The sequence below is a fragment of the Micromonospora sp. NPDC047756 genome, from assembly GCF_055587245.1.
Window position 1 is genome coordinate 1 of record NZ_JBVJGQ010000002.1, and the last position, 57,671, is coordinate 57,671.

Below are 57,671 nucleotides of genomic sequence, written 5' to 3' on the forward strand. Positions count from 1 at the left end.
GAAGAACTCCACCACGATCCGGCCATGACCGGCGACCAAGCCTTCGGCGTGGTCGCGTTGCCACCGGCACGACGACGCCTGATCCTGAAAGTCGACGGTGGACATCCGTCCGTAGAACGCGAAGCGCAGTCCATCCGCGGCCGGGGCGAACCGTTGTGGCCGTAGCTTCCGCTGCCCGGCGGCCCAGGACGAAAGAGTGCTCCGTCCCGGTTCTGCCGTCGCCCTCGTCGCCATAGGACCTCCACGAGCGGTGGGTCTACCCCGTCCTGGTTCCCACGTCCAGAGTATGGGGAGCGGTTGGCCCATGCAGCTCTGTCACTCTTTCGGGTGGCATCGGCGGCCTCCGGCCGGCCGGGTGACGGACATTGATCGAGGCGCGATCCGACGGCCAGCCCAGCTACTCAATGAGGGGTGCGCCGGGACGGCGTAGCGTGACAACCGAGCCGACCGTCAGCACGTTACGTGCTGCTTCAGCAACGACTTCGAGGTGCAGGGCGTGCCGTGCCGGGTGACCCGGTCGAGACCTTCGTGCGGGTGAGCCCGGACGGGCCGGAAGGGCCGCGCCCCTCGGACCGGGACTCGTATCCGCTCGCCCGGCAGGTTCACCAACTTCGCGCCCAAGGGTTGATGCCCGACCCAGACTGATCTGACTGGTGTACTCCGTGCCGTGCATCATCCACAGTCGGGCTGGCAGCCATTCGGCTGACGTCGCTGTGGATTCGCTGCACGTCGACTCATGTCGTGATCGTGAGCTCACAGTTCTGCTCGCAGCCGGGTCGAGTGCACTCGTCGACCCGGGCGAGAGTGCGCCTGCGCGGGAACCAACGCCGCCGTCACTCAACGCATCCCCGCTACCTGATTCGGCGACTGACTGCTCAGCCGGCCGGGGTGCTTCGCAGCCGTTGGTCCTGCGGATGGGTATGATTTTCGGCAAGTGCCACCCCTCGGGTGGCGTCTGACCCTCTGGTCAATGCTTGCGGCGAAGTCCGGTGCCGACGACCGGACGAGCCATTTATACAGAAGACCAGACGGAACACGAGCGAATACGCAGCGGCACCTACACAGCGCGTGGTCAGAGCAAAATAAGGCGTCTGCTAAGTCGGAGCAGGACCTCAGCCAACAGGCCAAATTGGTGGCCGAGCTGAGTCCTGTGTGGCTCCAGCTCGGCGAGAGCTAGGAGAACCTTGTGGATTTCGGATTCATTCAAAACCTGCCGCCGCGGACTGTCCTCATCATCGTCGGCACACCCGTGGCCGGAGTTGTGGCCGGAATGATCATCTTTGCCGTCGTGCTTCTAAGCTCTGAGTCGGAGCATCGGGCGGACATGATCAGGGCGGCAGGTGGGGCCTTCCGCCCCCGTCGGTAACAGCCGGCGTGCACTACATGTAGCGGGGTATGGTCAGTCTCAGTCACCCGCTGGCTGCTCCGTGATCTCCGTGAAGTCCGCCGGCTCCTGGCACCGCGTCCGCCATCACTGTCGTGGGCTCGGCCGATCATCCGGTGACATGGGCGTGTGCTATCGGGCATTCTGTGCCACATGCTCCTGGTTCTGGCCCAGCCGCCCGTGTCTTCGGATACTGGCTGGACGCAGTGGGTCCCCGTGGCGTCGGCGGCCGTGGCACTGCTGGCGTTGCTGGTCGCACTGTCCAACCGCAACACCTCGCGGCGCGCCCTGACGTTATCGATGCAGCAAGAGGAGCGCCGGGCGGCCCGACTGGATGTCACTCTTGCCGACTCGGCATCGTGGCGCCGTTCAGGCGCCTCACGCTGGGTCGGTATCAAGATCGTGGCAGTCAACCCCACCGACCGCGATGCGGCTATCGTCGGCGCTGAGCTGCACATCGCCTATACGTTGCCGACCGGGCACGCGATGACGGTCAAGGTCAGTCACCGGACTACCGGAGACGATTTTCCGGGCAACGTGACGGCGCTAGACCTGCCTGTGCGTCTGGAGTCCAACGGCGCGGTCGCCGGGTGGCTGACCTTCGAACTACCCGCCGGCCTGTTCCCACACGATGCCGGCATCCAGCGTTACGACGCGGTCTTGCAGGACAGCCGCGGTATAGCCGTGACAGTCAGCGCATCCGTCCTGCGGGAGGTGGAGCATGATCAAACGTCGGACGACCAAGCGGCCGACGAGACGAGCGGTAGATCCCACTGACATCGTGCCCGTCGTCGCGGACGGGTCGATTGCGGGTCCGGCCGCTGACGGCCGGATGGTGCCGTTGGTCATTATCGACACCACCAGCCGGCCTGACCTCGACGAACTGGTCCGCCTGCACAGCCATCTCTCACCCGGCGACGTCACGTATCGGTGGGGGCAGGCTGAGCGCAATAAGGACCTGGTCTCTCTGTCGCTGTGGTTCGTTCGCCCGATCGAGGCCCGGGCGGTACTGATGTTCAGCATCGAGGGTGAGGGCATCATCGTCGACAATGCCCTCAACAGCCGCGCTATCTACTTGCAGCCCGGCCGCCCGGATGACCGCCTGAAGCACGACCCGCACCGGCCGAAGATCCTCATCGAAATTCCTGACGACGACTTCCGGGAACAGTGGGAGGACGTCGCGGTGCGGCGCCTGGCCAAGGTGATCCGCCGTAGGTCACCAATACCCCGGGAAGAGGCGCGCCGGCTGGCCGTACAGTGGCTGGCTCAGTCGCGTGAGATCAGCGGCTTTCGGTTGCCAACGTGAGTCTCCCCGTGGGGCTTGGTTCGACTTGCCCCAGCGGCGCGCCTGTACGAGGCTGGTCCAGGTATCTTCGCTCCTTTGCAAGGGCGGGTAAGCCGCGCGCACCTGTCAGGTCACTTGCTCGTAGAGCACCCCGTGCTTGCTCCGCATGAGGGCTTCGATCGACGCGGCGAGGTTGGTGTCGTGCACCAGTAGTCCCAACTCGATGTTGGTGTTCTCTGCGCTATAGGAGAAGTTCGCGCTGGTCAGTAGCGTGATTACGCGGTCAACGACGATGAACTTGGCGTGACTCACCAGCGGATGGTGGCCTCCGGGCGGGGTTAGCGTCCGGAGTACGGTCGCCTTCGGCAGATGGGCCGCGACGGCTGCCGGGGAGCCGGCGTGGGCGTCGAGGTACACCGTGACGCTCAGGCCGGGGCGACGTGCGGCGTTCTTGAGGGCAGTCCACATGCCCGAGTGCGGCGTGAAGTTGAAGCTGGAGCAGACGATCGACATGCGTGCGTCGTCGATGATGCGCTGAGCTTCGCTGGTGAGACGGCCGGTCGTGGCTTCGACGCCGGGCATGGTCCAGACGGGGGAGATGGCGGTCCGGACGGATCGTGCGCCGGCGATGGCCTGGAGTACGGCGACTGAGTTGTCCCGGTGCTCCGGACCGAGTTCGGCCGCGAGGAGTAGGCGCTTCGCCTCGCCGCGGCGGGCGGCGTGTACTTCTTTCAGTGCCTGGCCAGAGGTGCCGCCGGCTTGTAGGACGGTGGCGAGTCGTTGTGCCTCGTAGGCGGTCAGGAAGGCGCCGAGCGCCGTGTAGGGGTCAGTAGACATCGATGGTGCCGAAGAAGCCGGGGACCCGTTCGTCGTCGATGGTCGGCAGAGTGAGCAGGAATCTGCGGTCGAGGAATCGGTTGGCCCGTTCGCAGGAGGTTTCCGAGGCGAAGCTGCAGCAGTGGCAGGCCGCGCCGTGCAGGAAGTCCTCGCCGTGTCGTGGTGTGCGATGCCCGCAGACGGGGTCGGAGGAGCAGCGGGCTGCTCTGCGCAGCGCGTCGAGCAGGAGCCCGTGCAGCCGTTCCGGCTGACTGAGCGCGACCAGTCCACCGAGGGTGCCCTCGCTGTCGGAGGCCGTGGTGCAGATAAGCAGTCCAGCGGCGGCGGGCCGGTCGGGGATGGCAGGCCAGGCGTAGACGCGTTCGCTGAGGCTGGCAGCGCCGTAACCGCAAGACATCGCCATCTCACGGATGAGGATGTGCGCCAGGCTGTGGATCAGCCAGTAGCGCGGGGCGGGGAAGCGGGTGTCGGGGTCGATCTGGGCGGCGGTAGCGGAGAAGCGCCGGGAGAAGTTGTGCCGATGGGCTTCACGGTGCGCCCGCCAGAGCGCTGTGGGCAGGATCTGCGCTTCCCAGGCGGCGACGGCGGTCTCGTCCAGTTGCAGGAAGATGCCTTCGCCGCGGTCCTCTGTGGCCGGCACCCAGGTGGGTCTGCCGTCCCGGGTGAGCTTGACGAGCCGGCTCGCGAGGTCGTTGACCCGGTCCATCTCGTCGATGCGGGTGAAGCCGATCACCGCGTTGACCTTCTTCATCCGGTTCACGGCGATGACCCGGTGCACCTGCTTCGGGAGGTCGGCGGCCGTGGGCATCTCGGTGACCATCAGCCCGCTGGAGTCCTGCTGCTGCGCGAACAGGCTCGGCTTCTGCAGGTAGTCCCACTCCGGCACAAGCAGCTCGACCGGGTCCCAATCGCGTAGCCTCTCCCGCCGCTCCTCCTCCGACGGTGGTGGCGCGAGCGCCTCAGCCGCCGCTGCGGTCAGCTGCTCGTCGGTGACTCCGGCAATGTCGCACTTGTGCGCGACGAGCAGCGAACGAAGCACCTTCGGCACGGCCGCGTAGTCGGCCAGTTCCTCGGGAGTCAGGTGTGTGCGGAGTTTCGTGGCGAGCGCGGTCTGCTTCTGCTCCTCGCTGCGGGGCATGACGATGATCGACTGGGTCGAGGCGAACCACAGGTTGGACGCGCCCATCATCATCAGCGAGGTGTCCAGCCCGCACTTGGGATCGAAGGCATTCAGGTGCGGATGCCGGCCCCGGCAGGTCGGCAGCTTCCGCTTGCCGGCCTCGCCCTGAGCCTCGCCCATGCCGCGCCGCTGTTGGCAGCGTTCGCAGGTGATGACCGCGCCCGCTCCCTGTCCGATGTTGCTGTCGTGCAGTTTCAGGTCCGGGTGCGGGGCGGCGGGGCAGGTTCTGCCGCGGTGCACCCACAGCGCGTACGGGAACTCGTCGAGGTGGCCGTTGGCGCAGGCGAGCAGGTAACGGGCGGGCACCGCCGGGCTGCGCCTGGCCTTCCCCTTCGTGGGAGCCGTGACCTTTCCCTTCGCCGCACCCGCAAACGTACGGCCGGGACAACTTGCGTGTTCGAAGGTCGCCAAGTCGGGCCGGAACGGGTGGGTGTTGGTGTAGCTGAACCGCGACAGCGGCCCGAGGTAGTCGCAGCCGGTGCACCGCAGCCACTGCGGGAACACCCGCGCGGGGATGCCGAGGTCGGAGCCCTCTTGCGACATTGCGCGGGCCTTCGGCTGCCACGGGAACGGCCGCAGCTGCTGCACGCGCGACCCAAGGTGAAGCTGGACCACCTTGAGCAGCCGTGGCTCTTCGATCGTCTGCACGGTGGGACGCCGCCGCCAGATCGGCTCCCAATCGTCGAGGCCGGCCGGCATGATCGAGAACTGCGGCAGGTCCATGATCGAGCCGACACCGTAGGTGTAGAGCAGCGACGACGGGCGGGCCGAGCCAACCTTGGCCCGGTTCTTGACGTTCGCCTGCTCACTGTCGGCCAGCGGGTCCAACAGCTGCGCAGACTCGAAGATCATCTGCCCCTCGTCGTCCGTCACTCGTCTTCTCCTCCTTCGGGCAGCTCCCACGACGGCGCGTCATCGGGCTCGACGACGAACAGCCGCTCGGTTATGGGGCTGACCAGTAGGTTGATCTCCGGCTGGACCTCCCGCATCGAGTGCGCGACGATGAACGGCGCGCGGTCCGGCTGACCCTGGTGGGCCTTTGCGTTCTCCGGGCTGATCAGCAACGGCAGGTAGCTGTCGTTGTCGCCGGTGCGCTCATACACCAGGGTCTTGCTAAGTTTCCCGGCGTACTTTCCCCGAGCGTTCCACTGGTCCAGGCGGTTGATCAGCCGCTGGTGCGCCTGCGCCATCAGGTCGTCCAGCTGGGCCGCCGGCCTGATTCGGGCATAGAGCCGATCGACCAGTGCGGTGAGAGCGTCCTGTTCGTCACGGACCCGCCACGCGGCCCGCTCCGGCGACAGCCCGTCGTCGCGGTGCGCCTGCAGCACCCGAGCCGCGCTGACCAGCACCCCGTCAATGCCCCGGTCCAGAGCCGTCGGCGAGAACGGGGTAACCGACAGCGCCTCCACCTGCGCGTAAAACGTCTCGTGGTAGTGCCGGAACTGCTCGTAGTGGGCCAGGTCGCGGGGCCGCGCCCAGTTCCCGAGCGCCACGACCAGACCGGGTCGGCCGCAGTCCTCACCCGGACGGCCGACGTCGCGGCCCACCCGTGAGGACGCCTGGATGTACTCGGCGGTGTTCTTCGGCTGCCCCACCACCAGCATCAGCCCGAGCCGCTGCACGTCGACCCCGACCTGCAGCATCGAAGTGGCCAGCACCACGTCGAACGGGTCGGCCTTCGGCCGCTCCATCCGCCCGCCGGCCTCCTGCTGTTCGAGCCGCTTCCGCATCGCCGTGGTCGTGGCGTAGTCGGGGTCGAACTCCAGAGCCAGGTTGTCCAGCGTGCGTCCGATGTCGACTGAGGCGATGCGGGAGGTCAGCTCGCCGGTGACCAGGCGCCCGTACGAGCCGAGCCGCCGTGGGAAACCCGATCCGGGGCGGGGCTGCCGGACCCGGTTCTGCACGTCGTCGGCCATGTAGCGGGCCATACCGGCCAATTCACGGGTCGCGTTGAAGTAGCCCACCAACGTCATGTACGGATCGGCGGCAGACCCACTGCGGTCGAACAGCAACTGCCCGGCGAGCAGCAACACCTCGGCGACCCGGATCTCCGCGCTCGACAGCCGCACTCCCTGCGCGCTCACCCCGATGTAGCGCCGGCCCGGGGTAGTCGGCCCGATCGGCAGCTCCTGTGAGAAGTACGTGTCCGCCACATCCAAGACCTGCGGCGGGAAGATTTGGACGCCGCGCCCGTACAGCCCTCGTACCTGCTCGTCGGCGCGGCGCACGGTGGCCGTCGACGCCACGATCATCGGCCGGACCGGCTTGCCGTCGGCGGTCTCCCACGACGCGAGGGTCTCGACGGCCACCTCGAACAGCCCCACGGCGGTGCCCAGCGCCCCGGTGATCAGGTGCAGCTCATCCTGAATGATCAGATCCGGCGGCCGGAGTCGTCCCACCGGGCGTACGGTCGCGGCGGGCAGGCCCGCCACGGCCTGATGTTGGGTCGTGATGCTGCAACCGGCGTAGTCCGGGTGCACGTAACCGTGCCAGCCGCAGTATCTGCTGACATAGCCGAGCAGCGACGCCGCCTCACCCTCGCGCGCTAGCCGAGCGAACTTGTCGACCGTCGCGATCACGAAGGCCGGCGGCATCCGGTAGATCTCCTCGTCCACCGTCAGCATCGGCAGGCCCTCATCCACCTGACCGCCCTTGGCGAACGGGCACTGCCCCATATCGTCGCCGCAGAAGACCAGCACCCGCCGATTCGTCTTGACCGGCTTCACGTTTGCGGCGCCGATCAAGCTGCCGCACCACGGGCACCGCTGCACCTGCAACACCGTCAACCGGTGCCCGCCGTACGCGTTGGCCTTGCGCAGCTGCTCGTCCGCCTCGTCCCACCGCTTTGGGCTCACGTCGGTGCCGACCCACAACCCGATCCGGAACGGCTTACTACCCCAGGTTGCTTCGTCCCGGCGGCGAACCAACTCCGCCGCACACACCAGCGTGGTGGCCCGCTGGAACTGCTGCGCGGTGAGCAGCCGCAACGTGTACCGCATCAACACGGCCACCCCGTCACGCCCGTCTAACGGGCCATCGGAGGACGCCACCACCTGCTGCCGGCGCCGGATCGCGAACGTGTACGCCGCCAGACCCAGGTACGCCTCGGTCTTGCCACCACCGGTTGGGAAGAACAACAACTCCACCCGCGACAGCTCACCGCTGCGCGCCGCCGCAGTGGGGTCGGTCAGCGCCGGCAGCTGCATGATGATGAACGCCAGCTGGAATGGCCGCCACGACGACGGCTTCTCCCGCTCGTCGGCCTCAACCTGACCGCGGGCGTCGTCGAACGACAGGCTCGGGTCGGAGCTACGCAACGCCCCGATCCGGGAGTGGACCCGCTGGTCCCGCATGACCTCGTTCATGAACCGGAAGCACGCGAACGCTTCCGGATCAGCCACCACGTGCGCCAGACCGTCCGCCAGCCGCTGCTCTGCCGCGCGTGCCTCGTCCACGACTTCCTCGGCCAGGTCCCGCAGATGCTCGGGGAGCTGTGCCGCCTTCGCGGCCTCAGCGTCGAGCCAGGTCCGGTAACCATCCACCAGCGGGGCGAGCCCGTCACGAACCTGTTCAGGGCTGGCCTTGGCCAGCGCGTCCATGGACAGCACTGCGCCCATGACCGACCGTGCCTGCGTCTGCGGTGTCTCCGCGACCGGCAGCCAGGTCGTCCACACCGCCGTCGCCCGCCGTGCTCCCGGCTCCGCCCGCCAGTCCACCGAGCAGGTCCGCCCGACCGCGAACTCCAGCCGGTTGCGGTACTGCAGGTGCAACCGGCGCATTTCGTCGTCGTGCTCCGGCCACTCCTGCTCCATCACGTCGCGCACCGGCAGGAACACCGCGGCATCGTCCGCGTCGACGTGCAGCTTCGTCTGGAACAGCCATTCGTGCACCGGGATCGTCGGCGGCGTCTCCCGGTCATTGACCAGCGCGATCTCGATCAACCGCCGACCGAACCGTGCGTCATCGTAGGCGTCGATCCGGAGACAGACCTGCCCGGTCAGCAGCCGCGTGTACGTTCGCCCCGGCGTCAGTTCGGCTACCGCGATTTTCTCGACGATCCCGACCGGCGTCCGCCGATACCGCCGCACCGCACGGCCCCGCTTGTCGACCTCACCGGTCTTCACACTCTCGTAGGTGCCCCAAGACACGGTAACCGTGAACTCCGCCAGATCGTTCGGCACCTGGAACCGCAACCCCATCGACGACGGAATCATCAGCCCCTGCCGCGGAGCCTTGTCGTCGGCGTCATCCTCCTCACCCTCGACGTCGGTGCCGTCGGCGGACTCGGCCGGAATCCCACGCTGGGCATGAAAACCTGCCGCATCGCACCGGATGCCCACCAGGCCATACTCGTCCTCAGAGCCGGCCGCATCAGCATCGGGCTCGGTCAGCTTCACCGGCGCAATATGCCCCACCAGGTACAGCTGACGCGGGCTCACTGTCAACAGCTCATCCGGACCACCCGATGGCCCGAGCAGCTCACGCTCCAGGATGTCGACCAGGTTTTCCCGAACCGTGTACGACGTGTCGTCAGGCTCGTGCGCGAGCTGAAAACCCGGCGCCGAGTCGGTCACAGCAGCGCCTCCTGGCCGTCGTGGACCGCCGGCTTTCGCTGGCGGGCAGTCGCCTTCTTCGCCGCCTTCGGCCGCTGCGCCGCCGCGCGGCGCAGGTTCTCCGCGAGCAACCGGTCCAAGATCTCCACCCGCGCCGCCGGACTCACCGTCCACCGCGTCATCTGACGGTACGTGTGGAAGCCATGCTCCAGCGGCACCTCCGACCAGTCGTACGCCGCCATCACCGCCTCGTCCACCTTGACGTGAATTTGTCGCAACCGGGCCACGTCCGGGTCTTCGGCATCTGCCAGCCCCGGGTCATTGACCAGGTTGTAGAGCTTGGTCAAACCCAGTTCGCGCCGCAGCATGATCTCGCGCCGCTCGACATCCAGTACCCGGCCCACTTTCTCCAACCGATCCGTCGACTCCGGGCGGGGAAACGTCATGAACACATCGGATGGTGAATAGTTCACATCCGCCCGCATCGTGGAGCCATACTTGACCGCCCACATTTGATGCAGACTCGACGACAACACCCCCTGATCGGCTGGCGAGTCGGTCGCGAACACGGCTAGCTTGTGGCTGAAGACCTGCCCAGTGGGCACCCGCACAGGCATGACCGACTTGCTGACCAATGCAATGACCAGCACCTCGTCCAGTCCGGCGATCGCACTCCGCATTCCTGGACAGTTCTCGCCAAACCGCCACCAGCGCTCCCGGTAGGGCTTCTTCTTGTTTAGCGCTCGCTCGGGAAAAACGAGTTCCTCAATCCTTTCGAAGGCGATGGGGAAGGCCGATGCTTCGTTGATAGATCGTTCGTTGAAGTCGATGACCCAGCGCGAGGCGGAGCAGTCGGGGCGTGAATTGAGATCCTCGCCGTTGAGGTAGGGGAACAGCACCTCACGGTTCCGGTCGTCCTCGGCGATCCACGCGTGAGCTTCGTCGGGCTCCAGCACAAATCCCATGCCGAGCACGATGCAGCCGATGAAGGCGAAGTTCTCGTTCTCGGCGAGCCGGGCCGGGGTGCCGTCGACCTGTCCGGCGGGTTCCAGCAGCGTGGAGATGCGTGACACCGTGATCCCGTCAGCCACCCGATCGGCTGCATCGGAGACCGGGCCGCGGCTGCCCCAAACTGCCGCATACTCCAGGTTGGCGCTTGCCGACGGCCACGAGGCGCTCTGCACCGCACGCGTGATCGTTACCCCGTCGGCAACGATGCGGTCGAGACCGACCTCACGGCTGTCACCCTGCGCGATGGTGTTCGTGCCGATCAACCCGAACGTCCCGGCCGGCCGCAGCAGCGCGACCGCGCGTAGCAGGAAGTACGCGACGAGGTCGGCGCTGCCCCGGGCGCCTCCGGCGACCTGGTGGACGAACCAGTCGCGGACATTCGTGCCTAGCGCGCCGGTGAGCTTCTTGCCGCCCAGAAAGGGTGGGTTACCGATGACGGCATCGAAGCCGCCATGATCGACCACCACGTCCGGGACTTCGAGCACCCAGTGCAGCGGCTGCCAGCGTTCGTAGTCCGTCGCGACAACCGGGGTCAGCCCCTCTTCCAAGATCGAGTCAAGACACACGCGATTGCCGACTGTGCCGTCGGCCGGCATCGCGGCGGTCACCGCCTCGGCCAGGTTCTCGTACGCTTCGTCCAGGGCTTTGCCGGGTTTGCCGCCGAGGCGGAGCCCGGCGGCGATCACCCCGTCGGCCACCTGGCGGAGCTGGGCGGTCAGCTCGCGCGAGCGGTTGAGTTGGCGACGTTTTGCGGTAGCGCTGCGCATGGGGTCGTGTTCGCGTACTGCGCTGGCGAGGTCTCGGCGGATATCGACGGCCCGCCGGATGGTGCCATCCACGTCCTGGGCCGTCAGTCTGGCCTGCTGATGGGTGGGCGCCTCGATGTGCAGGGTGCGGAGCTGGCGTAGGTCGGTGAGGCCGAGCAGGGAGTTACCGTGCAAGATCTTGTCGTCGACGAAGGAGAACGGTAGGTCGCGGTCGAGCGAGACCAGCCAGAGCGACAGCTTGCACATCTCGACGGCCATCGCGTTGATGTCGGCGCCGTACAGGCACCGGGCGACGACTTCACGGATCGCGTGTTGGCCGAGGTCGTGCCGCTTGGCGTTGGCGGGGTCCTCGTCGATCCATGCCTCGACGAGGCGGGCGGCAAGATAGCGGGCGGCGGCGACCAGGAATGCGCCGGAGCCGGCGGCGATGTCGGCCACCTTGAGGTTGAGAATCTCGTCCGAGCCGCGCAGTCTCCAGGCGCCGCTGCTCTCGGGGACCTGGTGCGGTCCGGGGGAGTAGCAGAGCGGTTCGAGGGCGTGCTGGACGACGTCCTCGGCAAGTGACTTCGGGGTGTAGTGGGCACCAGCGTTGCGCCGTGACGGCGTCTCGGTAACCACAAGGCCGCCGTCCAGGACGATGGTGGGGCGGTCGCGCAGGTCGGGCCGGGTGATGGTGGCCCAGGGGAGGAGGCGTGCGCGCAGGTCGTCGTCATCGGTCACCGCGCGCAGCATGCGGTCGGCGTCGTCGCCGGGCCTGGTCGCGAGTCGCTTCGCCAAGGCGTTCGCGCTCGGCGGGGTGGCAGCGGGCTGGTTCTCCTTGAGCCAGGCGATGAGCGCGGTGGCTAGTTTCGCCGGAGTCGCGCTGGCGTTGGCGAGCTGCTCCAGCACGGTCAGCGGAATCTCCGGCTCGGCTCCGGTTGCGCCGACGATGCCGACGTGGGTGTCGCCGGTGACCCGGGTGCAGGAGTAGCCGAGCAGCCCTTCGTAGATGTAGCCGATCTGTTCCACGTCGACGTCACGGAACGAGATTCGGCGGGCGTCGCCGCCCTTGAGCTGGGCGACCTGCACCGAGCGCAGGACGTGCAGCATGACCCGGTCGGAAACGGGCATGGCGAGGGTGCCGTTGTCGTTCGAGGCGGTCAGGAACGGGTACCGCTCCGGGTCGAACAGCGATCCGCCGTACGCGGGCATGCGCATGTTCTCGAACGAAGCGCCGCGGTAGAGGGCCTGGCTGGTGGCAAGCAACCGGTGCCAGGTCAGATAGGTGCTGTCCAGCGATTCCTCGCCGTCGCGCAGCCGGCGCTGTTCCAGGTCGTCGAGTTCACCGCTGATGCCGTACCCCTGCAGGAAGAGCTCGCTCTGCGGCAGCAGGCCGCGCTCCTCGGCGAAGAGCAGGAAGACGACACGCATCATGACCGTGACGGCCGCAGAGTAGGTGTCGTGTGGGTCGTCCGGGAGCGGATTGCGTAGGCCGCGCCTGTGGTGGTCGGCGGCGGTCTCGGCGAACGCCTGGATCAGCAGCTCGACGGCGCGGCGGACCTGGGCGCCGAGAGCCTCGGTGATCTCCTCGGCGGCGGCGACGGACTCCTCGAACAGCCTGGGGAGCCGCTCGTTGGGGTCACCGCCGATTATGTACTGCCGGGCGATGACAGTAAGGAATGCGTTGCGGGTCAGCGGCTCCTCGACCCAGGTCTGGGCGTCGACGATGCTGGAGGCGACCATCGCGTCCGGCCGGGCGCAGACTAGCGCCCACCAGCGGCCGTCGGTGACGATGCCGATCGAGATGCCGGCGCCGCGCAGCATCGCTTCCATCCGGTCGATGGCGGTGGCGGCCCAGCCGTCGGTGCCGGTGGAGTGCAGGCTGTCGCACTTGTCGACCACGCCGACCAGCGCGCCGATGCCATCGGGCCCGGACAGCGCGGCCTGCGGGTTGACGGTGACCCGCCTGTCCGGTGAGTGCGCCGTCACCCCGGGCGCGCAGTCGGGACCCCAGGCCAGCGAGGTACGCCATCCGACGACGTCCCGGAGGACGGTCTGCACCCAGATGTCGCGGATCTCGGCGTACTTGGCCTGAACGGTCTCGTCGGCCGGGTCGATGTCGAGTGCTTCCCAGGCGTGGTCGAACGCCGGCCTGGCCTCGCGGAGGACGTCGAGGCGTTCGGGGCCCAGGGCGGGGATGCCCTGCGGCCACACCCGCTTCAGCGGCGGGATCGCCAGGAACGGGCCGTCTGTCTCGACCAGTTCAAGCCACGCCCGGTGCAGCTCGGTGGCCGTCTTCGGACGGAAGGTACGGGCGGTCCGCATCAGCGTGAACCTCCTCGCTGGGCGTCGGCCGGGGTGAGCGCGAACACCACCGCCGCAGCGGTGGTGTGTGGTTTGACGTCGCGGTACCGCTCGGTGATCGCCGCGATCTCCCGCTGCTCCTCGTCGCCGAGCTCGTCCAGGCGACGGCGCATCGTTTCGATGTCGCGGCGGCGCTGCCGCTGCTGGTCGTCGGGGAAGAGGGCCAGTTGGTCCTGCATCTCGGCGCTGGTGAGCTGGTCCAGCGACTCGTTCAGGTTGCTGCGGAACGCGGCGAAGATCTCCCGCGCCCGGTTGACGTCGGCCTGCTCGCGTTTAGCGAGCTGGTCGCTGACCCGCTGATGGCGAGACTCGGCGCGGCGCGTCATCGAGTCGAGCAGCCGGGACCGCAGCGGGGACTCCGGCTCGTTCCACTCGCTGGCCAGGTCGGCGCGGACGTCCGCAGCGGCCAGCGTCAGCCTGCCGGCGTCGAGGGCCTGGTCGAGCAGTTGCTCGGCGCGTTCCTCGGCGATAGCACGGCGGCCCCGCAGGCGTACGCCGGCGAGGAAGATCTCCTCGTGCAGGCGTAGCCCGCCCCGGCCGACCAGCACCATCCGGGTGACGGCCGCGACGAAGGACTCCTCCAGCCCATCCACCACGACCGCCGTGACTCGGTGCAACGGCGCGTCCGCGCTCCACAGCGACCGTCGCAGCAACCGCTGAGCCTTCTTCACCAGCGGATGACCCAGGTGGACGTAGACCAAGTCCTTCCGCCCTGCCGCGGCCTTGTCGTCGAACGTGATCGGCCGCAATACACCCGGCTCGGAGCGGGTGTCCAGGCCCTTCAACGTCGACTGCCAGGCTGGGCCGAGCGGCGGCACGGCGAACACGGCTGCGTCGGTCCGGTCGTCGCCGGCCACCATCAGGGGCGGCTGGTGGCTGATCCGCAGCGCGGTGTCGACGACCCGCCGCAGATTCTCCGGCTCCAGGTGCAGCTCCGCCCGACTGTCGGCGTAGCCCTTCTCCAACTGAGTCAACCTGCTGTTCAGGTCCAACCCGCCAGCCAACGCCTTGTTGATCACAGCGTTGCCGTCGAGCGCGCCCTTCTTGCGCCGTCCCGTTGAGGAGCGGGTGAAGTGGTCCTGGATCTCCTCGGCGATGACCTGGTTGACCGACCCGAGGTCACGCGCGACCGTCACGACCTTGCGGGCGATCCGGCCCATGAACTCCATGTCAGCGGCGTACAGCGTCGCCGAGCGGTCCGGGGAGAAATGGAACACCAGCGGAGTCTGCTGCTGCCCGTACCGGTCGATCCGGCCGATGCGCTGCTCCAACCGTGACGGGTTGAACGGGATGTCCAGGTTGATCAGCCGGTGGCAGTGGTCCTGGAGGTCGATGCCTTCACCGGCTGCGTCGGTGGCCAGCAGCACCCGCACGAGGTTCTTTGCCGACGGCTCGGTGGTGAAGTGCTCGCGGATCAGCTCGCGCTCGTCGGTCGGCGTCTGCCCCTGGATGACCTCCAGCACGTCGCCGTAGCCCTGCTGCACCAGCACCCGGTGTACCCACTCCAGGGTGTGGGCGTACTCGGTGAACACCACGATGCGCTCGTTTGACCAGAACCCGCCCGGTCGGCAGATCGCATCCAGGGCGGTAATCAGCTCGTCAAGGCGAGAGTCGGGTCGACTTACGAAGCTCAGCCCCCACTCGGCCAGTCGCTCTAACTCGCCTGGCGCGGCGGCGACCAGCGGGTCGGTGGCCTTGCTATGCCGCAGGGCCGTCGCCTCGTCCTGTTCCCAGAGGCCTTCCTCCTCGTCAGCCTGCCCCTCGCCGAGGATGTCGTCGTAGTCCCAGTCCGTCGGCGCCTGGCCCACCGACCGCGCGGCGAGGTACGACTGCAAGGTCATGCCGAACGCCCACGGGCTCGACAAGAACCGCTTCTTGAACAGCATCGCGGTGATGTCACCGGACTCACCGGTCCCGTTCGCCTTCGCGCTTTCGGTGAGAATCCGATCCAGCAGAGCGAACATCTCCTGCTCGTCGGCGCGCGGTGTGAACGGGATGACCCGTAGCTCCCGAGGGCGGAAACCCTTCTCCGGCAGGTCCGACTTCAACCGCCGAACCGTCACCTCCCGCAACGCCCGCTCGTCCAGCAGCGCACCACGGCTGAACCGGCGCGAATCGACCATCTCCAACAGCGCCGTGAACGACTCCGGATGCCCGTTGTGTGGAGTGGCGCTGAGAAACAGACGGTGCTCACACTTGTCCGCCAGATCCCGGACCGCGAGCGTGCGCTGCGTGTCAACGGCGTAGCCGCGCCCACCACCGATCGTCGACGGGCTGGCCGGCGCCACGTGGTGCGCCTCGTCCACGATCAGGATGTCAAACGCGTACCGCCGAGCGCTCTTCGTGCTCGCCGTCTGCGCGTACACGTCACGCAGCATCCGCTGTGCTCGCACCTGCGGCAGCCACGCCATGCTCACGATCACCCGGGGATAGAGCTGGAACGGGTTCGCGTGCAGGCCGTAGCGGCGCCGTACCTCCCGCATCATCTCGCTGTTGATGATCGTGAAATCCAGACCGAACTTGTCCCGCATCTCGTCTTGCCACTTCAGAGACAAGCTTGGCGGGCACACCACGATCGCGGTACGCGCCCGGTGCCGCAGCAGCAGCTCCTGCACCACCAGGCCGGCCTCAATGGTCTTGCCCAGGCCGACATCGTCGGCCAGCAGCAGGTTCGTCCGGGGCGAGGACAGCGCCCGGCGCAGCGGCTCCAGTTGGTAAGCCTCCACCGCCACACCGCTGTGGAACGGCGCCTGCACGCTACGGTCGTCCGCCGAAGTCACCGCGCCCCAGCGCATCGCGTCGACGAACCCGGCGAGGGTGTTCGGGTCATCGAAGGCTTCCGGGTTGATCTGCGTCGGCAGTCCCTGAGCGGGCGTGACCGTGTGTCCGACCTCCAGCTCCCAGACGACCGTCAGCTCCTCGCCCAGCCGGTCCTCGTCGAGCGCCTGAAGCGTCACCGCGTGGTTCAGCGAGGCTACGGCTTCGTCCGCCGGGCTGCGGGGCAGGCCCTGCTGCTGTATCCGGGCTACCGCCCACGTGGAGCCACGGACCTCGACGACCCGTCCAAGCTGAAGAGCTGGACGAATATCGGCTGTTGGCGGGAGGGCCGGCTTGGCGGTCGAGGGGGCCATGAAGCGACCCTAGTGGACACGAGAGTGGCACATGTTCCTGTGCCTGTCGGGATGCAGACTGGGTCGACGTACGTCCTAGCTGTACTGATAGAGGCTAAAGGACAGGGTCCGTATCGCGCTGCGGTGTCACCTCGGACAGAGCTGAGCCGGGACGGCCTCCTGTTCGGAGGATGCCAGGTCAGGAGGCATCCGGGCTCAGGGGGTCACTTCAGCTCGGCAACTCCCGCTGGCGTGGTGACTCCCAGACACAGGCAGAGCGTGGGGTGGTCGGCTCACCCGGGGCGATGCCGCAGGTTGGTAGCCTGCCGGCACTGTAGCTCGACCTGTAAGGGTAGGCAGAGTGACTACCGCCGAGAAGGTAGACGTGACCTCCGTACCGAGAACTTCTCTGAGTGCGCTTGAGCGGCCGTGGGCTTTCACCCAGGAGCGTCCTTTTGGGACGAGAGAATTCATCAGGGAGGCCAAGCGACGGGGCCTAGACCTCGATCTTGCCGGTCTTCGGGAGCTGTACCGGACCGGTATTCTCGCCCCGTTTATCGAGATAATGTCGCGTCAAGTCGGCGAGCCCATCGAGATGCTGCCCGACATTGTGGGCTACAGCTCGCTCGTAGCTTCGCTCCGCGATGCCGCCAGGAAGGGTTGCGTCCGCGACCCTGGCGTCGCACCCTATCGTCGCCACACGCACTTCAAGCAGCCACGAAATGCCTCACGCTACTGGGATAATGGACTCCTCTACTCGCGCTACCAGCTATTGCTGCTCTCGGATATCGACGCGCTGTGGACGCGCCGCCGGCTGGTGCGGCATTCCGGCGGCTCGGTCATTCGGATACCGAAGGCTTCCGCATCGCTGGTCAACAAGGCGCGTCATCTGAGGAACCTGTCGATCGTTCTATCCGCACTGGAGGCGCGGTACCTCCCTAAGATCGAGCCCGAATGGATTCGAGTTCGGAACTCCGAGATCGAGGACTGGGAGCAGTACCGAAAGTCGTTCGATCCGGCACAGTTCGCCGACGCCTTCAACTACCCGCCCGAGCACGCCCAAGCGGACGCGGAACAGCTGTTGAGGAGGGCAGAGTACATCGATCCCTTGGGGCCGGACTGGGGATCGCTTGCTCGGCGTGCGCCGAACCGAGCCCGTGACAAGCTGTCTGGTGCGGCGTTACGGGCCATGGACTGCCGCGAGGCCGCCGAAATTCTGCTGTTGTACTACGAGGACATGGCCAGCCGTGGCGGTGCAGAGCCACTGCCGACGATCCTCCCGTTCGAACCTGACCCGCTCCGAGCACGGTTGAGCGCGCGTCGGCAGAGCCTCGATGAAGATCTTCAGAGTCTAGGGCTGTCGCCCCATCCTCGCGTAGTACTCATCATCGAGGGCGAGACCGAAGAGGAACTCTTTCCACTTGCGCGCGGCCGCAGCGGTCTTTCCGATGCGCCCGAACTTGTCAGATTCCTTACCCTGCGCGGAATAAAGGGAGATCTCACCAAGGTTGCGGCGCTGGCCGCGACACCACTGGTCGGAGAGCGACACGGAGATACCTGGTCGCTCATCAAACCACCGACTACCTTGCTCATCGCGGTAGACCCGGAGGAGTCTTACTCCAACCCTGTTGGCATCGCCAAGGAGCGGGGCAAGATCATCAAGGAAGTTGCACGCGTTCTCGCCGCCCAGGGCGTAACGGTCCATCCTGACGACTTGGAGGAACTTGTCCATGTCAGGACGTGGGACGAGCGTTGCTTCGAGTTCGCGCATTTCGACAACGACGAACTGGCAGACGCGGTTATCCGCTTGGAGTCCACCATCAACGGTCTGACCCGCGAAGACCTGCTCAAGGACATCGAGAAGAAGCGGGTCGGGTGGCTAAACATCGACAAAGTCTGGGAGAGGTGGAAGACACAGCCGAGCAAGCGCGCGCTTGGTCGAGAGCTGTGGCCCGTTCTCGCTGCCAAGATCGATGATCGCCGGACCGATCACAGCGCGCCGATGCCACCGATCGTTGACGTACTGATCGAAGCTGATCACCTCGCGAGGCGCTGGCAGTACAGGTCCCCCGTGCTCCGGGCTGCGAGCCCGCCGTGAGACGCGCCGCAAGGGGCCTTCAGGCCCGAGGAGAAAACGGCGGACCAACGCCAACCGGTGGCGGGACGTAGGGGAGTGGGTGGCACTGGCACTCAAGGTGCTCCCCTACGCCGTCGGCTTGGCGGTAACGCTGGTCGGAAACGGGTGCGGGCCCAACTGACCGACCGTCAGTTGAGCCCACACCAGTCGGGAAGGGCCCTCGCCTCGCCGCTGCCACCAGAGGGGCAGGGGTCTTCCTCCTGCATCACACCGCACGGTCCTGCACGGTCTTGCAAGGTCTCGCGCGATACAACTCGAAACAAGACCGCACGACACCGTGGTGCCCAATTTCCCGTCGCGTAGTGGGGCAGCGCTCTGTCTCCGTTACTCGGTGACCACCTTGGCGACTCGGTCATCAGGCGGCGGTGCGACGCAGACTCGGCATGGCGAAATGGCGAGTACCGATGTTGGCTCGTGGGACCCTTGCAGGTCGGAAGGGGCGGAATGAGTCGGCGAAAAAAGAAGCGCAGCATCGAGCCAGAGGTGCAGGTCGCCCTGATCAACGGCCAAGCGATGGTGGCGAGCGCGGTGATTCAGGCGAAGAGTTCCCGCAGTACTGCTCTCATCTCGACGGCCGGTGCTGTGGTGGTCGCCCTGGTGGCTGCGCTCTGCGGGGTGACGAACACTGGCGGTCACCGCCTTGCCGGGACGTGCTCACTTGACCCGGACCAGTGACCACGACTGCGGGACCGACGCCCACTCGGGTGCCCGGCACGCCGGACACGACACAGACCATCGGGCTGGAACAGTGGTTGGACAAAGCCGAGGAGGACGACGGGAAGGTGCTCTTGGAGGACTGCCTCAGCTACTCGGACGAGGATCAGCGGCGTCACTGCTTGAACGAGAGACTGCTGGCCCTTGGCATGACCGACAAACAACGGGCCGCTCTGCTCAACGTTTACGGCCCGCTCAGCGGGGGCATGGCAAGGATCTCGTGACTCGCCGGTCATCACCCCAACAGGAGATGACCGGCGCTCGGCGATAAGGCGCGTGGTCCTGCGTTCAAAGCTCGCATGGAGCGGACCGTGCCGCGACCCAGTTCTACGCCGACGAGACGGGAGCCGAGCGTGGGCGAAACGGGGTGGGCGCGTAGGCGGTCGACGCCGTGAGGAACAAGGCAGCAGTGGACCGTCGGCCAGCCTTGCCGTGTCGGCCGGGCGGACGGCGGCCAAGGGAGCCGAGGATGGGGGTCTACAGGACATGGCCCCCCCCGTTTACCCCCGAAACCCCCTGACGCTGGTCAACAATCAGTGACAAAGAATGCCGAATTCCTGGTCACGTTTATGCAGTTCAACGCAACTTTTGATAATCAACGACAAGTTAGTTTCGGGTGCGGTGGGTGCCAAGGGGTTTGACAGCCAATGACAAATCCTGAATAGGGCTCGACAAGAGCTTCTCTTAGGTCCGCGCGGTCACGGTAGCCGATGTGGACAGGAGCTGTGGCATCAGAATGGGCGACACTATCGATACTTCCAGTGTGGCTGCCGCACCGCACGAGAGGAGGAGCACGCAGGGAATCGGGTGGACCCCGTGTGGCCTGATGTTTATCTCACCCCCAGTGCTCCTCCCGGTACTTGATGAGGTCGTCGCCGTGGAGCTGCTTGGTCGCGTTGCCGACACGGACCCAGAAATCCGATGCTCCGGGGCCGCCCTTGGCCGGTTTCGCGAAAATGGCTCGGCCGGATGCCGCGACGCTGACCTGGCATAGCGTCTTACCCGCGACCTGGGGGAACCGGATGCGTACGGTCTGCGCGGTCGAAGCGGACAGGTTGTCGTCTAGTAGCTGCCGGAGGAACAACTCGTAACCGTCAGTGTTCTGCTTCGTGCCGAGGGTGGTGAAGTCCTCCGCGATGCCTAGGACCTGGCCGTCGTCCTCGACGCCGATGAGCAGGATGCCGCCCTCAGCGTTGAGGAAGCCGCACACGGTCTTGACGAGGATCTGCCCAAGTTTTGGGTCGTACTGGCTGGTGTGAGGGTTCCATCGGCCGCTGGACTTAAACTCGGTGGTCTGCGATTCACCCGCGGCGATCAGGTCCTCGGTGGTCGCCGGCACGTATCTCTTGCGCTCGCCGGCGAGGGTGTTGAAGGCGTCCCGGACTACCTGGGCGATGAGCTGTCGGCGTCGCTCGAGGAAGGTGGCGTAGTCCAGTTGCTCCCAGCCGACTGGGAGTGCGTGCCAGCGGGACTGCCGGGTCAGGGTATTCGGATCGATCACCTCTGCGATGCGGGGTAGGTAGTCGCGCGGGGCGTCAGCGTTGTTGCGCTCAGCTGGCGGCCATTCGACATACGCCATGTTCGCAATCGCGTTGATCTGCCGCGTCCCCGAGATGCCCAGTGACTCGAGGTGCTTGCGGTGGAACAGGCGGTCGCGCTCGATGGAGCGGGGCGCCGCACCTGAGGGATCTAGTAGATCTTTGACGCGCAGGTCACTGAAGAGCACTTCGGCGTCGAGGATGTTCAGCGCGGCGAGATAGGCGAAGAGCACCGGGGAGCGGGACGACGAGGTGTCCAGCCGGTTCGGGAGTGAGATGTCCCAATAGTCTCCGGTGAAGTTCGCGGCGACGATGCGGTCCAGTTCCGCGACAAAGGCAGCGCCGTCGCCGGTTGAAAGGCCTGCGACTCGTCCCAGGTCGGATTCGAGCTGCGACTCCGGTGAGCTGGTGTAGCGACCGGTGGTGTGCGACATGAAAAACCACCGTGCGATGACTGGGCGTAGGGCCGTCACTTCAAGGCCGAAATCGTGCCGACCGATCAGCCAGAGGGTGTAGCTGAAGATCAGGGCGTTGTCCGACGTGATCATCTTCCGGCTGCGGAAGCCAGCAGTGGCTATGCACTTGAGGAACTCGTGCCAGCTGACCAGGTCGAGTGCCTTCTCCTGGGCTGCGGCCAGGCGCTCGAACTGCTGCTGGCGGCGTTCAGGGCTGACTCTACCGGTCTCAAGATCCTTGCCCCGCAGGATGTTGTAGACGTGCTGTAGCCGGGCGCGGCGGAACGCGACCGCGACGGCAACCCGCAAGAGTTGGTCCGGGCTGGGGTCGAGGAACGGGTTGCGCGGGCTGGAGCCGGTCACGGTGGGATCGACGGCAGCCCGGCTGAAGTCCTCAAGCTGGCGGCGGCCCTTCTCCCAGTGCACCGACATCAGGGTGAGGATGAAGTCGGACTGGTTGAGCTTGACGCCCTCGGAGTTGATCCTGACAAAGATCTCGGCGACCTGCTCCTCGTCGGCCGCCGCGCCTAGCTCGACGACCTGGAACCGGAACTCGCGCAGGTCGCGCACGCGGTCGATGCGTTCCTCGAGATCGTCCTTGAACGCGTCTGACAGTTCTTGGTCCGTCGCCTGGTCAAGTCGGTCGAAGAACTGACGCACGGTGGTCTTGTAGCCGCTCGACCAGAGCGTCGTGATGTCCGGGATGAAGTGAGCGTCGCGCTCGATGGCCGCGTCGGTCACCTCAAAGGTTTGATCTTCCGGGCGGAAGGCGATGCGAATGCGACGCTGCTCGAACGACTTGGTGAGCACAGGGCGGCCGGTCAGCACGGCAAAGAGCGAGGTCAGCCGCTGCTGACCGTCAACGATGAGCAGCTGTGGTGCACGACCGGCCGACTCCAGGCCGATCTGGCGGGTGCCGACCTCCGCACCGGTCTCCCAGAACATGAGCGTGCCAATGGGGTAGCCGCGGTACATCGAGTCAAACAGATCCCGCGTCTTGGCGGCCGACCAGACGAAGGGGCGCTGAATGTCGGGCAGGCCGATGCGTCCGACTTTGATGTCCTCGATCAGGTGGTTCAACGAGTAACCGGTGTCGCGGTACAGGGTGGGCGGCACAGCCGGTGCTCCTCGGGACGACGGGCGGCGTGGACGATCGACGCTACGCGTTGGTCAATACTTGTACCACGCTGTGCCGCTCTCTAGGCACCTTCAACTGTCGACACCGCCGGAGCCCTCGTAGGCGCGTTTACCTTGCACGGCGATGTCGTTTTGATCCGGATCGGACGGTGCCAGTCCGAATTTCTTATTAGGCATGCTCGGCCCTCCGGCGAGGACTCATGGCGCCCAAGACGACACGCAGCGCATCCCGCGGCTGAAGGGTCTCCTGCTTGCTGGCTTGCCGCGATATTGTCGACCTCCTATGAGCGATGCAGCGGCCTTGACGTTCGATGACTACGCTGCGGAATCGGCTGTTCTCGGGATCTACCGGCAGGTCTTCGCGGTGTTGGCGCGGAACGCCAACGCGATGGTGGACGATGCGGACTCGGTCGGGGTCGACGAGTCGATCTTGCAGGCGTTCGCTGACGCGGGGCCAGCCGGGATGACGATCGAACAGGCCGTGCTTGCATGTCCGGCGGTGCCGGCGGGTGTGGTCCGGCGCCGGTTCGAGGTGCTGCGGTCGTACCGTGCGGTGACCCGGGTCAACGAGCGGCCGCACGAGATGTTCTACCAGGCGACGTTCGCGCCGTACGTGATGTTGCTTTTTCTGCGCCGGTTGTCGCAGACCGGGGGCCAGGCAGAGCTACATCGGACGTTGTCGATGGCCCGGCTGGCGCTGGACGACGATGACACGACCCCGGAGGTGGTGCGCGAGCAGTTGCTGGAGATGACGACGGTTTTCCGGCTGCTGGCGAATCCGATCATGCAGTTGGCGAAGTCAGCGACGGTCGAGTCCTTGCGGACGCAGGCCCAGCCGCTGCTGGGTAACAGCGACCTGGTCGACAAGGCGCGGGTGTATCACAATGCGGCCGCGGACCGGCATCCGCAGTTGTTGCCGGAGTGCACGCAGCTCCGGATGGCGCTGGCGGCCTATCGCGACGCGTTGAACACCGCGGCCGGGCGGTTGCTGGCGCACGCTGGTAAGACGCGTGCACTGGGGTTGCTGCCGACCGAGCGGTGGCGCACGTTCGCGCGGGACAGCAGTACCGAGGGGCTGGCGCAGGCGCTGGACGGTTTGCTGTTCGACGCGCCGGAGCCATTCTTCACCGCCGACGATCTGCTGGACGCGGTGGAGGAAGGACTGCAGTCCGATAGTGGCCGGGTGCCGCCGCCGCGACCGCGTGTCGACGAGGAGCCTCCGCCGACGGAGGTTGACGTCGACCCAGAGGCGATGCTGTTGGCTCAGCGCGCGGAGGAGTTGCTTGCCGGGCGGGATGTGGTCACGGTGGCGCAGCTTCTCGCCGACGCGGGTGACTGGCCGACCAGTCGGCGAGTGTTATCGGAAGTGACCGCGATTCATCTACGCCCGGAGCTGCCGTACACGGTGACCTGGGGTGACGGGTGGCGTGTCGATGTGACGTCCACGCGGACGTGGGTCTCCAACGGCTGGTTCCGCCGGGACCAGCAGGAGGCGGCGTGAACGAGCGGGATGCGGCCCTGTGGTGGGCGCGGATCCGGTCCGGCGGTCCGCAGCAGGTCTCCGCTGGTGGACCGACACCGGCCGGGCTGCGTCGTCTGGTGGAGGCTGACGCCAGGGCGGTGTGGCTGATCCCGAACCTGCCTGACAGCGCGGGACCGGCTGTTCTGATCGAGTACGGGGTGCCGGGCTCTTCGATGATGGACAGCAAGGGAACTCTGCGAGTGCTGGCCGCGACTTTGCGGTGTTGCTGGCCTGATCCCGCGACGGATCCATGGCCCGGGCTGCCGGCTTCGACCGGTCATGTCGGTCAGGTGTTGCAACGGCTGGTGCAGGGCCGCAACAAGGTAAGTCGTCAGCAACTGCTGTCCGCGGGGCTCCGGCGCCTTTCGGTATCCGGTTGGGTCTTGCTGGAGGGAGCGGACACGGTGCGGATTGGTCCGCGGATCGCGTCCTTCGGGTCGCTGGAGCTGAGCACGCTTCGGGAGCTGTGGCGGTTGATCCCCGACACCGCTGAGGACCGGCCGGAGGGGTCGTGAACCGCCCGAATTCGATCTTCGAAGAGGTGCTCGGGACGTTGCCCGATCGGCAGCGGGAGCTGGTCGAAGCCGCGTACGCGCTGCTGGAGCACAACAGTGGCCCGGTGCACCGGCAGTTCCTGCCCGCGCTGAGCGATGCGACGAGCCGTGAACGGCTGGAAGAGCTACTTCGCCGAACCGGCCGGACACTGGTGACGGTTGATCAGTTGCATTTCACGTCCGGGTTCGACGACGCCGTACGGACTGAGCTCACCGAGACCGGGTGGCAGCCGCTGTCGCTCGCCGACCGGGCCGTTCTGGTCCTAGTGCTGGTCCACTCGGTGGCGATCCCGCGCAGCGAGGAGCAAATCGCCGCGGACTCCTGGGAGAGCCCGTACCCAACCACGTTGCAAGACGTCAGCCGTGACAGCAAGGTGCCGGTCGGCGAGGTCAGAGCGGCCCTGGGCCGGTTGACCGCGTGCGGGCTGCTCCGAACGGTTCGCGGCGGCGACCACGACAGCGGATACGTCCCGGGCCCGCAGATGTCGCGGCTGACTCCGGCCGCCCGCGAGCAGTTGCAGGACCAGTTGATCCTCGCCGCGGGACCCGACCATCCGCTGGCCGCAGCGATCCGGGAACGCCGGCACAACCGCGTGGGAGGGCAGCGTTGACGTCTGTAGCCGTGCCGTCGGACGGAGTCGTCGAGGACATCGTCGGAGCGCACGTCCTCGCCGGCATCCAGATGGTCAACATCTCGCGGCTGTCGACTCACCCGGTGCCGATCACCGCTCGTGGGCTGATCACCGTGGCAGGACAGGGGCCCTCGGACTCCAACGGTGCCGGCAAGTCGTCGTTCATCGCCGGACTGAGCCTGCTGCACGCCGACGAGCAATGGCGGTTGCAGTCGGGGGCGCAGTCAGCGGCCGAGTTGCTGTTCACCGCCGAGCTCGCCGGTCAGGAGACGATGCACGCCAACGCCGACCGCGGCTACCTGATCGGCGTGTTCGTGCCGCCGCAGGCCGCCACCATGGAGGAGCTGGATGCGTCGGCGCTGACAGTGTGGCTGCGGATCAACCGGCAGAGCCCGCATGTGGAGCTGCGGTGGGCCCATCGGCTGCACGTGCCGTTCGGTGACGCGGAGGACGAACGGGCCGGCGGCGCCGACGGCCTGTGGGATGCTCTGCCGCGCAGCAACGGCCGCACCGACATCCGCGCCAACCGGCTCGCCCGCACCCTGTACGGCTCGACGGTCAGGTGCGTGTCCTTCCTGTCGACCTCGGTACGGGCCAGCCCGACCGCGAACCTGCTCGCCCAGCCGCTCAACGAGCTGACCCCGGAACGGATCTTCGAGGCCATCGGTGCGCTGACCGGCCTGACCGCCGAGATCGAACAGGAACAGAAATCCCGGGCCGAGGAGTACGAACATGCCGGGCGGGCCGCGCGGGCCGAAGAGGAATACGAGCTGTGGGACGACCGGATGAAGGTGGTGGAGGACGGCATCGCCTCACGGGAGCGTGCCCGGACGTTGCTGGCCGAGGCGCGTGACAGCTGGCGAAGCCGCTGCGCCCGGTACCTGGTCGACGGCTTCCACGAATCCGAGCGGATCGGCCAAGACGTCGAGGAGAAGGAACGTCGGCGCAAGGAACTGGACGCGCAGATCGAGACAGCCGGTGAGAAGGTCAATCGGCTGTCCGACGACAAGGCGTTCGACGAGAGCTGCCGAACCCGGATCAAGACGTACGAGGATCAGAAGGCCGTCGAGAGCGCGCTGAAGGTCGAGCAGAATCAGAACGTCGGCTCGATCGAAACCCTCGGTGGACAGCTGCGGACCCTTCAAGCCGTCGCGGCCGTCGCGGACGGGCGCACCGTTGAACAGGCCGAGGAGGAGATCGCCGAAGCCGGGAGAATGGTCCAGGCAGCGGAGCGGATCAAAGGCCGTACAGAGCACGCGCTGCGGGTTGCCAAGGCGGCGCTGTCGGCGGCGGAGAAGGGCGAGGATGTCGCGGTCGCCCAGGTCCGGTTGCTACGGGCGAACGACATCACCGCTGCGCCGCTGGTCGACACGATCTCCTTGACCGAACAGCAGCGGCCCGTTTGGGAAGCTCGGCTGCTGCCCTATCGGCACGCGGTCGCCGTCGCTCACCACCAAGCTCAGGAAGCCGTCCAACTACTGGCCGCGTTACCTGGAAGCTTGCTGGTCGAAGCAGACCCGGCCGACCACCTGCTCGGCCCAGGCCTGCCGGCCGCCGCGGATCCCGACCTGCCGGTGGGTCGATTCCTCGCGGCGTTGGCAGAGCGAGCCGGTGCTGACGGTCATATCGATCCTGTGGCTGGTGTGCACGGGATCGCCGTTCTCCCGGAGGCCCTGACCGGTCGTGCTGGCCGAATCCGGGCCGCTCAGGATCAACTGGAGAAAGCCGCCGGCGAGGACGACGAGGCTGACGAGGGGATCCGTGAGGCCGAACGGACCAAGAGCCGCGCTGACGCGCACCTGCGTGGCGCGAAAGCCGAGGCCGAGGCTGGTGCGGTTCAAGACAAGGTGACGAAGCTCCGTGTTCGCAACTCCGCCATCGAAGGGGAGCTGAGCAAACTCGACGGACCGTTGCGGCAGGCGAAGATCGGCTACGAGGTCGCTCTCGGTGAGAAAGCCGCCCGGGCCCAGCAGATCGACACGGCGCGCCGCACTCTGGCCACCCTGAAAAAGGAACTCGAAGAGAACCGCAAACAGTGGAACGCACTGCTCCAGCAGCGTACAGATCTCGATCTTCCCCGCCTGAACGCGCAGTGGACCGGAACGGTGGATACCGCCGAGCAGCACCTGCTCACGCTCGACGAGAGCGAGGCGATGCGGCCGCCGGCGGAGTGGGACGAGGTGTGCGCGCGGCTGGCCAACGAGGTGCGCGCCGCGTGCTTTCCGCCCGGTGACCCGGAGCAGAACCGGCCGGAGGAACTGCGCGTCGTCGACGAGCAACGCGCCGACCGGCGCACCGGAGGTGCATATGTGCGGCTGATCCCCGATGTGTTGCGGATCGTTGGGAACTTTCTGACCGATCATGAGCGTGTCGACCGGGAGAACGCGTCCCAGATCCAGCGGGAGCGGCAGGCGAAGACGATCACCCTGACTGGAGCGAAGGCCGCGCTCGACGAGGCTCGGCGAACGTCGGAGGCGTTGCGGTCGACCACCGCCAAAGCGATCAAGGCGAAGCTGCGGCAGGTGTCCGACGAGTTCGACCGGCTCGACCAGACCTACGGCGGCTACGGCGGCAACCTCGACTTCCCGGAACCGGAAGCCCCCGCCGACCCGGAGAAGCCGTGGCAGTGGACGATCACCCCACGTTGGCGGCGCGGCGAGGGCAAGCCGCCGTCGTCGTACCGACTGCGCGGCAACACCGCCCAAATGGACGACAAAGCAGTAAAGCTCGTCTGCGCCGCGGCACTCGCCGGCGCCCAGGACCGGCCGCTGCTGCTGGTCCTTGACGAACTCGGCCGCAACCTCGGCGCCGCACACCGCCGCGACGCCGTCGCCCTGTTCGAAAACATCGGCCGCGACCGGGCGATCAGCGTCGTCGGCGCCCTACAGGACGACATGGAGAGGTACGCCATCGGCGCGTCCAGCCTCTACATCAAGCTGCGACGCCCGTCCGACGTCATGCCGTACAACCAGGCGCCGATCGTCATCGGCAGCGAGGCCGACACCGCCCGGGTGCAACTGCTCTCCGACTGGATGACCTCGTTCCGGCCGGAGCCGCAGACATGACCGACTCCGACGGCACCATCCCTGGGGAACCGGATCCCGAGATCACCCTGAGCTGGATCCGCGACTATCCGGGCCTGGTCGCCTACGCACCACTGCCGCCCAGCGGCCGCTACCCCCGCGACAGCCGAGGCCGACCGAGACCGCGCTCGGCCCGGCTCCGCACCGCAGAACCGAGCGAGGCTCCCCGCCGACCGGACGGGCTGCTCAGCGACAGTGACTGGAGCTGGGTCATTCGCAGCGAGCACAGCTGGGCCGGTGTCAGCAGCAGGTTAGGCACCGACGCGCTGCGCATCATGCTGGAACTCGCCGAAGCCGGCTGCGTCACGATCGGCTACACCCTCAACGGCAACGCCCTGGCCCAGCCGCCACGCCGGGTGTACCCGCACCCCGACCTCACGGCAGCCGAGCAAGAGCGCCGAAGCCGCCGTCGCGACGACACCACCACCCTTCGCACCAGGGCGGAGCAGATCGCGTCGGAAATCGCCGACGACTGGCCAGACGCCAGCCGGGCACTACGCAACACCGAGCACCCCAATCGGCTGCTGTGGGCGCTGCGCGCCGCTACCGACCTGGCCGAGGGCCGAACCCATGATTCCCTCCGCGCATTTGTGCAGAGCCACGCCAACGACACGAAAGCCCGCGACGACGTACACCACCTGCTCGCCGCGATGGGCTTCGACCACGAGACACTTATCGCACTTGGCGTGGCCCGCAACCCGTACATCGGGCTCGGCGGCCCGATCCTGCTGCACACGACCGACGGCTCCGTCCTTGACCTGTCGGCCATGCCCGGGCCGCATGACATCCGGCTGAGCCCCCGCATGCTGCCCCGAGTGACCGTCACTGGGCCGGGTGATGTCCTGCTGGTCGTGGAGAACCGGCAGGCGGCCGAAGCGGTCTGTGACGCCCGGGCCGATCTGCCGGTCGTCTGGTGCCACGGGCAGCCGCCCGACGCCGTCGTGTCAGTGATCGTCCAGGCGGCGCAGCAGACCTCCCGTGTTGTCATTTGCGCAGATGCCGACCTCGGCGGCGTCCGCATCACCGCCCGCATCCACGACAACCTGCCGTCGGTCACCACCATCCACGTCGTGGACGTCGGCACCGTGCCGCACGACGAAGGCCGGCCCTTCAACACTCACAGCCGCAGCCGCCTCCAGCAGCTCGCACAACGCCCGGATCCGGTTGGCGTCTTCGCGCAACGCTGCCTGCACCGGGGCTACGCGCTAGAGCAGGAAGCCACCGCACGCGCCGCCCTTCAGGCTGTTTTGAAGTAGCTATCTACCTGTCAAAACTATCCGATCAGATATGCGTACCTGCCGGCAGCAGAGTGGAGATGGCGAACTCCACCGGAGCGGAGCCCCGGGACGTTTCGGAGGGCCGTCCGGCGGTCGCCGCCCACCCTGAACAGCGGCAGCAAGCCACTGGGGGCCAAAAGTACTCATCCGCACGTCGGCACGGCAGCGCACCCGCGCCGGGCAGGGGTCAACGGGAAGCTGGTCGTGAGGTTCGAGGCCAGCACGGATCGGGCAGGGGCGGCGGGCGCGGGTTGCCGATCGTTCACCGCTGACGGCCGATCCTGCTCCGCAGCGCGCCTGCCATGGCTGGGTGACATCGGGGATCCCATCGTCGCCAAAGCGACCGTCACCGCCGAAGCCGGGGTCAGTGACGCATGCCGACCATGGTCCCGGGCCGGGCCGGGCCGGGCCGGGCCGTTGCCACCGCTTTCGCAGGCCTGCGAACCATGACGATGCATCACGTCTCCGAAGCAGAGGCTGCGCTGTGGCCTCCCGCTGTCTGATGCCCTCCGGGGTCAGCCCAGCAGGTGCATCCCGGTCGTCCACCACACTCTTGGCACTTCGGACACCGGAACCGCGAGCCGGGAGTGATCTCAGCGGCGGTGCAGGGCATTGCCAACACATCCGCACCGGCTGTCCGGTCGATTCGATCACCATCGGCAGTGTCAATGACGGCGTTGTGCGGCCACAGAACCGGGTACCGGGCACCGCAGGAGCAGACCCGGCTGCCCCAGATGGCCTCGCAGTTGCCGCACCGTGCCTGGAAGGTATCGCGGTCTCGCATGTGCAGCCGTGCCCCGGACTCTTGGCAGAGCGGGCAGGTGTCGAACCGACCGAAGGCCGCCCCCGCCGCATCCAGGGCGGCCGTCAGCTCTGCCGGCAGAAGCTGACTGGCCCGGCTCGGGCCTAGGTGCCCGTCCACCGCCTCCCGGATCAGGTGTGACCGCTCCTCGGGGGTGGGTCGGCGGAGCAGCAGCACTCGCCGGCCGCCCACCGGGCGCAGCCAGTTCCTGGCTGGCAGCGTCGGCACCCCAGCGGGCAGCGCCACCGGCAGGGGGTATCCGTGGCTGAACCACCGGCCCTGCAGCGTCCACCGGAGGGCCCGCCCCAGCCGCTCCTCGCCCTCGACCTCCAACGGGCTGATCGGCACGAGGCAGGCCGTCGTCCCGAAACCCGCCGGATGCAAGCCCCGACGTACCGGGCGGGGCAGCCATGACCGGGTGGCCCGCAGGCCGGGATAGACGACGACGACCGGACCGGGCAGCGCCGCCAGATCGGCGAGCCAGCCCTGCCGGACCGGTTCGGGGACCTCCGCGCCGAGGTCTCGCGGGTCGGTCACGATTCGGGTCACTTCCGTCCCGCCGGCGTGTACGCCGACCCTACCGTCTTCGCTCATCGACCACGTCAACTCCTCTGCCGGGCCGCGCAGCCGGAGCTGGGTGCCCGCTGCCGGAGCGGGGGCGTCCGGGTCGTCCGGCCGGTACCCGAGCAGCGCCAGGGCGCGCAGCGACAGCGCGGCGACGTACGTTCGGTAGGCGGCGGGAAAGTCCCGGCTGTCGGCCCGTGCCTGGTCCGTGTCCGCCGCCTGCTGCACCGCCCAGCGCTCCCAGAGCTTCCCGACGCGCCGGTACCGGCGGTCGTTGGTGAACAGGTTCGTCCACCTGAGCCGCATGGGTACCCGCGCCCGCCGGTCGGCGTGGGTGAGTGCGGGGGAGTGGCGTAGGGCCCGTAGCCGGCCCCGCGCGTTCGTCAGTGCCGCGTGGGTCGCCTCGATGGCGGCGGCCGACGCTGCCTTGTCCGCCACCGCCACCGCCACGAGCTCGGCGATTCGCTCCCGCCGCCGCCAGAAGCTGGTGCCGTGCAGCGCGCCAACGAACGCGCTCATGTCGGCGAGGCCCGCGCCGAGCAGGGTCAGTTCGTGGATCCGCCTGGTCAGATACTCGTCCAACCGGTCCACCAGCTGCGCCGCCACCCGGTTCTCGTAGAAGTCGACGTCCTCGACGTAGCGCAGGGACAGCACTCGCTGCGGATGGATGCGTCCGTGCTCGACCCCGGCCCATTCCTCCGGATGCCCGGCGAGTCGGGCCAGTCCGGCCGGTGGGACCCGACGAGCGACGTCCGCCCGCACCACCTCCTCCGTCCGCGCGAGGCGGTCGTGCGGGCGGAGGCAGACGTGCGCGAGGTTGTCCACGCCGCGCTGGATCTCCCGGTCGAAGTCCCGCAGCGAAGCCCGCTCGACGGTGTCCGGGACGAACATGTTCGTCGTCATCCAAGCGCTGATGTCGCCGGCTCGGGCGAGAATCCGTGCGGTGTCGATGACCGAGCCCACGACCAGGGGGTCGGCGGCACCCGTCCGATCGGCCACGTCAGCTCTCCCGGCGGTGCACTTCGTCGTCGAGCAACCGGACGCAGCGAACCGGTTCACCCGCCATCTTGTGCAGGTCCCACGCCGTGCGGATCGCCTCCCGCAGCTTGCCGAGGCCCGTCACGGTGACGTCGTACCTCCCTCGGACGGTGCGGAGCACCTTCATCGCGAGGAAGTGGTCGGCTGCAAGGGACCGCCCGTCCTGGTCGGCGTCGCCGTACTCGGGCTGTTCGCCTGTCGGGTCGCCCTGCCGGGCTGCGGCCACCACCGGCGTGAACGTCCGCGACTGCTTTTCCACGCGAGGGCCGATGAGGGCCCGGCCATGCTCCTGGAGGTCGCCGGTGAGGTACTCGACGAACGCCAGGACGGCCTTCTCGTCCTCGCGATGTGCCTGCCGGGCCTGCTTGAAGGCCCGGCGCAGGGCGTCCGTCCCGTACGGCGGCAGGGCGGGCACCGGCCTTCGGCCCAGCCGGGGCCGCTGCGCCGGCAACTCCATGAGGTGGGCCCGGTTGTACGTCTTGTCGGCGAACTCCAACGTGGACTCGTCCTGGTTGGCGGTGCCGATGAACCACACGTTGGGCGGCACGGCGATGCTCGTGCCGCCGACCAGTTGGCGCGGCGCCCGGCCGTCCCCGCGGGTCACCAGTTGGATTGGCACCCCGTCGTCATTCTCCAGCTTCGACAGGAGCACCGAGAAGTATTGCTCGGGCCGGGACAGGTTCATCTCGTCCAGCACGATGAAGAACGGCCGGTCCCGGTGCCGTGGTGTCTGGGCCCGATAGAGTGCCTGGAGGAACTCTGTCTCCTCGAATCGTCGCTCGAAGGTGTTGTGGTGGCCGAAGAGGTCGGTGCGGTCACGCCAGCCGGCCTGCACCTCGATCACCGCACAGTCGGTGCCGAGCGCGCCGGCTAGGGCCCTAGGCAGGGACGTCTTGCCGATGCCGCTCATCCCCTCCAGCAGGTGCAGGCGGCTCATCGCCAGTCCGCCAAGCAGCACGCAGATGTCGTTCAGGCGGTACGCGCGGTCGTGCTCGGCGAACATCGTCGTCTGCAGCGAGCGGGCGAACCCGGCCAGGTCCGGTAGGTCGCCGGACACCTCGCCGGGCTCGTCGAGCGCGGGGTCGTCGTCCATCGCCACGCATCGGGGGAAGAGCGGCGTACCCGGGTCGGGGCGGTCCTGGTAGAGGGCGTCGATGGCCGACCGCAACTCCGCGATCCGCCCCTCGTACCCGCGGGTGAGGACCTCGAAGTGCCGTTCGGCGTCCGCGAGTTGCTTCACCTGCAGGTTGTTGATCCGGTCGGCGAGGGCCGCGCCCCGGAGTTCTTGGAGTTCGTAGCTGAGCTGTTCGCGTGTGGTGTTCAGCTCGCGGTTCTGCTGCTCCAACCAACGAAGCCGATCTAGGTCCTCGTCGCCGATCCGGGCGGCGAGCTTGTCCCGCAGTTCGGCGTTCTGGGCGCGGAGCCGTTCCATCTCGTCCAGCACGTGAGCGGGATCCGAAGAGCCGATCTTGAGTAACACCTGCTCCCGTTCGGCCAGCCGGCCGTGCAGGTCGGCGACCGCCTCCTCGGCCGCCGCGTACTGAATCCGGAGGATCTGCAGGTCCCGGTCGAGTGCGGTCACCTCCGCGGCGGCCCGCGCGGTCACCTCCCTCTCCAGGTCGCGCTCCCGCCGCTCGAGCTGGATCTCCTGTCCCCGCAGGGCACCCTGGTCGTAGTCGAGCTGTTGTGCCCCAGTCGTGAGCTGCTGGCGTTCCTGGGCGAGTTCGGCGTGGACGCGTTCCGCGTCGGCCAGCCGATCCCGCCGGGTCTGCTCGATTTCGGCAAGCGCCTCGGTCCGCTCCGTCACCCACCGCTCGCGCTCGGCGGCCACCTCCGCCGACGCGGCCCGTCGCAGCTCCGCCAGTTCCACGTCGAGCGCCGCCCGGGCCCGCTCCGCCTCCGCCACGAAGCCCGTCTCGGCCGCCTTCTCCCGGTCCCGCAGCTGCGCATCCCGTTCGTCGAGCCGGGCCTCCGCCCGGGCCAGCCGGCCACGGATCTCCTCCGCCTCGGCCTGGGCCTGTGCCGCGAGGTTCAGGTCTGTCCGGATGCGCTGCCGGTCCGCCTCGATTGCCTCCTCCCGCGCTCGTGCCGCCTCCTCGCGGGCCCGTGCCGCTTCCTCGCGGGTCCGTGCCGCCTCCTCCCGCGCCGTGGCGGCCAGGGCGCAGCGCCGGTACTCCTCGATCTGCAGGGTGAGTTTGTCGTAGGTGGTCAGCACCTGCTCCGGGGACCGCTGCGCGGGCGTCAGGGCCTCGGTGGTCAGCGCGTTGACGAGTTCGGAGCCGTCCTCCGCGCGGCGCGCGGCGAGCGCCAGATCGGCTTGGACCTCGTCAGCGCGGGGCCGGGACCGGGCCCCGAGGTTGCGGTACGGCGTCGACCGGGACTTGCTCTTCCCCATGGGTTTGGTTGTCCTTTCGCGAAGGCCGGGACAGATCGGGCAGGTCGACGCCCAGGTACGCGGCCGTCGTGTGCTGGGCGAGCGCCCAGGCCGCCTCGCCGGTGTCGAGGTTGAGCGGCACCACTGCGGCGTGCGCACCGCCGGTGTTTCGGTCGCTCGACAACCGCCTCAGCTCGGTGAACAGGTGTGGGCGGACCTCGACCAGTCGTCGGACGGGATGGTCCGGTCCGCCGTGCGCGCCCGAGACCAGCACCGCGGCGAGCAACGCCGGCGTGTCGCGGACCTTCTCCGGACGACGAACCGCCTTCCGGAACTCGTCCGCTTTGAATCCGAGGACCTGGAGGTGCTCGCCGAACGGCATCCCGAGTCGCCGGCAGCATCGTCCGAGCGGACCGGCGAACCGGTTCCCGTGGGGAGTCAGTTCGGGCGCGTCGGCCGGCGGCGGGTGCTGGGCGACGATGTCGCGCAGGACGACCTCGTGCAGGCGCCAGGCGTTTCGGACCACGTCGCCGATTTCGGTGCAGCCGTCCCCGGTCAGGCGGGCCCGGTCCATGTCCCGCTCTATCAGCGTCAGCAGCTCGAAGAGGTCGCGGCGCGCCCGGACCAGACCGGCGAACCGGTCCTCCAGGACCTCGCCGATCCGTCGGCGCAACGCGATGTCGAGCCGGTCGTACTCCAGCACCACCGCCTCGCTGCGCCGGCCGATGAACCGATCGACTTTCTCGCGCAGCGCCGGCACCTGTTGCAGCCGGGTCGCCACCAGGCGCCGCAGGTAGGTGCTGGACCGGCCGTTGAACGGGCTGAACGCGTCCCAGCTCACGGTCTCGGTACTTGCCGGTTCGTGGCGATCCGACACGAGCGGGACCGGAATCCACACCGGCACACCCGAGGTCATCAAGGCCACCCGTGAGACCACACGATCCGGGGCGGCCCGGTCCCACCGTCGGGCCCGGCCCCGCTCCTGCTTTGCCCGCTCACCACGCGAGACAGCCTCGACAACCTCCTCGTGGCTGGGCTGCTCGGTGCCCGTCCAGCCCTCCGGCAGCACCGGGAATGCGGTGACCCGCAACGGCGCACCGGCAGTCCGCAGCTGCAGCGAGACCTGGTGCCGGGCCCGCCAGTCGGCCTGCGCCAGCCGGGCCTGCAGGGTCGACGCCGGCCAGAGCGATCCGGTCAGGATGTCCTGGTAGACATACGTAGTGATGGTCCGAGTCGGGTCGGGGAAGCCGTCCCGCAACGCCTGCAGCCCGGTGTCGGTCACCGCGCCGTTTCGGTCCAGGTAGGACAGCGCCCGCAGGTCCGACCGGACCATCTTCACCAGGTCACCCTGGAGGCCGAGCAGCGCCGCCATCTCGCCCACCTCCCGGTATCCGGACCGGGCCAGCCCGAGCACCGCCGACTGGAAGACGTTCAGCCGTTCCTCGTGCACGAGCGGTGCGACCACCCGGTAGCGCAGGGCTGGCCACAGCAGCCACAGTTGGTCGCCCCGATACCGGACGTGGTCCGGTAGGACCACCGGGCTGTCAACGTCGAATCCCGCCACCGTTCACCCCCTTGCAGAGTTCCCGGAACGCCACCAGCCCCTCGGCCACCGACCGGCCGGGACGTCCCGGCGCCTCCGGCGTCGCCGACCGTTCCGCCATTGCGGCGTCACCCACCGCGATGAGCAGCCGGCGTTGCCGGCTCATCGCCACGCACATGCGGCTGTCGCTGAGCAGGTGCCCGTACCGCCGGACGGCCTCGGCGGGGTCGGGGGTGGACCTAGGCGGTGAACTGCTCCGGGTCACCGACAGCAGAACGACGTCGAACTCCATGCCCTGGAAGGCGTCGACGGTGCCCACCCGGAGCCGCTGTCGGGGGACCGGCTCGGCGGTGTAGGCCATCGCCGGTACCGGTGCGAACCCTCCCTCGTCGTCCAGGACGGCCAGGCCCGCGTCGACCAGTTCGGTCTCCAGCAGGACCTGCTGCTCGCGATAGAAAGTGATCACGCCGAAGGTGAGCTGCCGCGCCTCGTCCCGTGCGGCCAGCTCCCGCAGCTCCCGCACCAGCCGGTTCGCCTCCACCCGCCGGGTCCGGCTGAATCCGGTCCGTTCCTCGGCACCCGCCCCCAGCGGGACGTCGATCCAGCCCGCGACCTTCCTGGCCCATGGGCTTAGGTCGTGGGTCAGCTCCTGGGTGGAGGGGTGGGACTGGAGCACGTCCGGGCCGCCGTAGAACACCGAGCTGACGAACCGCCCCAGGGCGGGGTGCATGCGGAACTGGGTGTCGAGCCGGATCGTCCGCACCGCGGGTCGCTCGCTCGCGAAGAGGTCGAACCACCGTTCGAAGAGGCTCTGGGACAGCTCGGACCCGTCGAGTGAACGATTGCGGCGCAGCTCCCGCTCCACCTTCTGCTCCAGCATGTGCGGGAGCTGCTTGTGGTCGCCGACCAGGATGATCCGCCGGCGGGCGAAGGCCATCGGGATCATCAGGTCGAGCGGGTTGGCGCGGGCTGCTTCGTCGACGACGACGGTGTCGAAGACCGGCAACGGCGCGTCGAGCACCCGGGACATCTCGCGGGAGTCGGCGTGCTGCACGGTCGACGCGAGCACCGCGTTATACCGGGCCAGGGTCCGCTCCACCAGGTCGAGGTCCTCCCGCAGGTCGTCCTGGTACGCGCGAAGCACCTCGGCGGCGCTGTCGGTGGACGCCGCGTGAACCTGGTGCACTGCCTCCGCGACCTCGATCAGCAGGTCCTCGACGGCCGGATCGTGCTGCGGGGTGTGCAGCAGGCCGGTAGCCGCTGCCAGCCGGTCGAGCAGCGCCAACCGCAGCTCCGCCAGGTCGGGGAGGAGGGCCGCTTGGTCCGCGTCCCCGGTGGCGGCCCGCCCCAGCAGGAGCTGGGCTGGTTCGTCGAGCACGTCGGTCAGCAGCCGCAGCGCGCCGCCCGCCCGCTCCGGGCCGTCGTCCGCGAAGGAGACCGGGGTGACGCGGATCGACCGGACGACACGAGCCACCGCAGCCCGTTCCTCGTCCGTCAGGCTCCGGCCGAGCGTGCCGGTCACCTGCAGCTCCGCCAACGTCCGGTCTAACCGGCTGCGCAGTCCGGCCGGCAGTTCCACCCCGGCCAGCCGCTTCGTCTCCGTCAGCAGGTTCGTCAGATCGGGCCCGGCGACGGGGTGCTGGCTGTAGGCGGCCGCCAGCTGACGCAGCCGTACGACGCGGTCCCAGCCGGCCACCTCGGGACGGTGCCGGTCGAGGTGGCGGTCGACCGCGGCCACCGTCTCGTCCCGCCACTGTCGGGTGTTCTGCCGATCCCGTTCTGGTTTGTTGCTCACCCGGGTCGGCGGCAGGCCCAGCCGTCGGGCCCGGCGGGCCACGTTGTCCACCGCGTCGTGCTGGACGCTGGACAGCAACGTCCGGTTCACCGCCACCGCTCGGTCCCCCAGCTCGTCGAGGCAGCGCAGGAGATCGGTGATGAAGCGAGTCTTGCCGGTGCCGGGCGGACCCTGCACCAGGAGGATGTCCGGTGTGCGCAGCGCCATCCGGAGAGCGGCCCGCTGCACCTCCGTCGGTCTCTCGCCGGCAGCAGCGCCGATGACCCGGTTCACCGCCCGGTCGTGTGCCGGGTCGGCGCGTGGCTGCGCGCCGGGCCGCGGGAGTCCCTCGATGAGCAGTCGCAGGCCGGGCAATTCGGCCTGGTCGTTCTCGATCCGCTCGCGGGCGGTGTCCCGCCGCCGCAACCGGGACCGGTCCCCGGACAGGGAGCGGAACAGGTAGCCCGTCACGGGTGGCGGCTCGTCCCCGGCGACCGCGAGGTCCACCGTCCAGTTTCCCACCGCCGCGCCGCGGACTTCGCCGTGCACCCCCACGGTGGCCCGGCCGTGTTTCTCCGCCAGTTCCGGGGGAAGCTCCCCGGCCGCTTCCAGCTCCAGCCGCCCCGGGTACGCGGCCACCGTGCCGAGAAACCGTGCGGCCCGCTCGCCGGGCTGAAGCTCGAACCGCCAGTCACCCCGGGCGGTCACCTTGCACGACTGGAACCTCGCCCACCGCAGCCGCTTGGCGTCCTCAACCAGGGCCTCCCGCTCGATGTTGTTGTACGCCTGCCATAAGTCGAGGTAGGTGCGTCCGTCGGACTCGAGGCCGAGCAGGGCGGCCCGGATCGCCTCCGACGCGTCCGCCTCCGCGCCCCGGTCGACGAACCGTACGTCCACCTCACTCAGCCGGTGCCAGCGGCCTCGCCCCCGGGCATCCGCGCCGGTCATCCGGGTGATCCGAAGTACGTTGTCGACCAGCGCGACGTCGGCGACCCAGCGGGTGCCGTGCAGTGTGAACGCGCTTCCGGCGGGCTGCTCGCGGGGCCCACCGCTGTGCACGATTCGGTCCCGCGCGCCTTCAGCCGGCGGAGGCAAGCAGAACTCCCGTCGCAGCCAGTCCCGCACCTCGTCGAAGCCTGTGGTGTGTACCCGGGCTGCGACGCGGACTTGTCCGGCGACCCGGTCGTCGACACCGATCTCCAACCGCGGGCCGAGGTCGGCACCGGCAAAGCCGTGGCACTGGAGGTCTACCTCGCGGTCGGTCGCGTGGGCGACCCAGGCCACGACGCTGTGTCCGGCTGCGGCGAGCCAGTCACGCGCGTCCGGATCCGCCACCTGGGCTCGGAAAGGGCCGTACTGGCGGCCCTGGTGTACCGCCAGGTCGAACGCGGCCGTCGCCGCAGGCACGCGTACCTCGATCTCACGGTCCTGGCGATCCTTCTCCGCGAGCGCCTTCAGCCAGGGCGGTACCACGGCGCCCATCACCGGGTGGACGCGGATCAGCCGGGTGTCGCCCACGGTCAGTTCGTCAGCGCGCATCGGGGGCCTCGATCGACTGCAGGACCAGGATCCGGTGTGGCCGCAATTCGGTGTCGAAGTGGATCCACCACGGAGCGCGCAGGTGCTCGACCGCGGCGGAGCCGGGAATGAGCTGGAGTCCGTTGCCGCCCTGCGGCGGCACGCGGCGCACTATTGACCGTCCGCAGTTGCGCACCCGGACCTCGGCGCCGCCGTCCCACTCCATCCTGAGCAGCGCCACGGTTGGGTCCTCCGGGTGTCGTACCGCCGTGCGGTTCGTGATCAGGAGCGGCCGGTGCGCCTGCAGCACCAGCGTCAGGTCGTCCTGGGGGAGCAACGGTGGTGGCCCTTCAGTCAGGCGTGGGAACTGTTCGAGCACGGTGACCGTCAGCGCGGGCGGGCGGGCGGCCCGGCACCACGGGCAGGTGGGGTGCGCGGCGAGGAAGCTCTGGCCGCACGGGCAGACCAGGCAGCGATCGGCGGCGGCGTGCAGGGCCGCCGCCCACTCCCCGGCGCCGGGGCGCGCCCACGGGTCGGTCATCCCCTCCTCGAAGGTACGTCGGAACAGATCCCGCAGGCGCCGTGTGAGCACCCGGTCGGCCGGGTAGCCGAACCGGGTCCGGTTGCGATCGTCGGTCGAGTCGTCGATCCAGGGCACCAGCCCGCGCTGGGCGTCGTCCTCCAGTTCGACCTCGCCCTCGTTGACGTAGTCGCCAATCAGCGGGTGATTCATGGTCAGGACCTCGTACGCGAGCACGGCGAACGAGTAGACGTCGCTGAAGACGGTGTTGCCGCTCTGCCCCCGCAGGAGCTCCGGTGCGCTGTAAAAGGGCGTCCCGAGCCGACGGGTCGCCGAACTGCTCTCGGTCTGCAGGTTGTCCGCGTCGATCAGCCGGACTTCGTCGTGACCGAGGTCGGAGGAAACCAGTACGTTACCCGGAGAGACATCGCTGTAGACGATTCCCCGATCGTGCAGGGTGGCGAGGACATCGGCGCACCGGGCGAGCAGGACGAGCCGGCGGCGCAGGCCACCACCGCCCAGATACCACGCGTCCTCGTCCTGCTGCGGCGGGTCGCACAGCTCCCGCAGCGGAACCATGTCCTCCAACAGCTCCATGACGTAGCCGACATGCGGCGGTGCCAGTTGCTCCAGCGGGCGGCAGAGGGGAATGCCGTCCAGTGGCAGCCACCGGAGGCGGGCGAAGAGCTCGGTCATCCGGTCCCGGCTGGAATCGTCGGGGGCGCACAGTTTCACTGCCAGGCCGCCGTACCGGGTACGAAAGACCGCCCCTTCGCCGCCGCTTCCCAACTGGTTGTCGAGCAGGAGATCGAGGTGCAGGTTGTTGCTCGCGGCTCGGACACTGCTCGGCCACGCGGAGCCTTCCGTGCTCAATCCAGATCCTCCAGCCGGACGGCTCTCGGTGCAGTGCGCTGGTGGAGCTGTTCGGTCACCGTCGCGGTTACCCACCGGAACTGCGCCGGGATCTCGTGCACCTGGTCGCTCCGAAGCACGTCGGTGCCGGGAGTGCTGAACTGGGCCAACACCTCGTCAGCCTCCGAGGTCCGATCGACGCCGATCCCGATGGCCAGCCGCAGTGCCCGCGCACCCCAACGGGTGCCGAGCAATGCCGTCAACGGAGCCTGCCAGTCGTCCGTGGGCAGCCCGTCGGAGACCAGGACCAGGGTGGGCGGGAATGCCCGCTTCGGCACGACGGTCGGGTCGTCGAGCAGCGCCCGGGTCAGGTCGAACGCACCACCCATCGGAGTCCGGCCCCGCGGTGTGAGTTCGGTCCACTGTGCCTGTGAGGCGCGGACCAGCGGCTGGTGCACGACGGCCTCGTCCCCGCCGAAGGCGATCACCGCAACGTGTATCTCTCCCCGCGCGGAGTCCTCCGCAGCGAACGCGTGCAGCATGCTCCGAATACTGCGATTGAGCACGTGGATCTTCTCGCCGTCCATGCTTCCGCTGATGTCGGCGAGGACGATCACCGGCATCGGCCGAGGCGGGCGTCGCGATTGGTTCGCCAACACCTGCTGTTCGGCGTCGAGGGTTGAGCCATATGCCGTCAGGTTCTCCGGCGCCAATACACCGGCTCCTCTCCAAAATCGCTCTGTACGTATGCTCGTCACGCGACCGAGCCAGTCAGGCTCTCAGGTGCCTTCCGACAGGTCAATATCCCGAACGCGCCGAGAGTGGACTGTGTCGGGATGCCGACAACCAAAGGGCTATTTTGAGCGCCTTGAGCGTGCTGCCGCCAACCTGATCCAGGGCAGCCAGAACGCTAAGCCCGTTGGCGCTCTTCTCCTGTTGCTGGTTCCGGCATGGCCCTTCCAAATTCGATTGGTTTCCTTTGTTAGCTGGTGGATCGATCGTGGGATGCTGTCGCGTGCCGTGGTTGCGGCATGGAGCCGATGACAGGGACGAGTGAACTCTGGTGATTCATCCCGATGACCTGCCCCGCTGGCGGCACAAGCTCGATCAGATCGAGGCGGCCGTGGACCTCGACGAGGAAGTGAAGCAGCGCTGGGCCAAGGCGCATGCGCTGCGGCCCACCCGGGATGCCGAGGCCCGCAATCTGGTTTCGGAGCTCATCGCCACGCGGGATTTCGCGGCATTCCGGGCAGGCTCGGACAAGTGGTCGCGCCAGGAGGGTCCGTACAACGCCTTCTCGGGTTTCGGTCAGATGTGGCTCAACCAGGTCGCCAACAACCTGCCCGATGACCCCGAGGCGCTGAACGTGCTGGTCCGCGCCTTCACCACGCCGGCCACCGTGGATGAGGCGCGCTCCCGGTTCGCCGAGGTCGAGCGGGTGACCCGGGACCTGGCGAGTAAGGGGCAACCGGCCGTCGGGCGGATCCCGTACGTGTTGTCAGTGTTCTGGTCGACGGACCGCGTGCGGCCGGGCTGGCCGGTGATGTGGAAGAGCGCGCCGGAGCGGATGTGGGCGCTGGGTTGGCTGCGGACGTGGGAGAACGCCGACCGCTACCTAGCGGTGGTTGAAGCGGCACGCGCGTTCTATCCCGACGATGTCCACCGGTTCGAGCGATTGATGTGGTTCCTATCCGAGCGACAGGGGTTCGTGGGAGTCAACCCCGCCGTGCGGGAGATGTGCGACGAGGCCACCGGCATCATGGCCACCTACGAGGTGGGCGCGCGCTATCCGGACGAGGAACGTTCGAGTCGAGCAGCCGCCCTCGCCGCCCAACTAAAGGGCGAGCTGCACATCGCCGCCAAGGGGCTTCTGGCGGACCTACGGGCCGCCACGGGACTCGAGCTGGAGACCTCGCAACCGCAGGACCGGATCGCTTCGGACAAGGCGGCCGCGTATCGCGCGGATGCCTATGCCACCTGGTCGCTGCCCGGGGCGGTGTCCGCAGCCGGCCTACGCCTGTGGGCAACGCGTTCGGGGCTTGCGCTCGGCCTGTACGACTGGCGGAACCCAGGCGCCGGCGCGGCGCTTGCCATGGGTCCGCTCCCCTCCGGTCACCGGTTCTTCGAGATCCGGCCCCACCTCACCGGAGACCGGCTCGTTCCGGTCGACGCCGATCCGGGTGGGAGCACGTTAGTGGGGAGTGGTGGCCCTGGTCCGAGGTTCCCCCGGGCCTCGCCCTGCGGGGCGCCCTACTCGAAGAGGTGGGTCGGCTCAAGCCTCTGGTGAGGCTGGTCGCCGGCCAGGGCGAGGCCGTGCCGGCGACGATCCCCGAGGGGGAGAACCTGGCGGTGGCGCTTGCCAGGTTCAAGGCTGAGCGCCCTTACCCGAACGACAAGGACGAGTGGCATGCCGAACAGCGACAGCAGTTCGCTGAGGCCCTCTCACCCGAGAACCTGACCATCTTTGACTTGGACCAGTTCCGGCTACTCGTCAACGGCAAGCGCTACGGCAACCCGGGTCCCCAGTCGGTACTCAACGCAAGCCTCTCGGGCATGGACTCGGTCGCCCTCGACGCCTTCGCCAACAAACTGCGTGAGATCCTCTTCGGTGACGGGGAGGTCGTCACCCGCATCGACCGAGGCCTGGATTGGAAAGACCTCGGCACGAAAGGGCTGGGCGAGAGCGTGCTGCTGAAGCTGTTCGCCGTCACCGATTCCCGGCGCTTCCTGCCGATTTTCCCGCTGACGGGTCCAATGGGAAAGATCGCCATGCTTCGCCGGTTCGGGCTTACGGAGCCGGACGGCGCGCTGAGCCGCGGTCAGCAGCACGTCGAGGCGAACGATCGGCTGCGGGCAACCCTTGAGCAGTTGCTGCCCGGCGATCCCTGGGGGCAGGGCCAGTTCGCCTACTGGATGCTCAACCACGACGCCGTGGAGCCGGTCGAGGAGGAGGACCACATCGCCCGGACCGCGCAGGATCTCCTCTTGCCGGAACCGTTCCTGCGCGAGCTCGCTGAACTGCTCCACGAGAAGGGACAACTCATTTTCTACGGCCCTCCGGGCACCGGCAAGACCTACCTGGCGGACCGGCTCGCCGGCGCCTTGCAGCAGGACCCGGAAAGGCGGATGCTCGTCCAATTCCATCCGTCCACCTCGTACGAGGACTTCTTCGAGGGCTACCGGCCACGCACCGATGAACGGGGGCAGCTGACCTACGAGCTTCGCTCCGGGCCGCTTGCGCTGATGGCAGAGAAGGCCGAGAGCAACCCCGGCGTGCCGCACTACCTGATCATTGACGAGATCAATCGGGCCAACCTGCCGCGTGTCTTCGGCGAACTGCTGTTCCTGCTGGAATACCGGAACAAGGCCGTACGCACCGCCTATCAGCCCGACGAACCATTCGAGCTGCCGCGCAATCTCTTTTTCATCGGCACCATGAACACCGCTGACAGGTCGATCGCGATGGTGGATGCGGCCCTGCGCCGACGGTTCCATTTCATCCCGTTCATGCCGCACGAGGGAGCGATGCGGTCGCTGCTCGCCGACTGGTTGAAGAAGAACGGGGAGCCGGTGTGGGTCGCCGGACTGGTGGATCAGGTAAACGAGCGGCTCCGGGTCCTCCTGAAAGGGCCGCACCTGCAGGTCGGTCACAGCCACTTCATGAGACAGGGCCTCACCGACGAGCGACTCGCACGCATCTGGGAGTACGACGTCTACCCCTTCATCGAGGACCAGTTGTACGGCCGGCCCGACCAGCTGGAGCAGTTCGCCTGGGCGAAGGTGCACGCCGCGTATGGGCCGTCCTCCGCTTCGGGGAGCGCGGCCGTGGATGCCGCCTCGGACGATTCCGATGAGTCTCCCTTCTGAATCCCAGGTCGCCGGCGTAGTGAGGCTTCGCGAGTACGAGACCTCGCCGCGGCCCGTAGCTCTCAACGTCGCGGAGGTGTCCCTGCTCCGCGGCCTCCCCGGCGGCCGCCTCGAACTCACCCCGTCGGACGAGCCCGGTTCGTACTTCCTCCAGGCCACCTCCTGGGTGGGCGCCGTGGTCCTACCTCGGCTGACCATCCAGATCCTGCCCAAGGTGCGGGACCTGCGGACCGTTCTGACCATGTTCACCTCGGGCACAGGCCTGGTCGAGTGGGGGACCGATGCGGCGGCGTACGACCGGAGTGACTTCGTCGAAGGTGTCGCGGAACTGGTACTACGGGCGATCAACGGGGCGACCCGCCGAGGGCTCGTCCACGGCTACCGCGCTGTCGACCAGCGACTCCCGGTGATCCGTGGACGCATGGATGTCCCGCAGCTGGTCGCACGGCCGTGGGACTCCTGGCCAGTGCCGTGCCGCTTCGACGACTTCACCGCGGATATCCCCGAAAACCGGATTTTGCTGGCGGGCGTTCGGCATATCGTGCGGTGGCCAGTAGGCCCCGTCCTGCGTCGCATGGCCGGTGAGCTGCTCCAGCGCCTCGAAGGCGTGAGTGACTCGCCGGTCGCGCTGACCGAGTGCGACCTGATCCGGCGCACACCGCTCAATGAGCACTACCAACTGGCTCTTGCCCTTGCTCGACTCGTCCTCGAGGGCTTCGGCCTCACCCAGGGCGCGGGTGGACTGACAGCGCAGAGCTTCCTGGTCGACATGAACAAGCTATTCGAGAAGTGGATCGGGGACGAGCTACGCGCAAGGCTCTATCCCACGATCGAGGTCCTTGAGCAGTGTCCGTTCCCCTGAGCGTCTCGCCACGCGTCACCATGAACCCCGACCTGCTCTTCCTGCGGGGCGCGGAGGTCGTTTTCGTTGCGGACGTCAAGTACAAGCTGACCGGGGGAGGTCTAGCGCGTACTAGCGACTATTACCAGCTGCTGGCCTACACCACAGCCCTGCGACTACCGCGCGGGATGCTCATTTACTGCCGTGCCGACCTCGCTCCGGACCGGGTCATCACAGTCGTCGGGGGTAACCAGCGCCTGCACACCCATCCCGTGGATCTGAGTGGGTCGCCTGAAACGGTCGCCGAGGCGCTTGACGTGGTCGCGGATTCGATCAGGAAGCTGGCCTGACGGCGTACACGGAACTCGAGATGACCGTGGACCGTTTATTGCGCCGCGAGGTCGCACAGGTGTTGCCGACGGTTAAGCTGGGTCTGCCGTCGGAGATCGTAGTGCCAAGGGCAACTTCTCAGCTAGCAGTTCGCTATTGTTAGTGCATGAACACCAATTTCGGATACGGGTGCTACGTGGAAGTGCCTGAATCCCCCCTCGGGCACAAATGATTTACCCACGGCGTGCGCTGAGATCTACTGCAGCGCGCACCGTTTGCGTTTCTGGCTGGTAGGTGAGCCGGAGTCCGAGTTGCCGGTAGACCTCGGCCTTGTCGGCGGGGTCGGCGTCGCGGAGCACGGTGGTGATGGTGCCGAGTGCGTTCACCAGGGTCTTGATTTCTGTCCGGCCATCCTGCGCGGGGCGGTGCCCGCATCCGTCTGGAGATCCGCTTCAGCCTGCGCATGTTTGGCCTGGGTCTGAACGATGCAGGCGGTGACCACCGTTGGGGCGGCTCGAGCGTCGAGGGCGGCCGGTAGCGCTCCAACTTGGCGTCGCACTAGGCACTCGACCGGATCAAAGAACTCGTCGCGGAGAATAACAAGCTTCAAGGAGAGAAACGACGCAATCGCCCGAATCTTCAACGTGCTTGAACTCGAGACCCACAAAGTGCGCACCCGGAACCGGAAGATCAGGCCGCCCGGTCGTCCTCCGCACCATCCACGATCGCTGATCTTCGTTCGAAGATAAAGCTCGATCCGCCGAACCGGAAGGTTCTGGCAGAAGCCACGGCCTTCATGCCTCACCGGCGGGCATACCTTTCCGAACTGATGCCTGCCGTGACATAGCGATGCTGTCGCTGAATGCGACGGGCACCTCGCGCGTTGGGTGGCGGACAGCCACCGGCGAGCGTCGGCAGTCATGTCGGAGATCATGGCGGCCTTGCCCTCCGTATACTCATTTCGATCATTAGGTCGCGTGCTGGATAGCTAGCCTCCGCTTCAGATCCTCATGCTGCCGCACTGTTGCCGGGCGAGCTTGGAGATGGTCAAAAAGATCCACTACATCGGTGCATCGTGTCGAACCGGTCGAAACCAGATACAGATGATGAGAATACGAACTAGACGCTCGGCGGCATCGGCCCGTCAATCGATCCGGTTTGCAGTTGGTTGGAGCCTTGCCCACGGCGACAGGATGGGGCATCGTTCGGTGTCAGGGTAATCAAGGTGCATCGGAGCGGACGATGAAGCAGCGGCCGACGTTCACCCTCTACCTGAACGTCACGCTGATCCTTGCCACCAGCGTCCTCGGCCTGGTCGGCAACTATCTGAGCAACCTCGACGATCCCCCGGGCTACTTGCGCGCCTTGCGGACGTTCGCGTTCCCGTCCTTCGTGGTCATCGTCGTGATGCTGATCGCCGGTCAGATCGTTTTGCACAATATGAGCAATCCCAAGATCGCCCGGACCGAGTGGGATCCGAACCGCCCGCCCTACCCCGGCCTTGAGCCGTTCCGGGAGAACGACTCTGCCGTGTTCTTCGGCCGCGACCAGCTCATCAAGGACGTCGTCAAGCGGGTGATAGCCGCGCCGGCCGATCCACAGGACCGCATGATCGTGGTGGTCGGCGCCTCTGGCAGCGGCAAGTCCTCATTGGTGCAGGCGGGTGTCGTGCCACTGCTGAGAACGCGGCGGCTCGTTGCGCTCCCGGTGTTTAGCCCTGGCAGCGACCCGGTCGGCAACCTCGCCCAGATGATCTCGGCCGAGTCACCGAGCGCCGGCAGTCCGGGCGCGGTCGTCCGAGGGCTCCGCAAGGGGCCAGCCCAGATGCAGCGCTACCTGAACGAGATCCGCCGCTCGCACGGGCACGTCTTCAGCCACGCCGTGCTGGTCCTCGACCAGATGGAGGAGCTGTTCACGATCTGCGGCGAGGCAGAACGGGAGCTGTTCCTGGCCATGGTCGCCGAGTCGCTGCGGTTGGACACCCGCATCTCGGTCGTCGCCAGCATGCGCATCGAGTTCCTGGCCCAGTTCCTGACCACCCGGCAGCCTAGCCTGTTCCAGAACCCGCTCGCCATCGGCGCCATCCAGAACGACTACCTGGCCACCGTGATCGAGGAACCGGGCCGGATTGCCGGGATGTCGTTCGCCGCTGGAGTGGTTGAGCGGATCGCCTCCGACGTCGGCACCACCGACGCGCTGCCGCTGCTCGCGTACCTCCTCCAGGAGCTGTTCTTCGACATCGGGCCGCGCGGCACGGTCACGCTCGAGGCGTACCAGTCGGCCGGCGGGGTCGGCGGCGCGTTAACTCGGCAGGCCGACCAAGCCGTCAACGACCTACGGGGCGGCGGCGGCATTGCGCCGATCCTGGACACCCTGTTGCGGTTCGTCTCAGTCGAGGGCACCGAGGTGGCCAAGCGCCCGATGGCCCTGCAAGAGCTGGACGGCGAGCAGCACCGCATAGTGGACTCCTTCGTCGACGCGCGCTTGCTGGTCACGAAGGTGCGCGACGGCCAGGCGTACGCGGAGGTGGCACATGAGGCGCTGTTCCGGCTGTGGGCGCCACTGCGTCAGGAGGTTGAGACCCGCGCCGAGCAGCTGCGGCTACGATCCGAGTTGGAGCGCTGGGCGTCGGACTGGGAGCACTCGGGCCGCAGCCACGATTACCTGCTCACAGGCGACCGGCTGGGCCTGGCCGAGCGGTGGCTAGCCGAGCTCGAATCGTTCGGGCAGGCAAGTGAGTCGGTCCGCTCCATGGTCGACCATTCGAAGCGCAGAGACCTGGCCTTCCTGCGCAGGGTGTCGGACAGCATCGGTCAGTACGTGCTGGCCAACGCGGAGCGATTTCCCGAGTTGAGCATCTTGCTATCGATCGCCGCGCTTGCTGAGGCGCCCCGAACCCCGGTCATCGAGCGGGCACTGATGTCGGCGCTGGCGTTCAGCCACGTCCGCGCTGTTCTCACCACCCACGCAGACACCGTCCGGGCCATCGCATGGTCGCCCGACGGCCGCTACCTCGCCACCGCCTCCCGCGACGCCACCGCCCGGGTCTTCGACGCCGCCACCGGTCGTGAAGTTGCCGTGCTGACCGGCCACCACGCGATGGTCGAGGCGCTCGCGTGGGCGCCCGACTCGGCCCGAGTGGCCACCTGCGGCCGGGACCGCACCGTGAAGATCTGGCAGCTCGGCCGGGCGGAACCGCTGCGCACGCTGTTCGGCGCCGAGGATCTCCTGCGCGGCGTGGCCTGGTCGCCGGACGGTGAACTGGTCGCGGCCGGCTGTCAGGACCACGACGTGCACCTTTGGCGAGCCACTGACGGCGAGCGCATCCGGGTGCTGACCGGGCATACAGGTGATGTCTACGCCTTGGGTTGGTCACCGTCCGGCACCGAGTTCGCCTCGGTGTCGCACGACCGCAGCGCGATCATCTGGAACCTGGCCGACGGCAGCATCCGGTCTAGACTGATCGGCCACACCGACTTCGTTGAGGCGCTCTCCTGGTCACCCGACGGCCGCCGGCTGGCAACCGGTTCCGGCGACCAGACCGTGCGACTGTGGGATGTCGCCGACGGCCGCCAGCTCCTGCTGGTCCGCGGCCACGCCGACATGGTGTGGAGCGTCGCCTGGTCGCCTGACGGCCGCTCGGTCGCCTCCTGCGCCAGTGATAAGACCATCCGCATTTGGGACGTCGAGGATGCCCGCGAGCTGGCCACTCTGCGCGGCCACGAGGACGCGGTCTGGGGCGTCGTGTGGTCACCTGACGGTAGCGAGCTGGCGTCCGCCTCCAGCGACCGTACCGCCCGGATCTGGGCGATGATTCCCCGCGGTGCCGAGGAGCGTGCCTACCTCGGCCACGACGGCGGCCTCCGGTCCATCACGTGGGCACCCGACGGCGCCCGGTTCGCCACCGCCGCCGACGACGGCACGGTCCGCGTGTGGGATACCGCGACGTCCGTCGGACTGTCCGTCCGCTGGCACCGGGATGTGGTCTGGGGCGTTGCCTGGTCCCCCGACGGAGAGCGCCTTGCCTCCTGCTCGAACGACGGCACCGTTCGCCTTTGGCCGGCCAGTGGCGGCGAATCCCTGCTGACGCTTAACGAACAGACCGTCTGTGAGGGAGTCGCCTGGGCCCCGGACTGCTCACGCTTGGCTACCGCGTGTCGTGATGGCACGGCCTCCATTTGGGACGCTTTCAACGGCCGCCGTATGACCAAACTGCAGGGCCACACCGACTGGGTGGTCCGCGTGGCTTGGTCGCCCAGCGGCCGGATGGTGGCCACAACATCCGACGACCGGACAGTCCGCATCTGGGACTCGTTCACGGGCGACGAGATTGTCGTTCTTCGCGGCCACCAGAACTGGACCGACGGCGCAGCTTGGTCACCCGATGAGCAGGTCGTGGCAACCTGCTCCGCCGACTGGACAGCCCGCCTGTGGAACTGGCGCACCGGCACCCAGACGGCCACGTTGACCGGCCACGAGGGCCGCGTCCGCGCCATAGCGTGGTCCCCCGACGGCACTCTGCTTGCCACTGGCTCCTATGACCGCACGGTCCGCCTCTGGAACCCGGCCGACGGCACCGAACTGAAAGTCGTCGGCGTCCATACCGACCGCGTGACCTCGGTAGCGTGGTCCCCCGACGGCAGCCAGCTGCTCAGCGCCGCCATGGACCGCTCAGCCCGCCTCTGGCCCGCCGAACCCGACTTCAACACTCTCCGCCGCCGCGCCACCTCCCGCGTCTTCCGCACCCTCACGCCCGACGAGCGCCAGAACCACATGCTTTCCCCCAACGGCTGACCCTTGCATAGCCGGGGGGTTCAGGCATTGAGAACCGCGTCCAGGAGGGTGTCCACGGCATCGGGGTGACGGGTGTTGACTGCCGGAACGTTGTAGATCGCGGCCTCGTGGAAGGGGGTCCGGCCGAAGATGGAGAAGCCGGCCAGGCGGGCGGGGATGCCGGCGCGGCGGCTCAGGTCGGCGATGACTTGCAGTTCGTCCGTAGGGGTCGCTACCTGCAGGCCGGGAAACATTGCCCGTTCGCGGCGGTCGGTGTCGTGGCACATGACGATGGTATCGGGGGCGGCGCCGAAGAGGATGTTGATGATGCCACCGCCGTAGGCACGGTGCAGGATCGCGCCTTGGCCCTCGACGAACACTATGTCGCGGCCGCAAGCGGCCACGCGGTGGACGGCCTGCTGGATCGCGCCGATGATGAAGTCGCCAAAGGTGTGGTCGGCGTGGACGACGGCGTCGGCGCCGCACATGTTGGCGATCTGGCCGGTGGCTACGAAGCCGCTGCGGAGCCCACGGTCGAGGGCGCGGCGGTGCAGGAGCAAGGCTGTCGTCATTTTGCCGACGGCGCTGTCTGTGCCGACGGTCAGCACCACCTTGGCGGGGATCTCGACGGCGGGTGACCATGTTACGCGCTCGCCCTCGGTACGCACGTCCACCAACTGGACGCCGGCTGCCGCCGCAGCGGCAGCCAGGTCGGGCTCGTCGCGGAGGTAGGCGTGGGAGGCTGAGATCACCGATAGGCCGGCGGCGATGGCGGCCTGGGCCAGGTCACGGACCGGTTCAGGGACGCGGGTGTCGGCGTTCATCGCGTTGACGCCGACCACTACGCTACGGGCTCCAGTCGCGCGGGCCGCGGCCAAGTCGGCTACCACGGGGATGTCGAGCGGGCCCACGCCGATCACATCCCCGGCGTCGGCCCCGGTGTTGGCCGTGTCGACCACGCAGGCGACCTTCCAGCGGCGGCCCAGCAGGATCAGACCGCTGGCGGTCTTGGTGCCGGGCCTGCCGAGCCGGTCGGCGGTCCAGATCGCGACCGGGTCCAGGTCGGTCATGGTGCCTCCGCAATATAGGCCGGGAAGAGCCGGGCGCCGTCGATCCCCGTGCCAGGGAAGTCCGGCACGACTACCCGGCCCAGGTCGTACGTCACACCGCCCTGTATGAGCGACGGCGGCAGGAACAGGGGCGTGTCGAGGTCTGTGTGGCGTACGACCGGGCGGTGCGCTGCCGCCAGCGCCGCTGTGAACGAGGTGGCGACGATGGAGTCGCTGCTGCCGCTGACCACGGCGGCCATGCCAGCCGCGCCGACCGCGCTCAGGAGTCGGCGAGCCTCCCCCACGCCCGATCGCATGACCTTCACGCAGACTGCGCTCACCCCGCCCAGCTCGATCAATCGGGTCAAGTCGCTGTGGCAGCGGACGGATTCATCCGCGCAAATGGGGGTACCGTGCTCCCGTTCTAGCCGCACCAAGCCGGCCAGGTCGGCGGGCCCCAAGGGCTGTTCGAGTAGGGTCAGGTTAACTCCGCGGGCGTGCAACCCGGTCAGCAGGCGGGCGGTTTCAGCGTACGAGAACCGGCCGTTCGCGTCCATCCGTAGTGCGGCACCCGGCACCGCGGAGGCCATTGCAGCCAGGCGTTCGAGGTCGGCCCGCCAGTCGCCGCTGGCCTTGGCCTTGATCTCGGTGAAGCCAGCCTGGACGGCCTCGGCCGCGGCGTGCACCGCGCGAGGGGTGTCCAGTGCCAGCACAGTGATCGCGGTCGGCAGCGGCCCGGGCTCGCCGCCGAGATGGGCGGCGAGTGATAGTCCGCTGCGACGGGCTGCGGCGTCCAGCAGGGCCTGTTCCAGCCCGCAGCGGGTAGCAGCAGGCAGTGACGCCGGCGGTCGTGTGTGGACACACAGCTCGGCGGCGATGGCGTATACAGCTGTCAGTGCCCTTGGGGGAGCCTCGGTCAGGCCAGGATACAGAGCTGCTTCGCCGTACCCGATCGTGCCGTCAGCCAGACGCACACGGATGATTACGTTATCTAAGATCGGCGGCTTGCCATCCGGTCGTGGTGGGGCGAAGGTGAGCGGTGCCCGCAGCCGGACCGCCTCGACGCACGTTACGGCGCACCCGTCCGCACAGTCGCTTGTAACGGTTCGAACTGACTTCATCATCGTGCGTGGATACTATCCAGCGATGAACCGTGTCGTAGCGGTGTTTGACCGTGGATTCGTCGATGCGGACACCCCCATCGTGCACGCCGACGACTTCGGGTTGCTCCGCGGTGACGGGGTCTTCGAGGCGTGGCTACTCGTGGACGACGTGTCGCTGCTGATCGAGGCTCACGTCGACCGGCTCTACCGGTCGGCCGGGCTGCTCGACATCGGCCTGCCGGAGCGCGCGCGGATCGACGACTTCGTCAGCGGGCTGTGCGCGGCCTGGACGGCGGGCGGCGAGGCGGTGGGCCGGCTGGTGGCCACCCGAGGCCGCAGCATGACCGGGCCGCCAACGATCTTCGGCTCGGTCGAGCCACTGTCGTCCCCCACCTCGATCAACCGGCAGCGTGGCGTCGAGGTCCGCACCGCAAGCGTCGGCTATCCGGCGGGCGAGCGGGCCTTGGCGCCGTGGCTGCTGGGCGGGGCGAAATCCCTGTCGTATGCGATCAATCTCGCCAGCCACCGCTGGGCGCAGCGGCAGGGCGAGCAGGAGATGCTGTGGCTCAGCGCCGACGGGTACGCGCTCGAATCGCCCAGTTATAGCCTGGTCTGGCTCAAGGACAAGACCCTGTTCACGGTCCCGGCCTGGACCGGGGTGGTGGCCGGCACCACCTCTGCGGCGCTGGTCGCGCATGCCCCGCGGCTAGGCTGGTCGGTGGCGGAACGGCTAGCCGGCACGGCCGAGCTGGCCGACGCCGACGCGGTGTGGCTCACCGGCTCACTCAGTGGCATCCTGGCCGTCACCGCGATCGACGGTCAGCCGGTGAAGCAGTCATCGTTGATTGCCGAGGCGCGGGCGCTGATCGGCTATCCGGGCAGCTGAACCGGTTCGACGACACGGATCTGCTCGGCGACCAGGAAGTTGGCCGGGTCCAGCCGCATCGCTGTCCGCTCGGGCGAGGCCCAGTAGCGGGCGTTGGCCTCTTCAAAGCTGCCGGGCCCCAGATACTCCATAACCCAGAGGTGCTGGTCGGCCGCCCGATCCACCCAGGACGCCCGAATCTGGAAACCATACCGGCGGCGCAGCGGCACCACTTCAGCAGACCATCGCCCGACCCACTCGTCGAGACGGCCCGGAGCGATCGTGTACATACGCAACTGGGTGGTCACGCCACCCGATCCTAACCGGCACCCTGATACAGGGCTGCGACGAGTCGAGATCGTGCACCGACGTCTCCTATGCTCCGACCGTTGTCGTCAACTTGGCGCGGGAGCTCGCTGACCGGAGCGTCACCGTCGAGGTCTCGCCGGAAATGCGATCGTCTGGGACGGTCCGCTTGCCGATGTGCTGATTGGCTTCAACGGCTTCGGGCCTTGACCGCCGAGCCGATGACGAAGGTCGTGGCCAGGGGCAAGGGTCACCGCTACGCGACTCGTCTCTTCGGTGACACGGACTTGCCGGACTACTTCTAGCGCGGCGCGCCTATGTTCGTCCGGACGCCATAGCTGCTCACGCCCGAGGTCCGCTTGACGGGCCTCCGACTGTTCTGACGCTCGACGACTTCGGCAACGTGCTCAAGGCGAATGGCGGTCCGGTCGAACGGCCCGACTCGCCTACCGGATCGAGATCCTCGGGGCACCGCCCGAGGACGTCCGGGAGGAGCACGCCAGCTCGCCGAGGGTGAAGCCGCCGGCCCTGTCCTTGGCGATAGACCAGGACTTCGCAGCGACGCTGGCATTCAGCGGGACGTACGTTGACGACAACAAGGCGGCCGATATCGAGAACCGAATGTTCGCGCGGCCGGTGTCGGTGCCGGCGTTAGCGCGTCGCTGACTCTGTGGATCGTCGAGTTCGGGCCGTAGCGGGCAGTGGCCGTGGCGGCCGGGCCGGTGCGGTCGTGGCGGCGCTGGCGGCGGGTGGTGGCGCAGGCCGACGGCCACGACCACGGCCATGGCGACGAGGCGGGGATGGGTCGCGAGGGCTTTAATAAAGCCGCCGTTGCTGTCGTTCGGGCGGTGCCCAAGTATGGCGTGATCACCGAGAGCGAAGCCCCGCAGTTGCGTCGTCTGGTGCGGGAGGTCGCCGAGGTGGCCGGGACGCCGGTTCCCGATGTGATCGGGCCGATCTGAGCCTCAACGCCGGTGTCGCCCGGCCGGGCTGGCGCCAGCGGTCGGTGCTCGTCATCGGGATTCCCCTGTGGGTGATGCTGCCGAGGCCGGCTCGGGTCTCGCTTCTGGCCCACGAGTTGGGTCATCTCGCCCACGGCAATCCGCTTCGGGTACGCAGGACCCTGCTGGCGAGGACGTTCGGCATCCGCGCGGTGACGGCCACCGGTGGACGCAACCCCTGGCGGCGGGCCGTTCGCGCCACGGACCCGCTGGCCGAGGAGGGTGGCGGCGCGGTCGTTCTCCTCGGGATGATCGTCCATGGGATCGTGGCTCTGCCAACGTCGCCGGCGCGATCGCGCAGCTGCTCGTCGACAGCGTGGCGATGCCCGACAGCCGCCGCGCCGAGTACAGGGCCGATCTGGTCGCCCGCCGCGTCGCCGGCAGCGCGCCCTTCCTCCGATCCTCCGAGACGGTCCTGCCGGCTGGTCGGATCTGGCAGGACCTGTGGCATCTTGCACCGCGCATTGACGGCCAGCAATTGGACGCGATGGCGAGTGAAGCCCGGCAACGATTGTCCGTCCACCTGCCGCTGGCCCGTCAGCTCAGCCGGCGAACCAGCGACTTGTGGAGTACGGACCCAGGCGAAGACCAGCGGATGCGGCTGATTGAGGCCCTGCCTGACGTCGACGGAGCCCTCCGTGTCGGTGACGCCCGCTGGACCGACCTCGCGCTGAACTCGCGCTGTGGCGGCGTGCCCCACACAACGCCCTGCTTGGCACCCGGGACCTGTTCTGACTACTTGCGCCACCAGGGTGGGCCCGGATGCTCGCTCCGGGTCGGCGTGGGTGAGGCTTGAGGACGAGGTGTGCTTCGGCACCGCGACGTTGCGACGCTGCGCTTCAGGGAGGACCCTTCCGTCGTGGTGACCTCCTCAGCAGAGCCAAAGAGGTCACCGGCACAACTAGATTTGCGTGAGCCTCAGAGTCGGGCCGAACACCATCGGCGGTGGGGCAATAGTTCGTGTAGCCTCGGACACTTTATTTCCATACGAAGCGTGATTCTTCTTCGCGTTTCGAGCGATCCCCGTCCCGTTGGGCGGGGATTTTTGCTGTCGTGGCGAGGAATCTCCCCGCCGGGGTGAGCGGGTAGATCGTGGTTTCGGCTTCGATGGTCCAGGCGTGGTGGTCACACAAAATGATCATGTTGCTGGTGCGTAAGTAGGCGGCAAGCTTTTCCGGTCGGGGCTGCGCAGTTCGGGATGTCGACGGTGTAGCCCGCGGTCGTGTCGGATCCGGTCGAGCAGGTGATCTTCCCGGGTGTAGAGGATCGTCGGTTGGGCGGAGGTCCTGGTGCGGGTGCTCGTGTGTCCGTGGCGGCATCGGGTAGCCGGGTCGGCTGTGTATACCAGCGGGAGGTCCATGACGCGGCCGCACACGCCGCAGCAGATCACTCCGGCCAACACATAGCGGCGGGGGACGCCGTCGGTAGGGGTCGGTGCGCTGTGGATTGCCGGAATGGCGACGAAGTGTTCTTCGCTGACCAGCGGAGGGTGCGCGATCTCGCGGGAGATGGCCCAGTCGGTGGAGGTGGTCCACCGTTGGGTCTCGTGGACCCGCTCAGCCCGGGCGACACTGAACGCCCTGCCCGGCCGGCGAAACGTGCAACCACCGGAGCCCCGGGTCGACCGCGCGGGGCATTGAAACATCACGATGAGTCATATATAGTTACCCGACGGGAAAGCGCTTTCCTGGACCAACTTTGGGAACGTCTCCGAAGCGTTGGCAACCTGCTCCGTTGAGAAGATGACGCGGCGGCGCGCGTCCTACCTGCGTCAGGCAACCACCCGATCCCACCCCTGTCATCCGGGCCGGCGTTTGCGCTGCTGCGCGGATGCGAGCGCGAGAAGGATTGTCATGACCTTTCAAACCGTCCCAGAGGTCACCCGCCGGCGGCGCCGGGCACCAGTCCTCGTTCTGGGGCTGAGTGTATTGCTGCCATTTCTGTTGGTGCCTGGTCAGGCACACGCCGCGATCCCACCGCAGGATCCCGGGGTCACACTGCGCACCTACAACCTCGGAATCGATCGGTCCGTACTCTGCACGCTCAAGCCCGGACAGACTCCCAACGTCGACAAGCTGATGCCGGTGATCGACTGGTCGACCCAGGCCGACTTCGGCGTTGCCGACAGGTTCCACACCCAGGTCATCGCGAACATCAACATCACCACGGCCGGCTCGTACGTGTTCCGGCTCACCAGCGACGATGGCTCCCGCTTGCGCATCGACAGAAGCACCGTCGTCGACAATGACGACGCCGACAGTACGTTCACGACGGTCATCGACCACGACGGCCTTCATGGCGCGTCGCCGAAAGACGGCACCATCGACCTGTCCGTCGGCTATCACAAGCTGCGCATCGAACATTTCGACAACACCAACGGGCAGGCGCTCAGACTCGAGTGGCGGCCACCGGGATCTACACAGTTCTCGCTCGTGCCGACCACGGCGCTGAGCACCGAAGCCGGAGTGACCCGGGTGACCGCACCTGGCACCAAGGAATGCGTCGAGGGGGTGGACAGCCCGGGGGACGGGCTGCCACTGAACGCGGTGCATCCCAATTACACGCTGACCAATCTGCGTCCCAGCGGGTTCGAGCCAAAAGTCACCGGGATGGACTGGCTGCCCGACAACAGGCTGGCCATCACCACATGGGGCGGCGACTACGGCACCACTACGCCGCTTGGCGAGGTCTATGTGCTGGGCAACGTCACCGGCACCACCTCTGCCGCGCAGGTGACGGTGAAGAGGATCGCCACAGGGTTGCAGGACCCCATGGGGATCAAATATCTGGACGGCAAACTGTACGTCGCGGAGCGGTACGGGCTGATCGAGCTGACCGATGCCAACGGCGATGACATCATCGACAGCAGGCGAACGGTGGCGACCTGGCCGTTCGGCGGGACCTACCACGAGTTCGCGATCGGCCTCCTGTACAAGGACGGCTACTTCTACCTCAACCTGTCGGTCCAGATCACTCCTGGCGGACGCTCCACCAAACCGCAGCTCGCCAACAATCGCGGGACCGCGATCAAA

Annotated in this window: 32 protein-coding genes and 1 pseudogene (1 of these 33 running past the window's edge); 18 read left to right on the forward strand and 15 right to left on the reverse strand. The window is 67.7% G+C overall.

Annotated elements, in window-relative coordinates; translation table 11 throughout:
• Positions 1 to 472: 472 nt before the first annotated feature.
• The 3 genes and pseudogenes from ACZ6NZ_RS05325 to ACZ6NZ_RS05335 all read left to right on the forward strand — a co-directional run.
• Positions 473 to 645, forward strand: a pseudogene (locus tag ACZ6NZ_RS05325) (DUF5954 family protein); the annotation flags it as partial.
• Positions 646 to 1,537: 892 nt separating this feature from the next.
• A complete protein-coding gene (locus ACZ6NZ_RS05330) occupies positions 1,538 to 2,161 on the forward strand; it encodes a hypothetical protein (RefSeq protein ID WP_465855970.1) in 624 nt (207 codons plus the stop codon).
• A 4-nt stretch (positions 2,162 to 2,165) separates the two neighbouring features.
• The gene (locus tag ACZ6NZ_RS05335) at positions 2,166 to 2,690 is read left to right on the forward strand and encodes a hypothetical protein (protein WP_465855972.1); all 525 of its coding nucleotides are present in this window, start codon (positions 2,166 to 2,168) and stop codon (positions 2,688 to 2,690) included.
• 105 nt (positions 2,691 to 2,795) lie between these two features.
• Here the strand turns inward: ACZ6NZ_RS05335 and drmC are convergent, their stop codons facing one another.
• From drmC to drmD, 5 genes are all read right to left on the reverse strand, one after another.
• Complete coding sequence (gene drmC, locus ACZ6NZ_RS05340) at positions 2,796 to 3,506, reverse strand: DISARM system phospholipase D-like protein DrmC (RefSeq protein WP_465855974.1); 711 nt, start codon at positions 3,504 to 3,506, stop codon at positions 2,796 to 2,798.
• Positions 3,496 to 5,559, reverse strand: coding sequence for a DrmB family protein (gene drmB / locus ACZ6NZ_RS05345; RefSeq protein ID WP_465855976.1), 2,064 nt, complete (start codon positions 5,557 to 5,559; stop codon positions 3,496 to 3,498). Before drmB ends, drmC begins: the two co-directional genes overlap by 11 nt.
• On the reverse strand, positions 5,556 to 9,260 hold the full coding sequence (gene drmA, locus ACZ6NZ_RS05350) for a DISARM system helicase DrmA (RefSeq protein ID WP_465855978.1): 3,705 nt from the start codon (positions 9,258 to 9,260) through the stop codon (positions 5,556 to 5,558). Before drmA ends, drmB begins: the two co-directional genes overlap by 4 nt.
• Positions 9,257 to 12,985, reverse strand: a complete 3,729-nt coding sequence (locus ACZ6NZ_RS05355) for an Eco57I restriction-modification methylase domain-containing protein (protein WP_465855980.1) — start codon at positions 12,983 to 12,985, stop codon at positions 9,257 to 9,259. The genes drmA and ACZ6NZ_RS05355 overlap by 4 nt, the downstream gene beginning before the upstream one ends.
• A gap of 335 nt (positions 12,986 to 13,320) precedes the next feature.
• On the reverse strand, positions 13,321 to 16,491 hold the full coding sequence (gene drmD / locus ACZ6NZ_RS05360; RefSeq protein ID WP_465855982.1) for a DISARM system SNF2-like helicase DrmD: 3,171 nt from the start codon (positions 16,489 to 16,491) through the stop codon (positions 13,321 to 13,323).
• Positions 16,492 to 16,831: 340 nt separating this feature from the next.
• Between drmD and ACZ6NZ_RS05365 the strand changes: the two genes are divergently transcribed.
• Both ACZ6NZ_RS05365 and ACZ6NZ_RS05370 read left to right on the forward strand, forming a co-directional pair.
• A complete protein-coding gene (locus ACZ6NZ_RS05365) occupies positions 16,832 to 18,568 on the forward strand; it encodes a hypothetical protein (RefSeq protein ID WP_465855984.1) in 1,737 nt (578 codons plus the stop codon).
• A 710-nt stretch (positions 18,569 to 19,278) separates the two neighbouring features.
• Entirely contained in the window at positions 19,279 to 19,545 is a 267-nt protein-coding gene (locus ACZ6NZ_RS05370; RefSeq protein ID WP_465855986.1) for a hypothetical protein, read from the forward strand.
• Between the two features lie 611 nt (positions 19,546 to 20,156).
• Here ACZ6NZ_RS05370 and ACZ6NZ_RS05375 read toward each other — a convergent pair.
• On the reverse strand, positions 20,157 to 22,430 hold the full coding sequence (locus ACZ6NZ_RS05375) for a GmrSD restriction endonuclease domain-containing protein (protein ID WP_465855988.1): 2,274 nt from the start codon (positions 22,428 to 22,430) through the stop codon (positions 20,157 to 20,159).
• A gap of 304 nt (positions 22,431 to 22,734) precedes the next feature.
• On the opposite strand from ACZ6NZ_RS05375, the gene ACZ6NZ_RS05380 reads away from it, so the two are divergent.
• Genes ACZ6NZ_RS05380 through ACZ6NZ_RS05400 form a run of 5 tightly spaced genes read left to right on the forward strand, consistent with a single transcriptional unit; the run spans position 22,735 to position 29,498 of the window.
• Positions 22,735 to 23,952, forward strand: coding sequence for a hypothetical protein (locus tag ACZ6NZ_RS05380; protein WP_465855990.1), 1,218 nt, complete (start codon positions 22,735 to 22,737; stop codon positions 23,950 to 23,952).
• Positions 23,949 to 24,488, forward strand: coding sequence for a hypothetical protein (locus tag ACZ6NZ_RS05385; protein WP_465855992.1), 540 nt, complete (start codon positions 23,949 to 23,951; stop codon positions 24,486 to 24,488). Before ACZ6NZ_RS05380 ends, ACZ6NZ_RS05385 begins: the two co-directional genes overlap by 4 nt.
• On the forward strand, positions 24,485 to 25,138 hold the full coding sequence (locus ACZ6NZ_RS05390; protein WP_465855994.1) for a hypothetical protein: 654 nt from the start codon (positions 24,485 to 24,487) through the stop codon (positions 25,136 to 25,138). The genes ACZ6NZ_RS05385 and ACZ6NZ_RS05390 overlap by 4 nt, the downstream gene beginning before the upstream one ends.
• Positions 25,135 to 28,224 (forward strand): coiled-coil domain-containing protein, encoded by a 3,090-nt coding sequence (locus ACZ6NZ_RS05395; RefSeq protein ID WP_465855996.1) that lies wholly within the window; start codon positions 25,135 to 25,137, stop codon positions 28,222 to 28,224. Before ACZ6NZ_RS05390 ends, ACZ6NZ_RS05395 begins: the two co-directional genes overlap by 4 nt.
• Positions 28,221 to 29,498 carry a DUF2399 domain-containing protein gene (locus tag ACZ6NZ_RS05400; RefSeq protein WP_465855998.1) on the forward strand — a complete coding sequence of 426 codons (1,278 nt, stop codon included), beginning with the start codon at positions 28,221 to 28,223 and terminating at the stop codon, positions 29,496 to 29,498. The genes ACZ6NZ_RS05395 and ACZ6NZ_RS05400 overlap by 4 nt, the downstream gene beginning before the upstream one ends.
• A gap of 478 nt (positions 29,499 to 29,976) precedes the next feature.
• Here ACZ6NZ_RS05400 and ACZ6NZ_RS05405 read toward each other — a convergent pair whose 3' ends face one another.
• The 6 genes from ACZ6NZ_RS05405 to ACZ6NZ_RS05430 are packed head-to-tail and all read right to left on the reverse strand — an operon-like array spanning position 29,977 to position 41,127.
• Positions 29,977 to 31,884, reverse strand: coding sequence for a DUF2357 domain-containing protein (locus ACZ6NZ_RS05405; protein WP_465856000.1), 1,908 nt, complete (start codon positions 31,882 to 31,884; stop codon positions 29,977 to 29,979).
• Between the two features lies 1 nt (position 31,885).
• Entirely contained in the window at positions 31,886 to 34,318 is a 2,433-nt protein-coding gene (locus tag ACZ6NZ_RS05410; protein WP_465856002.1) for an AAA family ATPase, read from the reverse strand.
• Entirely contained in the window at positions 34,251 to 35,861 is a 1,611-nt protein-coding gene (locus tag ACZ6NZ_RS05415; protein ID WP_465856004.1) for a hypothetical protein, read from the reverse strand. The genes ACZ6NZ_RS05410 and ACZ6NZ_RS05415 overlap by 68 nt, the downstream gene beginning before the upstream one ends.
• A complete protein-coding gene (locus tag ACZ6NZ_RS05420) occupies positions 35,842 to 39,153 on the reverse strand; it encodes a DEAD/DEAH box helicase (RefSeq protein ID WP_465856006.1) in 3,312 nt (1,103 codons plus the stop codon). Before ACZ6NZ_RS05420 ends, ACZ6NZ_RS05415 begins: the two co-directional genes overlap by 20 nt.
• On the reverse strand, positions 39,143 to 40,525 hold the full coding sequence (locus ACZ6NZ_RS05425; protein WP_465856008.1) for a protein kinase domain-containing protein: 1,383 nt from the start codon (positions 40,523 to 40,525) through the stop codon (positions 39,143 to 39,145). Before ACZ6NZ_RS05425 ends, ACZ6NZ_RS05420 begins: the two co-directional genes overlap by 11 nt.
• Entirely contained in the window at positions 40,522 to 41,127 is a 606-nt protein-coding gene (locus tag ACZ6NZ_RS05430; RefSeq protein ID WP_465856010.1) for a vWA domain-containing protein, read from the reverse strand. Before ACZ6NZ_RS05430 ends, ACZ6NZ_RS05425 begins: the two co-directional genes overlap by 4 nt.
• Before the next feature lie 440 nt (positions 41,128 to 41,567).
• Between ACZ6NZ_RS05430 and ACZ6NZ_RS05435 the strand changes: the two genes are divergently transcribed.
• From ACZ6NZ_RS05435 to ACZ6NZ_RS05455, 5 genes are all read left to right on the forward strand, one after another.
• Positions 41,568 to 42,791, forward strand: coding sequence for a hypothetical protein (locus ACZ6NZ_RS05435; RefSeq protein ID WP_465856012.1), 1,224 nt, complete (start codon positions 41,568 to 41,570; stop codon positions 42,789 to 42,791).
• Positions 42,767 to 44,371: an McrB family protein gene (locus tag ACZ6NZ_RS05440; RefSeq protein WP_465856014.1), complete on the forward strand. Its 1,605-nt coding sequence runs from the start codon at positions 42,767 to 42,769 to the stop codon at positions 44,369 to 44,371. Before ACZ6NZ_RS05435 ends, ACZ6NZ_RS05440 begins: the two co-directional genes overlap by 25 nt.
• 76 nt (positions 44,372 to 44,447) lie before the next feature.
• On the forward strand, positions 44,448 to 45,233 hold the full coding sequence (locus ACZ6NZ_RS05445) for an McrC family protein (RefSeq protein WP_465856016.1): 786 nt from the start codon (positions 44,448 to 44,450) through the stop codon (positions 45,231 to 45,233).
• Positions 45,218 to 45,562, forward strand: coding sequence for a 5-methylcytosine restriction system specificity protein McrC (locus tag ACZ6NZ_RS05450; protein ID WP_465856018.1), 345 nt, complete (start codon positions 45,218 to 45,220; stop codon positions 45,560 to 45,562). Before ACZ6NZ_RS05445 ends, ACZ6NZ_RS05450 begins: the two co-directional genes overlap by 16 nt.
• 1,222 nt (positions 45,563 to 46,784) lie before the next feature.
• Positions 46,785 to 50,336, forward strand: coding sequence for an nSTAND1 domain-containing NTPase (locus ACZ6NZ_RS05455; RefSeq protein ID WP_465856020.1), 3,552 nt, complete (start codon positions 46,785 to 46,787; stop codon positions 50,334 to 50,336).
• A gap of 20 nt (positions 50,337 to 50,356) precedes the next feature.
• Here the strand turns inward: ACZ6NZ_RS05455 and ACZ6NZ_RS05460 are convergent, their stop codons facing one another.
• Positions 50,357 to 51,385 carry a DUF1611 domain-containing protein gene (locus ACZ6NZ_RS05460; protein WP_465856022.1) on the reverse strand — a complete coding sequence of 343 codons (1,029 nt, stop codon included), beginning with the start codon at positions 51,383 to 51,385 and terminating at the stop codon, positions 50,357 to 50,359.
• Positions 51,382 to 52,338, reverse strand: a complete 957-nt coding sequence (locus ACZ6NZ_RS05465) for a mandelate racemase/muconate lactonizing enzyme family protein (RefSeq protein WP_465856024.1) — start codon at positions 52,336 to 52,338, stop codon at positions 51,382 to 51,384. The genes ACZ6NZ_RS05460 and ACZ6NZ_RS05465 overlap by 4 nt, the downstream gene beginning before the upstream one ends.
• Positions 52,339 to 52,510: 172 nt before the next feature.
• On the opposite strand from ACZ6NZ_RS05465, the gene ACZ6NZ_RS05470 reads away from it, so the two are divergent.
• Positions 52,511 to 53,353 carry an aminotransferase class IV gene (locus tag ACZ6NZ_RS05470; protein ID WP_465856026.1) on the forward strand — a complete coding sequence of 281 codons (843 nt, stop codon included), beginning with the start codon at positions 52,511 to 52,513 and terminating at the stop codon, positions 53,351 to 53,353.
• Here ACZ6NZ_RS05470 and ACZ6NZ_RS05475 read toward each other — a convergent pair.
• A complete protein-coding gene (locus ACZ6NZ_RS05475; protein ID WP_465856028.1) occupies positions 53,338 to 53,640 on the reverse strand; it encodes an NIPSNAP family protein in 303 nt (100 codons plus the stop codon). The two genes, ACZ6NZ_RS05470 and ACZ6NZ_RS05475, sit on opposite strands and share 16 nt — an antisense overlap.
• Positions 53,641 to 54,345: 705 nt before the next feature.
• On the opposite strand from ACZ6NZ_RS05475, the gene ACZ6NZ_RS05480 reads away from it, so the two are divergent.
• On the forward strand, positions 54,346 to 54,600 hold the full coding sequence (locus tag ACZ6NZ_RS05480; RefSeq protein ID WP_465856030.1) for a hypothetical protein: 255 nt from the start codon (positions 54,346 to 54,348) through the stop codon (positions 54,598 to 54,600).
• Positions 54,601 to 56,492: 1,892 nt separating this feature from the next.
• Positions 56,493 to 57,671: the start of a 3-keto-alpha-glucoside-1,2-lyase-like domain-containing protein gene (locus tag ACZ6NZ_RS05485; RefSeq protein WP_465856032.1), read on the forward strand. 1,854 nt of this gene lie beyond the right edge of the window; 1,179 of the gene's 3,033 nt are visible here — the first part of the coding sequence; the start codon lies at positions 56,493 to 56,495; its stop codon lies beyond the right edge, outside the window.

Excerpts from the sequence above, each read along its gene's own strand:
- ACZ6NZ_RS05330 (WP_465855970.1), top strand. The coding sequence starts at position 1,538 with ATGCTCCTGGTTCTGGCCCAGCCGCCCGTGTCTTCGGATACTGGCTGG.
- drmC (WP_465855974.1), bottom strand. The coding sequence starts at position 3,506 with ATGTCTACTGACCCCTACACGGCGCTCGGCGCCTTCCTGACCGCCTAC.
- drmD (WP_465855982.1), bottom strand. The coding sequence starts at position 16,491 with ATGGCCCCCTCGACCGCCAAGCCGGCCCTCCCGCCAACAGCCGATATT.
- ACZ6NZ_RS05380 (WP_465855990.1), top strand. The coding sequence starts at position 22,735 with ATGAGCGATGCAGCGGCCTTGACGTTCGATGACTACGCTGCGGAATCG.
- ACZ6NZ_RS05400 (WP_465855998.1), top strand. The coding sequence starts at position 28,221 with ATGACCGACTCCGACGGCACCATCCCTGGGGAACCGGATCCCGAGATC.
- ACZ6NZ_RS05410 (WP_465856002.1), bottom strand. The coding sequence starts at position 34,318 with ATGGGGAAGAGCAAGTCCCGGTCGACGCCGTACCGCAACCTCGGGGCC.
- ACZ6NZ_RS05420 (WP_465856006.1), bottom strand. The coding sequence starts at position 39,153 with ATGCGCGCTGACGAACTGACCGTGGGCGACACCCGGCTGATCCGCGTC.
- ACZ6NZ_RS05430 (WP_465856010.1), bottom strand. The coding sequence starts at position 41,127 with ATGCCGGTGATCGTCCTCGCCGACATCAGCGGAAGCATGGACGGCGAG.
- ACZ6NZ_RS05455 (WP_465856020.1), top strand. The coding sequence starts at position 46,785 with ATGAAGCAGCGGCCGACGTTCACCCTCTACCTGAACGTCACGCTGATC.
- ACZ6NZ_RS05460 (WP_465856022.1), bottom strand. The coding sequence starts at position 51,385 with ATGACCGACCTGGACCCGGTCGCGATCTGGACCGCCGACCGGCTCGGC.
- ACZ6NZ_RS05470 (WP_465856026.1), top strand. The coding sequence starts at position 52,511 with ATGAACCGTGTCGTAGCGGTGTTTGACCGTGGATTCGTCGATGCGGAC.